Below are 47698 nucleotides of genomic sequence, written 5' to 3' on the forward strand. Positions count from 1 at the left end.
GGAAAAAGCGCTTGGTTGAACGGAACAGGATTCATCATCAGAGCTGTAATCTATAGTTCTATTTGGATTGCCTACAGTATTATTTCAAGACGTTTATCATCTCGTCAAGATAATTCAGACAATAACAGCAACTTTAAGAAAAACTTCAGATTGGCTGCGGTATTCTTAGTATTATTCCTAATCTCTGAATCTATGATGTCTTGGGATTGGATTATGTCTTTCGATCACCACTGGTTCAGTACATTATTTGGATGGTATGTATTTGCAAGTATGTTTGTATCTGGAATTACGGTAATTGCATTAGTTACAATCTACCTTAAATCAAGAGGATATTTAGAATATGTAAATGATAGCCACTTACACGATTTAGCAAAATTTATGTTCGGTATTAGTATTTTCTGGACGTACTTATGGTTCTCTCAATTCATGTTAATCTGGTATTCAAACATTCCAGAAGAAGTAACATACTTCCTAACAAGAATTGATGATTACAACTTACCCTTCTTTGGAATGTTAGCATTAAACTTAATATTCCCATTACTAATCTTAATGAATAGTGATTACAAGCGATTAAATTGGATTATTGTAATCGCAGGAGTTGTAATTCTATTCGGTCACTATATAGATGTGTTCAACATGGTAATGCCAGCAACGGTAGGACCACACTGGTCACTTGGATTAGCAGAAATAGGAGCAATCCTTCTATTTCTAGGGTTATTCATATTTATAGTGTTTACCGCATTGACAAAGAAACCACTATTGGCAAAACGAAATCCGTTTATTGAAGAAAGTAAACAATTTCATTATTAATTAATTTCAAACAGTATAAAATAAGATGACTACTGGTTTACTAACGTTTATAGTACTTATCCTAATTGCAATCGCAATTTGGCAGCTGACGAAGATATTTGACTTATCACAAGCGAAAGCAGATAACTCTAATACTCAAGTAGCGAACGACAAGGATAATAACATCAATGGATATCTCATGATGGGATTCTTGATGTTCATATATATCATTACGATAGTTTGTTTCTGGAAATGGGGTGATTTGCCACTAATTGGAAATTCAGCTTCTGAACACGGAGAAAGTGTAGATACATTGATGGTAATATCAATGGTATTAATCTTTTTCGTGCAAACAGTAACACAAGCTTTATTACACTACTTTGCCTACAAATATAGAGGTAAACAAGGAAGAAAAGCTTTGTACTATGCCGACAATGATAAATTAGAGTTTATCTGGACAATCATTCCAGTAATTACATTAGCAGGTTTAATTCTTTATGGATTATTTACTTGGAATGAAATTATGGATGTAAACATGGATGATGACCCGATCGTAGTAGAATTATATGCACAACAGTTTAACTGGAAAGCTAGATACGCTGGAGAAGACAATGTTCTTGGAAAAGCAAATGTTCGCTTAATTGACTTAGGTGACAATCCAAACATATTAGGTTTAGACCGAGAAGATAAGTATGCACAAGATGATGTAATTGTACAAGAGCTACATTTACCAGTTGGTAGAAAAGTAGTTTTCAAAATGCGTTCACAAGACGTATTACACTCTGCATATATGCCACACTTTAGAATGCAAATGAACTGTGTTCCTGGACAAACTACTGAATTCGCGATGAAGCCAACGAAAACCACAGCAGAAATGCGTGAAACGTCTAAAATCATCAAAAAGGTGGCTCGTATCAATGGCATCAGAGCTGCGAAAAGTGAAAAACTTGTTGCAGAAGGAAAAGAAGCACTAGCGCCTTACGAGTTTGACTATCTTTTACTTTGTAACAAAATTTGTGGTGAATCTCACTACAACATGCAAATGAAAGTAATCGTAGAAAGCGAAGAAGATTACAACAAGTGGATTGCAGAGCAAGCAACTTTCGGAAAATAAAAAAATAAAAATAAATTAAAAGATATAATATATAGATATGTCAGCAACAGCAGTACACGCAGGAGATCACGGACACGACGATCACGGACATCATCATAAAGAGACATTCATGACTAAATATATATTTAGTCAAGATCACAAAATGATTGCCAAGCAGTATCTAATTACAGGTACTATCATGGGAGTTATAGGTGTTATGATGTCTATATTTTTCCGTATGCAAATTGCATGGCCAAAAGAATCGTTCACAATCTTTGAAATGTTCTTAGGTAATTGGGCTCCGGACGGAGTATTAAGTGCTGATAAATACTTAGCCTTAGTAACCATTCACGGTACTATCATGGTATTCTTTGTACTAACGGCAGGACTAAGTGGTACATTCAGTAACTTATTAATTCCATTGCAAATTGGAGCACGTGATATGGCTTCTGGTTTCTTAAATATGGTGTCATACTGGTTATTCTTCATTTCAAGTGTAATCATGGTATTGTCTTTATTTGTAGAAGGTGGAGCAGCATCAGCAGGTTGGACAATATATCCTCCTTTAAGTGCATTACCTGAAGCAATTCCTGGATCTGGTTTAGGAATGACCTTATGGTTAGTGTCTATGGCTATATTCATTGCATCCTCTTTACTTGGTTCATTGAACTATATTGTAACGGTAATCAACCTTCGTACAAAAGGAATGTCAATGACAAGATTGCCACTAACAATCTGGGCATTCTTTGTAACAGCAATCATTGGTGTTGTGTCGTTCCCAGTATTATTATCAGCAGCATTATTATTAATATTCGATAGAAGTTTTGGAACATCATTCTATCTATCAGATATATTTATACAAGGAGATGTGCTCCATTATCAAGGTGGATCGCCCGTATTATTTGAACACTTATTTTGGTTCTTAGGGCATCCAGAAGTATACATTGTATTACTTCCAGCACTTGGTATCACCTCCGAAGTAATAGCCACGAATTCGCGGAAACCGATTTTCGGATATCGAGCCATGGTGGCCTCAATTCTAGCAATTGCATTCTTATCGACAATTGTTTGGGGGCATCACATGTTTATCTCTGGAATGAATCCATTCCTAGGATCTGTATTTACATTCACAACACTATTAATTGCCATACCGTCAGCGGTAAAAGCATTTAACTATATAACCACACTCTGGAAAGGAAACTTGCAGATGAATCCAGCAATGCTATTCTCTATCGGATTAGTATCTACATTCATCACAGGTGGATTGACAGGAATTATCTTAGGAGATAGTACGCTAGATATCAACGTACATGATACGTATTTCGTAGTAGCGCATTTTCACTTAGTAATGGGTATATCAGCATTGTACGGAATGTTCGCAGGAATTTATCATTGGTTCCCAAAAATGTTTGGTCGAATGATGAACAAAAACTTAGGATACGTTCACTTCTGGGTAACAGCTGTATGTGCCTACGGAGTATTCTTCCCAATGCACTTTATCGGAATGGCTGGATTGCCAAGACGTTACTATACAAACTCAGAATTTCCAGGATTTGATGACCTTGCAGATGTAAATGTGGTAATCACATTATTCGCTATCATTGGTGGAATATTCCAATTAGTATTCTTATACAATTTCTTTAGTAGTATGTTCTACGGAAAGAAAGCGCCTCAAAACCCATGGAGATCAAATACATTAGAGTGGACAACTCCTGTAGAACACATGCATGGAAACTGGCCAGGAGAAATTCCTCATGTACACCGTTGGGCTTACGATTATAGCAAGCCAGGACATGATGATGATTTTGTTCCGCAAACAGTACCAATGAAAGAAGGTGAAGAAGAATTACATCACTAACATCTCCATGAAAATGGAAATCTAAATGAAAATAGAGATCTCATAGGAATTAAAATTTCAAATGAGGAAAAATATAAAAAGAGTCGTTTCTACCAGAAACGACTCTTTTTCATTTACAATGCTACGCAATAATCTCCTTGGTTTCGGCCACTGCTAAACACACAATACGAATTGTATGCAACAATACAATGACAACTATTTGGACAATACACGCCATTACAGTTTTGAGGTACTGGAAATCCAATTCCTCCATGAAGTTCTTGTTGTGCCTTCTTTGATAATGATTTTACTCCGTTTACTTTTAAAATACTTTCTAACATAATTAATAATTTTTTGTTACCTAATAATACGTGAGTTCGATATAAAACTACCTATATGTAATTGATTTTCAGCATTTTAATACATATGTCAAATCGAGCACTATTGAGATTAAAATATATTTTAATTAAAAATACCTAGCGAAGCTATCGAGATTCCATTAAAACGTATAATTTCTTAGTGTTCTCGACTGCGCTCGAACTGACAACTACTTAATTTACAGTGCCTTACTTGTGATACACGAATTTTTTAAGTCGAACTCACGTTAATAATACATTCTAAATCAATCACTATAAAATATTTGATGTTAAATGTGAGAAAATTATTATGTTTTAATTATACTAGCGAGTTACAAGCAACTTCGTTTAAATCATGTCTTTATAAGCTTTTTCTCTTATCTTTGTGATAATGAATGATAATTTAGACCCTACAAATCAGAACTATTCATCTGAGGAATTAGATGTAGAAAAAGCATTGCGTCCGCTATCCTTTGATGACTTTACAGGACAGGATCAAGTATTAGAAAATTTACAAATATTTGTGCAAGCTGCAAATCTTCGTGAAGAAGCATTAGATCATACCTTATTTCATGGACCTCCAGGATTAGGAAAAACCACATTGGCACACATTCTTGCAAGTGAACTTGATGTAAGTATCAAAGTGACATCAGGACCTGTACTAGACAAGCCGGGAGATTTAGCAGGATTATTGACCAATCTTGATGAACGCGATGTTTTATTTATAGACGAAATACACCGTTTAAGCCCAATAGTAGAAGAATACCTCTATTCGGCAATGGAAGATTATAAAATTGATATTATGATTGAATCTGGACCAAACGCAAGAACGGTTCAAATCAATCTAAATCCATTTACATTAGTGGGCGCAACAACGCGTTCCGGATTATTAACGGCGCCAATGCGTGCACGTTTCGGAATTGCAAGCAGATTACAATACTATTCAACAGAATTGTTATCTACCATTGTACAACGTAGCGCACAAATACTAAAAGTGCCAATCAGTATGGAAGCTGCCATTGAAATTGCAGGAAGAAGCCGCGGAACACCACGTATAGCCAATGCATTATTACGTAGAGTGCGTGATTTTGCGCAAATCAAAGGAAATGGTTCCATTGATATAGAAATAGCGCGTTTCAGCTTAAAAGCATTAAATGTGGATACGTATGGTTTGGACGAAATGGACAACAGAATTCTATCTACAATCATTGATAAATTCAAAGGTGGTCCAGTCGGAATCACAACCTTAGCAACTGCTGTTTCAGAAAGTGGCGAAACTATCGAAGAAGTATACGAACCATTTCTCATACAACAAGGTTTCATTATAAGAACACCAAGAGGTAGAGAAGTCACCGAACTTGCCTACAAACATCTTGGAAGAATAAAAGGAGCAACGCAAGGCGGACTTTTCTAGGAATGATAAATGATGAAGTTTAAGAGTTTATGTTTTAATATATAATTGTGTTTTGATTTCGTCATTACGAGGAGTTTGCGACGAAGTAATCTTGTTATAAAAAACAGGTTGCTTCAATTTTTAATCAAAACCTGTCACATCGAGCGCAGTCGAGATGCAAAACCCAACACCCAAAATGTACAAGTATCCAAACACAATCCCATTTTTAAAGCTACTCTTAAAATCAGCGTCGTTGACACGAAATCCGATTCCGTTTCATAAAGATGGTTTTAACAAGCATGGAGATTCATTTGCGATTGCGCCACCATTTTCAAAAAAAGTACTGCTTACACGTGATGCGGAAATTATAAAACACCTGTTGCGAAAAAATCATCGGAACTATCACAAGTCTAAAATTCAAACAAAATTCTTATCAAAATACGTTGGAAAAGGCTTATTAACGTCTAGTGGTGATTATTGGTTAAAACAACGACGACTCATTCAGCCAGCTTTCCACAGAGAAAAATTGCAAAAATTAGTGGCAATAATGGAAGGTACTATCGATGCGCAAATCGAAAACATTCCGGAAAACAAAACCATCGATTCATATCAAATTATGAACGAACTAGCGTTTCACGTCGTAGCAAAATCGTTATTCAATTACTCTTCTGATGAAAATACAATGCATCGTTTGCAAGAAATTATAGAAACCTTACAAGATTTCATCATTCGAGAAATACGACAACCGCATAAAAAATGGTGGTATCAAATCAGCGGTTTGGTCAAAAAACACATGGTGCTTGTCAAAGAAAGTCGCGACATTATCAACAAGGTAATTGACGAACGTCGCGCTTCAAAAGGTGAACATGACGATTTATTAGACATGTTGCTCAAAGCAAAATACGAAGACGATGGCACTTCAATGACTAACGAACAACTCATTGACGAAATCTTAATATTCTTTGTGGCAGGACATGAAACTTCGGCAAATGCACTCACATTTACGTTTCAACTCATTGCACAACATCCAGAAATCTATAAAAAAGTAACTGCTGAAATTGACGCGATTGATGACAGCTTACCGCCGATGGAAAAATTGGCAAAACTCAACTATGTAAAAAACTGTGTGGAAGAATCCATGCGATTGTATCCGCCAGCTTGGATTACGGACAGAGTTGCCATTGAAGACGATTCGTTTGCAGGTTTCAATATTGAAAAAGGAACCATGATCGGAATTTCGTTTTACGAATTACATCGAAACTCAGCATACTGGGAAAACCCGAACGATTTTGTGCCAGAACGTTTCTCTGATGAAAACCGAAAAAAGACAGCAGGACATTACTTTCCGTTTGGCGCAGGACCAAGAATGTGTATCGGAAATGGATTTGCACTTTATGAAATGATGTTGACCGTGTATGCAATGTTGAAAAAATATCACATTGAAACCAATCAAAACACTATAGAAATTGGTCCATTAATCACGTTAAAACCGATCAATCTTAGATTAAAATTCAATAAAAGAACTGCTTGAATTCGACACAAAAATATACAGAACTGATCAAAGCTGAGGCAAAACGCTTGGGATTTTTGTCGTGCGGAATCTCAAAAGCAGGATTCTTAGAAGAAGAAGCACCACGATTAGAAACTTGGCTCAGCAACAATATGCATGGCGAAATGAGCTATATGGAAAATCATTTCGACAAGCGACTCGATCCAACGAAATTGGTTGCCGATTCCAAATCGGTCGTTTCGTTGCTCTTAAACTACTATCCATCTGACATTCAAAAAGATGCAGCAGCGCCAAAACTTTCTAAATACGCGTACGGAACCGATTATCACTTTGTCATAAAAGATAAATTAAAACACTTGCTAAACTTCATTCAAGATGAAATTGGAGATGTTTCTGGAAGAGCATTTGTGGATTCAGCGCCCGTTTTAGACAAAGCTTGGGCGGCAAAAAGTGGTTTGGGCTGGATTGGAAAGCACAGCAATCTGCTTACGCAAAAAGTGGGTTCGTTCTATTTTATTGCAGAATTAATTATCGATTTGGAACTCGATTACGATTCGCCAGTTACAGATCATTGCGGAAGTTGTACTGCCTGTATAGATGCGTGTCCGACACAAGCAATTGTTGATCCGTATGTGGTTGATGGAAGCAAATGCATCTCGTATTTTACCATCGAACTAAAAAATGAAATTCCAACACACGTACAAGGACAATTTGACGATTGGATGTTTGGCTGCGATATCTGCCAAGATGTATGTCCGTGGAATCGTTTCTCGAAACCGCATAACGAACCTTTATTCAATCCGCATCCAGAATTGCTTTCGATGACCAAAAAAGAGTGGGAAGAAATTACACAAGAAGTATTTAGTGAAATCTTTCGGAAATCTGCTGTAAAGCGAACGAAGTATACAGGTTTGATGCGGAATATTCAATTTTTAAAAACAGAAGAATAAATTTGGAATAAAATGGCACAAACAATTACTAACATTGTCAACTATGTTGCAGAAAACTTCTTATTCATCTTTGGAATATACTCTATTATCTTTTTTATCTTATATCATTACAGAAGCGATAAAAAAATATTAAAAGCATTTGATAAAACAGCAATAAGCGTCGTTATTTGGACGGGAACGATCTGGATTCTTTTAAAAATTTCGGCACTAATTATGATTATATTTCAAGCGAAAATGGACGACAATACAGGGACATTTTCACAAAATTTATATTGGCTTTTAGATAAAGTGTGGTTACAAATCCTTTTCTGGATCATCTTACCACATTTGTTACGAATAAAATTCATAAATCGTTACCTGCTTCCAAGAATGATAATTGCATTCTTCTATGCGTTTAGTTTTGAAAGAATATCACAACTTTTAATTGATTTTCATCGAGACTATCTTCCAAGTAGCTTACAGATGAATATTGAAATTTGGGAACTCATTCCAGTATTACTTCTTAAAACACTTATTTTTACTATTATTATCGGTGTTTTTTACTATATAAAACGCTTTTTATATGGAGAAGAAGAGGTTGTCTGAAAAGTTTCAAAAGTCGTCATTCTGGACTTGATCCAGAATCTCATAAAGCTGATTTTCAACTCTTATGCGAAACCGAATCAAGTTCGGTTTGACGAAATTATGACTTTTTAGACAGCCTCTATATATTTGTGTCTATAAGAATAAATGGCTACTCTTCTTTTAACTTCTCTTTCAATACATTCAGTTGCTTTTGAAGCTGAATTACATACAAAGTCAGCTCTTCAATCTTCTCTTGCTGTTTTGTAGTAATATCTCCAAGTTCTAAACCTTGCGCTTCCACAGTTTCCGCAGAAGGAATATTTGGTAAATGCCCGTTTTTTTCAATAAAATCGGCTACTTCATGGATGCTTAAAAGGTTGTAACCTTTCTCAAAAACATAATCAGCCCAACCTGTGCGCACGCGAATTTCTTCTGAAATTGTACCGCCTTTTACAAACATGCTGTACGCGCTCAAATCTAATCCGCCTAAAGAAGTAATTAAGTTTTTAGTATTAATTCCAATCTTATCAGAAGAAAAATCTCCATAAATTAAAGGAATCACACTGTAATTATTATCAATATGTAACTTGTGACTTCCTGTTTCATTTCTTCCAGATCCATGACCGATAAAAACATTGTCAGAACCTGTAATATTTTGAAGTCCAGCATCTTTTCCTATAAATACATTTCTGCTTCCAGTTGTATTGTAGTAGCCAGCATAAAAGCCAAGATATACGTTGCTACCACCGCTTGTATTACTATATCCAGCTGACGAGCCTAAAAACGTATTTCTTGTTCCTGTACTATTAAAACCGGCTTTACTTCCCATATATGTATTACGTATACCAGTCGTATTATTTTTTCCAGCAGAAAAACCGGCAAAAGTATTTTCATCTCCATTAGTGGTTGTATTTTCTCCAGCAGAAACTCCATAATTTACATTTTCAGTTCCACCTGTACCTGAGTTATTTCCATAATTTGTATTCTGAGCAGCTACAGGAAGCGCAACAGCAACTAAAAGGGACAACAATAAAGTTTTGCTTGTAATTATATTTAAAATTTTCATCTGTATATTTTTAATGTTTATTAGACGTTTTTTTAGCGGCTTTCTTTGCTGCTATTTCAGCTTTAATAGCTTGCAATTGCTCGTTAAGATCAATAATATAAAGTGTCAACTCTTCAATTTTTTCTTGTTGTACTCTTTTAATATCGCCTAGTTCAATTCCTGTTTTTTGTACAGTTTCCGCTGATGGAACATTTGGTAAATGACCGTTTTTCTCAATAAATTGCTCCACATCTTTAAGAGACATAAGTTTGTAATCGTCTTCAAAAACATAATCTGCCCAACCTGGTTGTGCACGAAGTTGCTCTGTAATTAATCCGCCTTTTACATATAAACTATAAGTGCTTAAATCTTCACCATTCAAGTTATTAGGTAAATTCTTAGTGTTGATTCCTAATTTATCCGCAGCAAAATCACCGTAAATTAAAGATGTTGTCAAATGATTATTATCAATCATAAGTATATTGTTATAAGGGCTTGCGCCTCCTATATAGTTTCCTACAGCATAGCCAATAAATACATTTCCTGCTGTATTTCCTGCTGTCCCACTTCCTGTTCTGTCGCCTATAAAGACATTGTTATCTGAGTAGCCTAAAGTGTTACAAGAGCTACAATTTCCGATAAAAACATTTTTGCTTCCTTGTGAGAGCCAATTTCCTGTATCAGTGCCAAAAAATACATTTCTTGAGCCTACAAAACCACTCTCTGAACCGATAGAAGTGTTTGTGTTTATGGTATTTTGATTACTATTAGTACTTCTAATCCTGTATCCCATGGCAACATTATTATTCCCGCCATTTGTTGATATGATGTCTCCAAACAAAGAATTGTTTGATCCAGTAGCGTATGTTTGTGCGCCATAAGCGGTTGATGTTTGTGCTAATACTTCTGTAAAACTGAACATGTATAGCAAGCAGCATAGCATATAAAAGCTATTTTTTCTATATAAAAATTTCATGATGTTTAAAATTTATTCCTTACTCTTTTAATGAGGCTTTTCAGGTTTCGCCTAATTTTTTTTCAGACTTGCGTAATGAAGTCTAGTAATGATAAAATCGAAAAACTTAATTTTTAATCAGCTTTCGCGTGAATGATTTCCCACCTTTATCTTCGTACACTTTCACCACATAAATTCCTTTTGGAAATGAAGAAATATCTATGGAAATTCGTGAAGCATCTTTCTGTTGAATTCTTTTTGAATATAACATCGCAGAAGAATTTATTGCGTACACTTCTACGCTTACATTAGAATTCCATACGTTATCAGTCAATGAAATATTTACAGACTTCACTGCCGGATTTGGGTACAATTGAAACTCTTTATCATCTGCGGTAAACATTTGTGGAGTTGTTTTACTTGCTCTTTTGCCCGTTATCGGAACCGAAAGAAACAATATGCCGCCATTTTCTACGGTAAATCCGTCTTTTAAAGTAGTTCCTGTAGCATAATAATTACCAATACCACCAGAAAAAATAGTATTGACAGCAATAATATTTCCTGTTGTGGCTGCGGTGTCAAAATTATCAGCATAAACGTCATTTTGAATGTACAAATCGTACTCAACAGGATTAAACTGTGCTTGGCAATTGTAAGTAGCTAAAAAATATAAGCTTACGGTTGCTATAAAATATAGAGTGTTTTTCATGATCTTACTTGTTTGTTTCTAGTTCTTTATTAATGGCATCAATCTCTTTCTGAATTTCAATAACATACAACATGAGTTCTTCAATCTTTTCTTGTTGTCTCTTTGTCATATCAGCAAGTTCAATACCTTCTGCCGCTACTACTTTTGCAGATGGAATATTTGGTAAATGACCATTTGTAGCTATAAAATTAGCTACCTTTTCTAGTGATAGTAACTTATAATCTTTCTCAAAAACATAATCAGCCCAACCAGTTTCAATATGTACTTCCTCGGTTAAAATCCCACCTTTTACATACAAACTATACGCGGACAAATCTGCGCCTCCCAATTGATTGATTAAATTATTGGTGTTAATTCCAACTTTTCTAGAGCTAAAATCACCATAAATTAAAGGTGTAGCTGTATTGCTGTTGTCAATGTAGAGTTTGTTATTTCCACTTTCACTCGCTCCAGCGGAATGTCCTAGAAATATATTTCCAAATCCGTTATTGCTAGAACCTGCGCCATCTCCTATAAGTACGTTTTTTGATTGTTTGTTTGCATATCCTGCGGCAAATCCGATATAAAGATTGTCGTTTCCAGAAACATTTTGAAATCCAGCAGTAGCGCCTAAAAAACTATTTTTTGAACCAGCTTGTAAATAATAAGCTGAATACGATCCTGCGGAAACATTAAAATCTCCAAAAGCCAAACGTCCAGCTCTAGCGCCAATGTATGTATTGTCGTCGCCAGCAGTTCCCTGAACGTTACCAGCAATATATCCAAAATTAGAATTTCTATTTCCGTTCTGCCCAGCACCTTGGCCGTAATGAGTAGTATTAACTTGTGCAGTTACAAAAGCCGTTGAAAGCAAGCAATAACAACAGGCAACTGCTAATAATGATATTTTTTTCATGAATAAAAGTTTAAATTGATTTTTAAATGATTACTACTAATTTGCTTTTTAAAATGAATTGTTTTTAAAAGCAGCAAATTCCATGGAGGTTTTTCGGTGTTCTTTTCGGTCATAATGTTTTTGTTTAAAAAATTACTAATACCTCAAAGTTGTTGATTAATAGTGGGCTAACAAACAAAAGCTATTGATGGTTTATGAAAACACAACAATTTGTATAAGAAAATACGACAATAACAGGAATATGTGATTGAAAAAAGAAACAACATTAAATTTTTTCCTTTGCACACTTACTTTTAAATTTGCAAATTCATACTGTCTGCAATTGACAATAAGTCAAAAAAGACAAAATATATAGGTACATGAGTAAAAGCAACCAAGAACGCATACGAAGAGAAGCACTGATTTATCACGCAAAACCTACACCTGGAAAAATAAAGGTAGTTCCCACAAAAAGATATTCAACACAACGTGACTTGTCTCTGGCGTATTCTCCGGGAGTTGCTGAACCTTGTTTAGAAATTGCAAAAGACAAATCAAACGTTTACAAATACACAACGAAAGGAAACTTAGTTGCGGTAATTACGAACGGAACAGCTGTTTTAGGTTTGGGCGATATTGGCCCAGAAGCTTCTAAACCTGTAATGGAAGGTAAAGGGTTGCTCTTTAAAATCTTTGCCGATATTGATGTGTTTGATATCGAAGTAGACACAAAAGACATAGATAAGTTTATAGAAACAGTAAAAAATATTGCGCCAACGTTTGGAGGTATCAATCTGGAAGACATAAAAGCGCCAGAAGCTTTTGAAATAGAACGCAGACTTATAGAAGAACTAGATATTCCTGTAATGCATGACGATCAGCATGGAACGGCAATTATTTCTTCGGCAGCACTTATAAATGCGTTAGAACTCACAGAAAAAAATATAGAAGAAATACGTATTGTAGTATCGGGCGCAGGTTCGGCAGCAATTTCATGTATGAACTTATATGTAGCATTGGGCGCAAAATTGGAAAACATTGCTATGTTTGATATTGATGGTTTATTGCACTCAGGTCGAACAGACTTATCACCAATGCAAGCACGTTTTAGAACGTCAAAACACTATGATTCACTTGCGGATGCTATGAAAAATGCAGATGTGTTTTTAGGACTTTCTGTTGGGAATATTGTGTCGAAAGATATGTTGCGTAGTATGGCAAACAATCCAATTGTATTTGCTATGGCGAATCCGACACCAGAAATATCCTATGAAGAGGCCATTGCTTCGCGTGAAGATATCATCATGGCAACAGGTCGATCAGATCATCCAAATCAGGTAAACAATGTGCTTGGTTTTCCATTCATATTTCGTGGTGCCTTAGATGTACGCGCTACAAAAATTAACGAAGAAATGAAAATGGCAGCTGTAAAAGCAATTGCAGCATTAGCCAAAGAACCAGTTCCAGAGCAAGTAAATATTGCCTATGCAGAAACAAAACTGACGTTCGGGAAAGAATACATCATTCCAAAACCATTTGATCCAAGACTCATTGCTAAAATTCCACCAGCCATTGCAAAAGCGGCAATGGATTCAGGAGTAGCAACAGAACCTATTGACGATTGGGCGCGTTATGAAGATGAACTTTTACACAGACTTGGAGCAGACAATAAAATCATCCGATTATTGCATAAAAGAGCACGAACCAATCCGAAACGAATTGTATTTGCAGAAGCCGATCACTTAGATGTCTTAAAAGCGGCACAATATGTATATGACGAACGCATTGCAATTCCGATTCTTTTAGGAAATGAAAAACTCATTCACGAACTCAGAGACGAATTAGAATTTGATGGAGATGTAGAAATCATCGATCCTAAAAGTGATGAACAAGCAGACAGACGTGAAAAATTTGCAAAAGTCTATTGGGAATCAAGAAAACGTAAAGGAGTTTCTAAATTTGATTCACAAAAGAAAATGCGTGAGCGTAACTATTTTGCAGCAATGTTGGTAAATGATGGCTATGCTGACGGATTAATTTCAGGATACTCCAGAAGTTACCCAACGGTTGTAAAACCAATGTTAGAACTTATTGGAACTGCAAAAGGCGTACGAAAAGCAGCTACTACAAACTTAATGATTACGGAGCGCGGGCCTATATTCCTGTCAGATACATCTATAAATATTGATCCGTCTGCGCGCGATTTGGCTAAAATTGCACAAATGACAGCGCTTACGGTAAAAATGTTTGGATTAGAACCAAATATTGCGATGTTGTCCTATTCAAACTTTGGTTCGTCGGAACATGAAAAAGCAAAAAAAGTAGGCGAAGCGGTAGAATATTTACACAGATATTATCCTGATATCAATGTAGATGGTGCAGTACAATCTGATTTTGCATTAAACAAAGAAATGCTCTCACAAACATTTCCATTCTCAAAACTAGCAGGAAAAGAAGTAAACACGCTTGTTTTTCCAAACCTAGATTCGGCAAATATTACTTACAAGCTTATGAAAGAGCTAAACAAAGCCGATTCTATTGGGCCAATTATGCTTGGAATGCGAAAACCAGTACACATTTTACAATTGGGTGCTAGTGTAAATGAAATCATCAATATGGCGGCTGTTGCAGTAGTAGATTCGCAAGAAAAAGAAAAGTGGCGACTCCGAAAAGAAGAAGCGTAAACAGCACTAGTATATCATATTAGTATATTAATGGTACAAATGGTTAAATAAATGTGAATAAATTTATTACATTTGGGACTTTAACTAGCAGCTAATAAATGATTACGCACGTACAAGGGAAGCTCGTAGAGAAGAATCCAACAGATGTAGTGATAGAATGTAATGGAGTCGGATACTTTATAAATATCTCTTTAACAACCTATACACAACTTCCAAATCAAGAAAATATAAAGTTATTTACGCACCTTCATGTTCGTGAAGACGCGCAAACTTTATATGGTTTTTTTCAAAAATCAGAACGCGCCGTATTTCGTTTGCTAATTTCAGTTTCTGGAATAGGAACAAGTACAGCACGCACCATGTTGTCTTCTTTAACTTCCGAGCAAACATGTGAAGCAATTGCAAGCGGAGATGTAGCAACAATTCAAAGTGTAAAAGGAATTGGAGCAAAAACCGCACAACGAGTAATCATCGAATTAAAGGATAAAGTCTTAAAATTATACGATCTTGACGAAGTTTCAATGTCTCAAAGCAATACAAACAAAGAAGAAACGTTATCTGCTTTGGAAGTATTAGGTTACACAAGAAAGCAATCTGAAAAAGTACTCGATAAAATAATTAAAGAAATGCCAAACGGAAGTGTAGAAGAATTGATCAAAATGGCATTAAAAAACTTATAATTACTTTGAAAAACATTACCAACCTAATAACAAAAAACACCAGAAATGCGCTTGTCGTATTCGTTTTGTTATTTAGCACCATACTAACGGCACAAGAACCGACAACGCCGCCAGACTCAACGAAAACGGGTTATGCAATTGGAAAAATAAAATTAAAAACTCCAAAAAGCATTGTCTCGAAGTATACCTATGATCCAACTATAGATCGATATATTTATACGGAAACAGTAAGTAATTACGATATTCGTTATCCGCTTATGCTAACGCCTGAGCAATATCGTAAGTTGTTGCTAAAAGAAAGCATGAAAGGGTATTTTAAAGAAAAAATAAGTGCAATTTCAGGAAAAAAAGAAGGTTCCGAAGATGCAATAAAAAATTTACTGCCAATATTTGAAATCAATTCTAACTTCTTTGAATCTATTTTTGGAGGAAATACCATTGAAGTAATTCCGCAAGGTTCGGTAGCAATTGACTTAGGAGTGCGTTTTCAAAAAAATGACAATCCTGCTTTATCTCCAAGAAACCGAAGTAATTTAAGTTTTGACTTCGATCAGCGAATTAGTCTAAGTTTATTAGGTAAAGTTGGTGAACGATTGAAAATTAACGCAAACTACGATACAGAATCTACGTTTGACTTCCAAAATCAGATCAAATTAGAATTCACGCCAACAGAAGATGATATTCTACAAAAAATTGAAGTTGGTAATGTAAGTATGCCGCTTAACAGTTCTTTAATTACAGGAGCACAAAGTTTATTTGGTGTAAAAACAGAACTACAATTTGGAAAAACACGTATCACAGGAGTTTTCTCAGAACAACGTTCGCAAACAAGAACCATTACAGCACAAGGTGGCGGAACCATAGAAGAATTTGCATTATTTGCATTAGACTATGATGAAGATCGTCACTTCTACCTATCACAATACTTTAGAGATCGTTATAACACAGCCTTGGCAAACTATCCGTTTATCAATACGCCAGTTGAAATTACAAGAGTAGAAGTTTGGGTAACCAACCGATCTGCACAAACTCAAAATGTGCGTAACATTGTAGGTTTGCAAGATTTAGGAGAAGCAGATCCAAGTAAAACAAGAATTGGCCCTGTGGGAGGTTTCTTTAACTCCGCAGATCTGAACGCATTTCCTGATAACGAAAACAATAACTATAATCCAGAAGCTATTGGTACAGGTTCAGCACTTTCAGAATTAGTGAGAGATGTTGCAACCATTCAACAAGGATTTACAGGTGTTACATCAACCGCACAACAAGGATTTGATTATGTATATCTTGAAAATGCACGTCAATTAAACCCTAACGAATATAAATTACACACAAAACTTGGGTACATTTCGTTAAATCAACGATTAAGTAATGATGAAGTATTGGCAGTTGCGTTTCAATATACCGCAAACGGTCAAGTATTTCAAGTAGGTGAATTTGCAAATGGCGGAATTGACGCAACACAAGTTACCAATACAGATGCAGATGGAAATGCAACAGAAATTCAAAATCAAAACTTAGTAGTAAAACTTTTAAAAAGTGCAATTACGGAAGTAGATGATCCAATTTGGGATTTAATGATGAAAAATATCTATACGACGGATGCATATCAGTTAAGTCCAGAAGATTTCAGATTAAATATACTATATACAGATCCTTCGCCAGTAAACTACATTACGGCTGCAGAAGGTTCTGTAACAAACCCGCCAGCACCACTTCCAGCAGATGTTGAGGATGAAATATTACTAAGAGTCTTTAATTTAGATCGATTAGATATTTATCAAAATCCACAAGCAGGTGGAGATGGTTTCTTTGATTATATGCCTGGAATTACTGTCGATCAAGAATTTGGACGGATTATATTTTCTACGGTAGAACCTTTTGGAGAATTTCTCTTTGAAAAATTAAGAAACTCCGCTGGGGAAGACTATGACGATCCAACTAACTACAACGGCAACCAAGCAAAATATGTGTACAGAGCCATGTATGAAGAAACCAAAACAGGTGCTTTGGATGATGCAGAACTCAATAAATTCCAATTAAAAGGACGTTACAAATCGCAAGGTGGAGACGGAATTCCACTTGGAGCTTTCAACGTGCCAAGAGGTTCCGTAGTTGTAACTGCTGGTGGACGTGTATTACAAGAAGGAATTGACTATACAGTAAATTATCAATTAGGACGTGTGCAAATTTTAGATGAAGCCTTAAAAGCTTCTAACACACCAATTGATGTTTCTGTAGAAAATAACTCATTATTTGGGCAGCAAAACAAACGATTTACAGGAATTAATGTCGAACATCAATTCAACGAAAATTTCTTAATTGGAGCTACTTACTTAAACTTGAACGAGCGACCAATTACACAAAAAGCAAATTACGGTCAAGAACCTGTAAACAACTCAATTTTCGGATTTAACGGAAACTATTCTACGGAAGTGCCATTCTTAACAAGATTGGTAAACAAACTTCCTAATATAGATACAGATGTACCATCAAACCTTTCGGTTCGTGGAGAATTTGCATACCTATTGCCAGGAAGTCCAAAAAATGCAGACTTTTTAGGGGAAGCTACTGCGTATGTAGATGATTTTGAAGGTGCGCAATCTACCATAGATATCAAATCGCCATTAGGTTGGTTCTTAGCAAGTACGCCAGGTACATCCGGAAATAGCTTAGGAGATAACTTAGGAGGTGAATTTGGAAACGATCAATTAGAATACGGTTACAATAGAGCAAGATTAGCATGGTATACCATTGATCCAATATTTTATGGAAACCAAGCGCCAGGTGAAATTTCACCAACAGATGTATCTACCAGTGAAACACGTAGAATTTTTGTAGATGAAATATTCCCGCAAACGGATATTGCTCGTGGACAAACAACGGTTCAAACAACATTAGATTTAGCTTATTATCCAAGTGAAAGAGGTCCATATAACAACAATCCAAACTTTGCTGGACAAGCAGATCAAGGAAATTGGGGAGGAATTATGCGCCCTGTAACTACAACCAACTTTGAGCAAGCAAATGTAGAATATGTTCAGTTTTGGTTATTAGATCCGTATTTTTCTTCTGGAAATACTGCAAGTACTGGTGGAGAATTGGTCTTAAATATTGGTAATATTTCTGAAGATATCTTAAAAGATGGACGTAAGCAATACGAAAACGGATTGCCAGAAGCCGATGCAGTAAACCCACTAACTACAGAAACAGCTTGGGGACAAGTACCACAAACACAATCATTAGTATATGCGTTTGATTCGGACGATGCCAACCGACAAGTACAAGATATTGGTTTAGATGGATTAAATGATACCGAAGAAGCTGGAAAATATACCAACTATGCAGCAGAAGCCGATCCGGCAGCAGATAACTATCAATATTTCTTAGATGCAAACGGAGATGTATTAAACAGATACAAAAACTTCAATGGTACGCAAGGAAACTCGCCAATTACGGTAACTGATGCCAACAGAGGTTCTACAACGGTTCCAGATGTGGAAGATATCAACCGAGATCAAACAATGAACACGATTGATAACTATTTTCAGTTCAGAATTCCAATCAATCCAGCAATGGGAACTGCAACAAGTTACATTACGGATGAGCGTACAAGTTCAAGAGAAACAGCTGATGGAACAGTAATTGAATCGCGTTGGGTACAATTTAAAATTCCAATTACAGATTTCTACAAACAAGATACGGACGATAAAATTTCTTTAGACGATTTAAGAGCCATTCGTTTTATACGTATGTATATGACAGGATTCAACGAACGAACCGTACTTCGTTTTGGAACACTTGATTTAATTCGTGGCGATTGGAGACGTTACAGCTTATCATTACAAGAAAACGGTGACGATCCGCAAGATGGTGCCGATGCTACCACACAATTTGATGTAAACATTGTAAACATTGAAGAAAACTCAAACAAATTACCAATTGGATATGTAATTCCGCCAGGAGTTGTGCGTGAACAATTAAACAATAACAATACGGTTGTACGTCAAAATGAACAATCACTCGGAATGGTACTGTGCGATTTAGAAGCAGGAGATTCGCGTGGTGTATTCAAAAATATTGACATTGATTTACGACAATATAAAAACTTAAAAATGTTTGTCCATGCAGAATCACTCTTTGGACAAACGCAGCAACTTGCCGATGAACAGGCAGTTGCATTTTTGCGATTTGGAAATGACTTTACACAAAACTATTACCAAGTTGAAATTCCGCTAAACGTTACGGCAGATAATGAATCGTCACCAGAAGACGTATGGAAAAACGAATTTGACATTCCATTAGCATTGCTAACACGAATAAAAGCGGCAAACTTTGACAACACAACTGGTGCTACAGAAGCAGCGTATTACAATGAAAACGCAGAAGCAATTGTAAATCAATTTGCGCCGTATGGAGCAGATGAGCGTATGCGTATTGCTATAATTGGTAATCCGACGATTGGTCGTGTTCGTTCATTAATGGTTGGTATTAAAAACTCCACAGCTACAGGTTTAGATGCTACAGATACACCTGTTGGTGGAATTCCAATTTGTGGTGAATTTTGGTTTAATGAATTGCGTTTAGCCGAATTAGAAAACCGAGGAGGTTGGGCAGCTGTTGGTTCGTTAGACGCAAACATAGCTGATTTTGCAACAGTTTCCGCAACAGGAAGAATCAGTACGGTAGGTTTTGGAAACATAGAACAATCGCCAAATGATAGAAGTAGAGAAGATATAAAGCAGTATGATGTTGTAACCAATGTGAGTTTAGGGCAATTACTGCCGAAAAAATGGGGAGTCAAAATTCCGTTTAACTACAGTATTGGAGAAGAAATCATTACGCCAGAATTTGATCCGTTCTATCAAGATATTCGTTTGGAAGATCGTTTGGAATTAGCAGATACGCAAGCCAAAAAAGATAGAATAGAAGAAGAAGCGATTAGTTACACCAAACGAAAAAGTATTAACTTTATTGGTGTTCGTAAAGAAAGAGGCGCAGAGCAAAAAGCACGTTTCTATGATGTAGAAAACGTAACGCTATCCTATTCATACAACGAAACAGAACACCACGATTACGAAATAAAAGCGTTGCGCGATCAAAATGTACGTGCAGGATTGGATTATAACTTTAACTTTCAGCCAAAATCAATAGAGCCTTTCAAAAAAATGGATTCTGTATTTACTGGAAGATATTGGAAATGGTTAAAAGACTTCAATTTTAATCCGTTACCGACAAGTATTTCATTAAACTCAAACATTACAAGAAGTTTCAACGATCAAATATATAGAGATCCATTATTGCCAGATGCAGAAGTGGATAACTTACCGCGTTTGCAACAACGTAATTTCTTATTTGATTGGTCGTATGCAATTAATTACAACCTAACGAATTCATTGCGTTTCAATTTTACAGCGGCAAACAATAATATTGTCAACAATTTCTTTGATGAAGATGGAGACATCAATGAAAATTTAGGTATTTGGGATGGTTTCTGGGATATTGGAGATCCAAACACGCATACACAATCATTACAATTAACGTATGACATACCGCTAAACAAAATACCAACATTTAGTTTCTTAACAGCTTCCTATAGTTACACAGGAGATTTTAACTGGCAACGTGGTTCGGATGTATTGCAAGAAGTATCAGGCGAACGTTTAAATACCATTCAAAACGCAAACACGCACAACTTGAATGCTACTTTAGACATGACAAAATTCTACAAGCACATTGGTTTTGTTAGAAAGCGTAAAGGAAACCGTAAAACAAATCTTCGTTCTAGAAATGCACGTAAACCAGGAGTTCCAGGAACTGAAACGGCAAACAAAGACAAGAAAAAAACACCTAGCAAATCAAGTGTAGGAACAAAAATATTCAACACGGTTGTAGATGTTGTTGGAAGTGTAAAGCGAATCAATATTAGTTACTCTGAAAATAATGGTAAGGTATTACCAGGATATACACCATCTATCGGATTCATCGGAACTTTAAAACCATCACTTGGATTCGTATTTGGTAGTCAAGCTGACGTTCGATATGAGGCGGCTCGACAAGGATATTTAACTGAATTTTCAGAATTCAACCAGCAATTCACACAAATTCATAACAAAAACTTAGACATTACGGCAATGGTAGAGCCGATGAGAGATTTAAAAATTGATGTTGTTGCCAATCGTAACTATTCAGAAAATTTCTCAGAACAGTTCAATGTTCAAAACGGTGAATACATATCATTATCGCCAAATGGTGCAGGAAATACCTTTGGAAACTTTGGGATTTCAACACTATTAATAAAAACAGCTTTTAAACAAAGTGACGCAGAAAAATCGGTAACATTCCAAGAATTTGAAAATAACCGACAAATTATAGCAAGACGTGTAGCAGTTGCTAACGGACAACCGTTAACAGATACAGACAATGATGGTTTCCCTGATGGATTTGGAAAAACCAATCAAGCCGTATTATTACCAGCGTTCTTGGCAGCATATTCAGGACAAGATGCAAATGATGTAAAATTAGGAGCGTTTAGAGATGTGCCAATTCCAAACTGGACCATAAAGTATACAGGTTTAATGCGATTAAAATGGTTCAAAAAGCGTTTCAAGCGTTTCTCATTAGCGCACGGATATCGTTCAAGCTATACGATCAACTCGTTTAGAAACAACTTAGATTATGATGCGGCAGATCCGTTTGGAAGTACAAATTTAGATCAAGGAGGAAACTTTCACAATCAAAATATATTCTCTAATATCAACTTAGTAGAGCAATTTAACCCATTGATTAGAGTTGATCTTGAAATGAAAAGTTCAGTCAAAGTACTGGCAGAAGTAAAACGCGATCGTGCTTTATCTTTAAGTTTTGACAATAACTTACTTACAGAGGTTTCTGGAAACGAATATATAGTAGGATTAGGATACCGTTTCAAAGATGTACGTATTGATACGCGAATTGCAGGAAAGAAAACAACGCTAAAAGGAGACTTGAATTTAAAAGCCGATTTATCATTACGAGATAATATCACAATCATACGTAGCTTAGATTTATTTAGTAATCAAGTTACGGCAGGACAAACATTGTGGTCGCTAAAATTCACAGCAGATTATGCATTAAGTAGAAACCTAACGGCATTGTTTTACTACGATCATACATTCTCCGAATTTGCAGTATCTACTGCATTTCCGCAAACTACAATTCGATCGGGAATCACACTTCGATACAATTTTGGAAATTAACAATAACAGAGGTTGAAAACTTAAATAGAAAAAAGTATTTTTGCTCAAATAACACTAAATAGCTTATAAAATGAACATACCAGCAGAATTAAAATATACAAAAGACCACGAGTGGATAAAAATTGAAGGTGATGTTGCAACTGTAGGAATCACTGATTTTGCGCAAGGAGAATTAGGAGATATTGTATATGTTGATGTGGATACCTTAGATGAAGAAGTAGATAAGGACGAAGTTTTTGGAACAGTGGAAGCTGTAAAAACGGTATCTGACTTATTTATGCCACTTACGGGAGAAGTAGTAGAACTTAATGAGAAGTTAGAAGACGATCCAGAATTGGTAAACAAAGATCCGTATGGAGAAGGTTGGATGATCAAAATTGCGATCAAAGATGCTTCAGAAATTGAAGGTTTGCTAGATGTAGAAGCTTACAAAGAAGTTGTTGGTGCGTAAATATATCTTTTCCGCTGTAGCTGTTGGATGGACAATCTTAATTACAATTTTAAGTGTAATAAAAGTCAAAGCTCCTGAAGGATTGCACTTTTCGTATGCAGACAAACTTGTACACGGTGTAATTTACTTTTTAGTTACCGCAGTTTGGTTTTTTGCTTTTACGAGAGGAATCACTAATGAAAAATTGCAGAAGAACGCCCTAGTAATTAGTGCTGTTTTTGCTTTTGTTTATGGAGTGGTTATCGAAATAGTTCAAGAAACATTTATAGCGTCAAGACAAGGAGATTGGCAAGACGTACTTGCCAATACAATTGGTACAATAGTTGCAATAATCATCATAAAATGGTTTATTGCTAAAGATAGAAAGTTAAAAACGCAGATTTAATTGTTATTTCTGCTAATAAATAATTAAATTAGCAACCATTAAAACTATATTATTATGGAAGCAAAAAAGAATCCAGAAGCTGACTTAAGAAAAAATAGTCTCTTTTATTTAGCCTTAGGTTTGGCATTAGTGACATTCCTTATTTGGCAAGGTATGGAATGGACAGCTTATGACGAAGTTGCAAAAGAGCAAGAAGTAGAAATGCTTGAAGATCTTGAAGAAGAGGTGGAAATTACAATGCAACAAGAATCAAAACCACCACCACCACCACCACCAGCTCGAGAAGTTATTGAAGTTGTAGAAGATGAAGAAGAAGTAGAAGAAACAATAATTGAATCTACAGAAACATCTGAAGAAGAAGTTATTGAAGAAGTTGAGGAAGTTGAAGTAGTAGAAGAAGAAGAAATTATTGAAGATGTACCATTTTCAGTAATTGAAGATGCACCAATTTTCCCAGGTTGTGAAAAATATAAGAGTAAGGCAGAACGAAAAAAATGTATGTCTGAAAAAGTGCAAAAGCACGTAAATAGAAAATTTAACACTGAACTAGCTTCTGATTTAGATTTAGAAGGTGTACAAAAAATCTTTGTTGTATTTAAAATTGACAGACAAGGAAATATTACAAATGTGCGTTCAAGAGCGCCACATCCAAAATTAGCTAAAGAAGCTGAAAAAGTAATTAAGAGTCTTCCTAAGATGAAACCTGGTAAGCAAAGAGGAAAGCCAGTAGGTGTAAACTACACGTTACCAATCGTTTTCAAAGTACAATAAGTTAAGAAAACATTAAAATATATAGAAGCCTGAGCATTTTGCTCGGGCTTTTTCTTTTTGGTACGTTTATTGATGTTAACACAACATTAACATTAAAACCGATTAATATGAAAAATGCAAATCACAAACACGATGTGAGTGCGAATGGTGTACAAGAAAGTCACCTTGCCAAAAAGAACGACTTAAAAGGCGCAAAAAATTCATTACTACGATTCTCAGTTAGCCTCATGCTGAGTTTGTTTATTATCTACACGATATTTCAAGTACAAGTAACAAATGATGCTCCAGAAGTGGTGCAGCTTGATGATGATCTTCTAGTAGATGATATGACGTATGTGCCTGTCTTTAAAGAAGAAGTAGTTCTGGTAAAAGAATTAAAACCTGAGCCAAAGGTGGAAACAAAAGTTATCACTGACAAAGTCGAAGAGGTTAAAAATGATCACAAAGATTTAGTGGAGACAGTATTGAAAACTTCTGAAGAGCCAAAAGAAGTAACTTCACTTGTTGATACTAGTACTGTTGATGTAATTGATGAAGACATCGATAAAGAAATCGAAGTTCCTTTCGCTTTTATTGAAGACGCACCAATTTATCCAGGGTGTGAAAAATACAAAAGTAAAGAAAAAAGGAAAAAATGTATGTCTGAGAAAATTGACAAGCATATTAAAAGAAAATTTGACGCTGACTTAGCAAACGAATTAGGATTAGATGAAGGTGTAAAACGAATCAATGTATTATTCGTAATTGATGAAAACGGAAACGTAACAGGAATCAAATCAAGAGCAGCACATCCAAAACTTGAAAAAGAAGCAGAACGTGTAATACGATTGCTTCCTAAAATGGTGCCAGGAAAACAAAGAAAGCAAAGTGTAAAAGTAAAATACACGCTACCTATTATGTTAAAAGTTGACTAAGGAAAGTTGCAAGTAATTTTATCTTGAACTATTTTTTTTGGAAACAGAAAAAGGCAAGATAAGTTCAGTATATAAAAAAGGAAAACCGAGTTATTAACTCGGTTTTTTAGGTATACTTTCTGTGACATATCATTACATTAACATTAAAACCGATTATTATGAAAAATGTCAACTTAAAGCCATTTGTAAATGTTACCAAGACTTACAAAGATCATTTAATCAGAAAGTACACTACAAAAGTACAAAAAACTAATGTATAGAGCTTTTATTAAGCTGAATTAATGTCATTTATCGTTGTATATTTCTTTTTTTTAGACGAAAAGGGGTAATTTTCTGTATTTTTCAGAAAAAAACAACGAAAAAACAGCTCATTTTTTTTTGAATGCTATCAAAAATGACCACATTTTTTAAGAATCTAACATCATAACAAGGAGGAATCAATCAATTTTTGTGAAAATATAGTATCTTTCGCATTTATAAATCCTCAAATATGCAGCGACTCAAAACGTCCATTTGCCCACTCATATTTTTAGTGTTTCAATCCGTATTCGGACAAACGTCTGATGTCGATTATGAAAAATATCCTGTATTTGCAGCATGTGAAAATGTAGAAATTGCAGCGCTAGAAAATTGCTTCAATACGACATTACGATCATTTATCAATGACAATTTTAAACAACCTGAAATTATCAGTAAAGAAAACTATACTGGAGAATTGGTCGTATTATTTGAAGTTACCAAAAAAGGAGCGTTTAAAGTATTGTATGTAGATGCTGTTTATGAAGAATTAAAAACAGAAATAAAACGAGTTTTTGGATTATTGCCTACTATAAGACCATCAACATATAGTGGGAAACCAGCATACATACAATTTACGATGAAGCTAGAAATTCCACTAGGAAGTGTGGAAGCTATCGAAATCCCAAAAACAATTGAAGAAAAAGAAAACGCATTAGAAGCTGCTGCAAAAACAGAATTTGACGCGGTAAATGCCGAATTAGAAACATACAAAGACGAATTGTATGATAGCAACTTAAACATTCCGTTTTCGCATGATATGTATTCGTACTTCGATCGTCAAGTGAATTTAGTTGGCACCAACAGTCATACAGCATCAAAACCTTTCTTATACAATACAGTTTCCAACTATTACGATTTCAATGCGCAACAAGCCAAACTCAAAAAAGAGGCTTCTTCTTGGGTTGGACGTAAATTATGGAATGAACATTTAGTAACCGTTAAAGGAAAAAACTATTGGTTTGTATTAGATCCAATCTTAGACTTGCAACTCGGTAAAAATACAGGAGGCGAAGTCGATTATACATACAACAATACTAGAGGAATTCAGGTGCAAGGTGGTTTAGGAAAAGGATTCAATTTTTCGGCAACTGTATTTGAAAGTCAAGGTCGATTTGCTGATTATTTTAACAGGTATGCTGAAAGTATCCGACCAGCAGGAGGAAATCCAGCAATCATTCCTAGTCGCGGAATTGCAAAAGAATTCAAAACAGACGCGTATGATTATCCCGTTGCAGAAGGATATATTTCCTATTCGCCAAACAAAACGTTCAATGTGCAATTTGGCCATGGAAGAAACTTTATCGGAGACGGATATCGCTCATTATTCGTAAGTGATGCGGTAAGTCCGTATCCATATCTAAAGCTAAATACGTCTTTCTGGAAAATAAAATACACAAACACTTGGATGTGGCTGCGTGATGTGCGACCAGAAGTAAATGAAGATGGTGCATTCTTAACAAAATACATTGCCAATCACTTTTTAAGTTGGAATGTTTCCAAAAAACTAAATATTGGTTTCTTTGAATCGGTAATTTGGAAAAACGATAACAATCGCGGGTTCGATATTAACTATGTAAACCCAATCATATTTTATAGAGCTATCGAATTTTCTACAGGTTCGCGTGCAGGAAACGCAATTGTAGGATTGAGTTCAAAATACAAATGGAATGACAATGTAAATTTTTATGGTCAATTTATTTTGGATGAATTCTCTCTAAATGATATCAAAGCAGGAAACTTAAGTTGGAAAAACAAATTTGGTTTTCAATTAGGGGCAAAATATTTCAATGCATTTAAGGTTGATAATTTACTGCTTCAATTTGAGTTCAATCAAGTGCGTCCGTATACGTATTCGCACAATGAAGTTGCTACAAATTACGGGCACAACAATCAGTCATTAGCGCATTTATGGGGTGCAAATTTTCGTGAAGTTATCGGAATTGCACGTTACAACCGCGATCGTTGGTACGGAAGTGCAAAACTAATTTATGGGCAACGCGGTTTGGATTTTGATCCAGCAATTGATAATGCAAGTTATGGAAGCAATATTTTTATTGATAATGACAATAGAATTGGCGATACAGGAGTAGAATTACTACAAGGAAATAAAACAAATGTGCTTATTGGTGACTTAAATGTTGGTTATATAATAAATCCAAAAACCAATCTAAAAGTCTTTGCCAATGTTACTTACAGAAGTTTCAATCCGGATGCAAACACCTTAGTTGATTTTAAGGAAAACACAACTTGGTTTAATTTTGGAATTCGCACTGATATTTTTAATTGGTATTTTGATTTTTAACACTGATATTGCGTTTTTTTTATTAAATTTGTTAAAGCCTCGAAAAAAAATAACCACAAGAAACATTACTTTCTTGTCCGCCCAAACCTATAACTAGTATGATTAAGCCGTTTTTCATCTTACTACTCATTTTGCCGTTTATTTACTTAGGATATAAGTCGCTCGACTTAGCTGTTTCTAAACGTCAAACAGATCCAAATTATACTGTAAAAGAGTATCCTGTATTTATACTTTGTTGTGCTTTTTTCTTAATTGCGGGTGTTATTGTAGTAAACTATGAAATGTTACTTAGCTTTTTGTAGGCTTTTATAAAAAGTCTTTCTTAAAACTTCACCAGAAATAAACCAATCACCATACCCTAAATCGTCATACTTTTTAGTAATAGCATTGTTTTGCGTTACTTCTTCTTCGGTTTTGCCAGCTTTAATCTCTGCAATAACTTTTTTTTCAATGCTTTCTAGCATTTCCAAATACAATTTTAATGCTGCTTTGTTCGATAAATTTCGGTGTCCAGGAATAATCTTAGTATCATCATTAATAACCAATAATGCTTTCTTAATAGCGGCAATATATCCTTGTGCGCTTCCGCCAGAATTCAAATCGATAAACGGATACTTTCCTTGAAAATAAGCATCACCAGTATGCAATACATTACTTTCGGTAAAATAAACCATTGCATCACCATCAGTATGTGCTTCGTGAACGTGGAAAATAAAAATTGATTCGTCATTAAAAAAGAAAGAAACATCTTTTGAAAATGTAACAACAGGCAACGCTTCTTTCGGAGACGCTTTTTTAGTTGTATTGCGCTCTTTATTAAATTGGTCCATGCTCATGCGCTTTCGTACATTTTCATGTGCTACAATAACAGCGCCTTCCTTTTGCATATTTTTGTTTCCTCCAGTATGATCGCCATGCCAATGTGTATTAATCAAAAACTCTACGGGTTTATCCGTTACACTTTCAATTGCTTTTAAAATCTTTGGTGTCAAATGCGCAAACTGATCATCAATCATAAAAACACCGTCTTTTCCAACAGAAATTGCAATATTTCCACCTTGTCCAACTAACATATATACATGATCTGTGACTTTAGTAACTTTAATTTGAACCGCTTTCTTTTGGGCAAATCCAACAGAAGCTGTAGATGCTAAAATAATAGTTAGGATACTTTTTAAAAATTTCATTTGATTATTTTTTTGATTAACTATGTTTGATGGAATTCGTCAGCATTCAATTCGTTCCAATTAACGCATGGTTTCGGCGTATTTCTTACGAAACATTTCAATCAATAGTCGTGACAAAACACACTTCCTTTCCAAAGATAAAAATAGAAAAGTAATAACTATTTATAAAAGCCGTAAAACTCTTTGAAAATCGTTGCATACAAAGGATTTGTATTCTATCTTTGCAGGAATTTAGCAAGGTTGATGAAAACTGCATTGAACACACTCAAAAAAACATACTCATTTGCTTCAGTAATTGAAGATTTTAAACAACTTACAAAGGTTGGATTAGCAATAAGCGTTGTCTTTTCTTCATTAGCAGGATACTTATTGGCTGTTGGTGCAGATGGTTTTAGCTTCAAAGTACTGAGTTTATTGGCTGTCGGTGGTTATTTTATGGTTGGTGCTTCCAATGCGTTCAATCAAATCATTGAAAAAGATTTAGATGCAAAAATGGATCGTACCAAAGACAGACCTGTAGCTTCGGGTCGTATGTCGGTCACAACAGCATTCATAATTGCTTCGGTTTGTACTATAGCAGGAATTGCAATCTTATATATTATTAACCCAAAAACAGCCATGTTTGGCGCAATTTCTATATTTCTGTACACATGTGTATATACGCCTTTAAAAACAAAAACACCTTTAGCGGTATTTGTTGGTGCATTACCAGGAGCCATTCCGTTTATGTTAGGTTGGGTTGCAGCAACGAATAGTTTTGGTATTGAGCCAGGAATTTTATTTATGATTCAGTTCTTTTGGCAATTTCCACACTTTTGGGCAATTGGATGGTTTTTATTTGACGATTATAAAAAAGGCGGATTCTTTATGTTGCCAACAGGCAAAAGAAACAAAGCAACCGCATTACAAATTATAATGTATACAGTTTGGTTAATTTTAATTTCGATCTTTCCAGTTTCTGGACTTACGGGCGAATTAAAATTATCAATAGTAGCAGCTATTTTAGTATTCATATCCGGAATTGGATTGTTGTATTACGGAATCCGATTGTACAAAAATATGGATAACAAATCTGCGAAAGCATTAATGTTGGCAAGTGTAGGATACATTACGCTAATGCAAATAATATTTGTGGTAGATAAATTTTTACAATAAACTATGGATTTAACGCAAGGAACATTTCAAGAAAAGCAGGCGAGATCAAAAAAAATGATGCTGTGGTTTGCTATCATTAGTATGGTTATGATGTTTGCAGGACTTACAAGTGCATACATTGTAAGTCAAGAACGTTCAGATTGGCTAAAAGATTTAGTATTGCCAACCGCGTTCTTTTACAGTACTTTGGTAATTATAGCGAGTAGTGTTACATTTCATTTGGCAAAAACTGCTACCGAACAAGGAAAATATAGTCCTGCAAGAACCTATTTAATCCTCACATTAATCCTGGCAATTGCATTTGTAATTTTGCAATTTGTAGGTTTCAATGAAATCATGGCGGATAAGTATTTCTTTACAGGAAAATCAAGTACAGTAACAACCTCTTTCATCTATATCATCACCTTAACGCACTTGTTACACGTTGCTGCTGGTATTATAGTGTTGTCGGTTGTAATTTATAATCATTTTAAACAAAAGTATAAACAAGGGCAAACACTTGGTTTAGAACTAGGTGCAATGTTTTGGCATTTCCTAGATATATTGTGGGTCTTCTTGTTTTTATTTTTATATTTCTTAAGATAAGAAAAAAGCGTAAATTTGAACAATTTTTTAAAAATGTAAACTTTTTATGGAAGCTACTGTTTCAAATACAGGCACAGAAGATAAAGTTTGGGGAGGCGGAAACAAACCGTTAAACGCAAGCTATGGAAAAATGATGATGTGGTTCTTCATTTTGTCTGATGCATTAACATTCTCAGGATTTTTAGCTGCGTATGGATTCTCAAGATTCAAGTTCATTGACTCATGGCCAATTGCAGATGAAGTGTATAATCACTTTCCTGGATCACACGGAGATCATCCAATGTACTTCGTCGCATTAATGACATTTATATTAATTGCTTCTTCGGTAACGATGGTATTAGCTGTAGATGCTGGTCACCATGACAACAAGAAGAAAGTAACCTTTTATATGTTCCTAACCATTATTGGTGGAGCAATCTTCTTAGGTTCACAAGCATGGGAGTGGACAAACTTCATCCAAGGTACGCATGGCGCATTAGAAACTAAAGGTGGTCAAATACTTCAGTTTGTAGATTCGCGTTTACCAGAAGGTGAAGAAAAAATGCTTCGCGTTTCTGTTGATAAATTTGCACATGCTTCACATAAAGTAAGAGTGCAGCACGAAAGTAGAAAAGGATTGTGGTTTCAATCAGAACCTGCATTGCCAGAATACTCAGTGCAAGATGTAGTAACTGGTTTCAATGCAAAATCATACTTATCCGTTCGTACTCAAGAAATAATGCCAAACATTGAGCGATTAAAAGCTTCTGAAGATCCAGCGGATCTAGCAAAAGCAGCTCGTTTTGAAAGCATGTATGTAAATGCAGATAAAACAGGTCAGAAAGGTGTGTTAACACGTGCCGAATCAGAAAAAGCTTTGCAAGATGCCGTTGTGTATGTAAAAGGAGCAAACCTAATTCATAATGAATACGGAAACAGATTATTTGGAGATTTCTTCTTTTTTATTACTGGATTCCACGGATTCCACGTATTCTCAGGAGTAGTAATCAATGTTATTATTTTCTTTAACATCATATTAGGAACGTACGAAAGAAGAAAGAATAACTATGAAATGGTAGAAAAAGTTGGACTCTATTGGCACTTTGTCGATTTAGTTTGGGTATTTGTATTTACATTCTTCTACTTAGTTTAATAAAATATATATCAAAGAAATTATAATATATCATGGCACACGATCACGGACATACTGAGCATAAATTAGCCATATTTAGAGGTAGACTTAAATTCAAGTCAAACGTTCAAAAAATATGGGGCGTATTAATTTTCTTATCTTTAGTAACTATTGTTGAAGTAGGATTGGGTATTGCAAAACCATCTTTCCTAGTAGAAAATTATTTTGTTGGAATGAAATTGTTAAACTGGGTGTTTATCATTTTAACAATCGTAAAAGCATATTACATTGCTTGGGACTTTATGCACTTACGTGATGAAAAAAGTTCATTAAGAAGAGCCGTTGTTTGGACAGGAATCTTCCTAATATGTTACTTAATGTTCATCTTATTGCAAGAAGGATCATACATTGAAGGTGTAAAAACAAATGGATACATTAAGTGGAATTTCTAAAATGACACAAAATATATAAACGAAAGGTAGTAAATTTTTACTGCCTTTTTTTGTACATGAATTTTTAGAGTAAATCTAGATTCTAATAAAAAAGATCGTCTTCCAAATGATCACTAAAAATCTACGAGTTAATTCTTGCTGAAAAGCAAAAAAAAACAAAGATTATAGCGGTAATTAGCGAATCGATTTTTATTTTTGCAGTACGAAAGTTTTAGTAGAAAAAAACACTGAAAATCAATCGTTTTATAACTGCTAAAGAACTGATTACAAATGTTAATGCGCGCACATGAAAAAGAAGATCATACTAGGAGTTTTATTCTTATTGCCTGTATCAATCGTATTAATTCTTCTTTTTACGAAACACAACTACACGCCTTTACCAGTCATAAAAAAACAAGTGGCAGAATTGGTAAATTACAAATCCTATGAAGGGAAAGATACCATTCGGTTTGATGAAAAAATAACCATTCTTGGGTTTTTAGGAGACAATGTAAAAGCGGGAGGCTTCAATATATTAACACTCAATCAAAAAATATACAAACGGTTCAGTGGTTTCAAACACTTTCAATTAGTAATGCTTGTGTCGCCAGGGCAAGAAAAAGAAATAAAAAGCCTAAAAGAACAAATTAGTCGTTATGCTGATGAACTCAAATACTGGAATTTCGTCATTACAGACAAACAAGAAACAGAACGTATTTTTTTAGGGTTAGAATCACCATTGCAATTGGATGAAAAACTAAGTTCCGAATATGTATACATCATCGATAAAGACAAAAACTTACGTGGACGCTTTGACGATCGATCGAAAGTAGAATTGCGCGAAGGCGGAGTTGCTCCTTACATGTTATACGGATATGATACAACGAAGGTTTCTGAACTCTCTGGTAAAATGACAGATGATATTCGAATTCTCTTTAAAGAATACAGAGGGAAATCTAAAAACGATAACTCCGACGAAAGAAGAAAAGTAGACTTGAAAAAATAAAACAATGGAAAAAAAGAACTATTCATACATCGGAATTGCTTTTATTATCTTGGTTTTTGGAATCATTTTCATTCCTAAAATTGTAGACAAGGTAAGTAAAGGTGAAACTACCGAAAAAGATCGCTTGCACGTTGTTGGGAAAGAACGAAACACAAAACTAAGCTATTTGGTAACAGATGGTAAAAAACGAAGTGTTCCCGAATTTCTATTCACAAATCAAGACAATTTACAAATTTCAAACCTTGACTTTTCAGGGAAAGTAACAGTCATGGAATTTTTCTTTACAAGCTGTCCAACAATTTGTCCTGTAATGAATAACAACATGCGTTTATTGGATGACGAATTCCATGAAAGAGATGACTTTGCCATAGCTTCATTTACCATTGATCCAGAAGTTGACACGCCAAAAAAACTAAAAGAATATGCAGAGCTTTATGGTGTAAAATCACTCAACTGGCATTTTTTAACTGGCGAGTTAGACAAAATACATGCACTTTCAAACAAAGGATTCAACATCTTTACAGGCATCAATCCAGAAGTTGCAGGCGGATTTGAACATCAAGGATACTTTGCTCTCATAGACAAAAACGGATTCATTCGTTCACGTTACAACGAACAAGGAAGCCTAATGGTTTATTACCAAGGAACAGAACCAGCAGAAGTAGAAATGCTAAAACAAGACATTAAAAACTTACTAGAAGAAGAATAGCAACGTATGGAAGCGACAAACGACATCGAAAAAAAATATAAAAAGCTAATCATTGCACTTTCAATAGCAATTCCTTTGGTTGTAGCTATTTTATTCCGTGTAAAACTTGAAGGTGTAAAGCCACTAACATTCTTACCGCCAATATACGCGACCATCAACGGAATTACAGCGATTGTTTTAATAGCTGCGGTTATCGCTATCAAAAACAAAAAAGTAAAATTGCACGAAACGCTGATGAAAATATGCATCGGACTTTCGGTAGCATTCTTAGGAATGTATGTAGCGTATCACATGACTTCCGAGTCCACAAAATTTGGAGGCGAAGGATTCATTAAAGGAATCTATTACTTCATACTAATCACGCATATTGTATTAAGTGTCGCTATCATTCCAATGGTATTAATTACCTATGTAAAAGCACTTGCAAAACGTTTTGACAAGCACAAAAAAATAGCAAAAATTACCTTTCCAATTTGGTTATACGTTGCCATAACAGGCGTTGTTGTCTACTTGATGATTTCTCCATATTACAAAACGGCAGAAGAGTTACTAAACGCAATGTAATAATGAAAAAAAAATACGGCATACTACTTATCTTATTCTTTCTATGTGTACTTCCGTCAGAGGCGCAATGCGCTATGTGTAGAGCTGTTTTAGAATCGGAAGAAAACGTATCGCAAGCAAAAGGTGTCAATAACGGAATTGTGTATCTAATGGCAATTCCATACATACTCGTTGCGCTCACTGGATTCTACTTATACAAAACGTATAGTAAAAAGAATACAGCAAAAAAAGCATAAATTTTTGTAACGAAATTCCATTTAGATAGTCTTAAGTATATAGTCTTAGTCACAAATCAAGATTAACACAATATTAATAACACTTGTAACCACAAATATGTAATATTGTGTAACACTAATACCTAACCAATAGTATGATTCAAATTAAGGAATTGCATAAATCCTATCGTATGGGAAGTAATGAACTTCATGTGCTAAAAGGAATCAATCTTGACATAAAAGAAGGAGAATTTGTATCTATCATGGGTTCTTCAGGTTCAGGGAAATCTACACTGTTAAACATTATTGGAATGCTTGATGAAGCCGACAAAGGCTCGTACATATTAGATGCTGTTCCAATAAAAGACCTAAGTGAAAAAAAAGCGGCTATCTATCGTAATAAATTCTTAGGATTCATATTTCAATCATTCAACTTGATTAACTATAAAAACGCTGCCGAAAATGTAGCGTTGCCATTGTACTATCAAGGAATTCCACGAAAAATCAGAAAAGAAAAATCACTATACTATCTTGAAAAAGTTGGGCTTGCCGATTGGGCACACCATTTGCCAAGTGAACTTTCGGGTGGACAAAAACAACGTGTAGCAATTGCACGCGCATTGGCTTCCGAACCAAAAGTATTACTGGCAGATGAACCAACTGGAGCATTAGACACGAAAACGTCTTATGAAGTAATGGACTTTTTACAAGGAATTAATGATGAAGGAAAAACCATTCTTGTTGTAACTCACGAGCCTGATATTGCCGATATGACAAAACGTATTGTAATGCTGAAAGATGGTGTCATTGAAGAAGATAAATTCATACAACAAATAAGAGCTTCGGAACATGTTTGATTTAGACCGTTGGCGAGAAATATTCCAAACCATCAATAAAAACAAGCTAAGAACGCTCTTGGCTGGTTTCACCGTGACGCTTGGTATCTTAATTTTCACCATTCTCTTCGGAATGGGAAACGGTCTCAAAAACACATTTTATGAAGCGTTTCAAGACGATGCACAAAATACCATTTTCATAGAGCCTGGGTTTGCACAAAAACCTTTCAAAGGATTCAAAAAAGACAGACGTATTGAGTTTGAAAATGACGACTTAGAATTTATAAAAGAAAAATTCTCAGGACGTATTCAACACATCACAGCTCGCATTCGAAAAGGAGTTGTAGCAAAATACAAAAGTGAATATGGAAATTATACCGTACGTGCGGTACATCCATCACACCAATATTTAGAGCAAACCGATATTGAAAAAGGACGGTATGTCAATCAAAACGATATCAACACAGATGCCAGAATCGCGGTTATTGGCCGTTTGGTTGAAAAAGACTTATTCGGAACAGAAGATGCGATAGGGAAATACTTCAGCATGAATAAAATTGTGTATCGTATTGTTGGCGTATTTAGTGACAAAGGAAGTGGTGACCGAGAAGAACGCAACATATATACGCCAGTTAGTACAACGCAACTTATTCATAAAAACACAGAAAAAATTGATCAAATCAATTTAATGTATGACATAAATATAGGCGCTTCTGGCGCACGCAGACTTTCCAAAGAACTAGAAATAGCATTAAAAAAGAGACACAATATTGCGCCAAGCGACCGAAATGGTATTTATGTTGAAAATAAAGTTGAAGAATTAAATGATACATTGCAAGTAGCCAATGTGTTGCAAATCATAGTACTTGTGATTGGGATTGGGACGTTGCTTGCTGGTGTTATCGGAATTAGTAATATTATGGTATATATTGTAAAAGAGCGTACCAAAGAACTAGGAATCAGAAAAGCATTAGGAGCTAAACCAAGCGCAGTGATTGGAATGATTTTACAAGAAACTATTGTCATTACTTTGGTATTTGGCTATATAGGACTGCTCATTGGAAATTATGTGCTCAACTCCATGGGAGATAAACTCAAAGATTGGTTCATTACCAATCCGAGTGTAAACCAAGGAACAATTATAGCGGCAACAATTATTTTGGTTTTGTCTGGACTAATAGCCGGATATATTCCCGCAAGAAGAGCTGCTAGAGTGAAACCAATTGTAGCATTAAGAGACGAATAAAAAAGAACCAAGACCCAACAAATGAAATTTATATTTACTAGAGATACTTGGCAAGAAATTTTCGGAACAATTCGTAAAAACAAACTACGAACTGCAATTACTATTATTGGTGTTTTTTGGGGGATCTTACTTTTTATAGTATTGCAAGGAGCTGCAAAAGGAATGGAAAATGGATTTGACGATCGATTCAAAAACTTGGCAACAAATAGTATGTTCTTGTGGTCAGAACAAACAGGAATTCCATACGGAGGTTACAAAAGAAATCGTAGAGTGCGTTTAGAACTTAATGATACATACCGAATAGCAAGTCAGGTAGAAGGTGTGCAATTTGTAGCTCCACGAAATGCCAAAGGAGTTTTTGGTGATGCCGCTCCGTTGGTTATAAACAAACTAAAATCTGGAAACTATAAGGTGTTTGGTGACTATCCTATTATTGATAAAGTATCAAAGAAAAAACTGAGAAAAGGACGTTTCTTAAATCAAAAAGACATTCTAGATAAACGTAAAATATGTGTCATTGGAGAGCGTATTGAAAAAGAACTCTTTGAAAAAGATGAAAACCCAATTGGACAATATATTAGAATTAGTAATATTTATTTTCAAGTAGTAGGCGTATACAAAAGGAACAATACAGACATTTTTGAAAGAGACAATTCGATATTTATACCATTTACTACTTTTCAAAAAATATTTAATACAGGAAATAGAATCGGCTGGATGCTAATTTCAGGTTATCCTGATGAAGATATTGTAGCGATTGAAGAAAAAGCAAAAACATTATTAAAAAGAAAATACACAGTACACCCAAATGATGAACGTGCTTTTAGAGCATTCAATTTTGGAGAAATGTTTGGGAAAATAACAGGATTTGTCAAAGGATTAAAATTTACGGCACTTATTGTAGGAATCGCAACGATTCTGGCAGGAGTTATTGCCATTGGAAATATTCTATTAATAACGGTAAAAGAACGTACCAAAGAAATAGGAATCAGACGTGCATTAGGTGCAAAACCAGGAGAAATTCGTGGGCAAATCATCTTAGAATCCGTATTCTTAACACTAGTAGCTGGGCTTTTAGGAATGACCATTGGCGGATTATTATTATCATTTATAAATGGTTTTGCCAAAAATTGGGATTTTCCGTTTCTAAACCCAACGGTAAGTTTGACGTATATCGGATTTGCCATTGCTATAATGGTCATATTAGGAACATTAATTGGGTTAATACCAGCGCAACGTGCGGTGAGTATTAGACCCATAGAAGCATTACGAGAAGAATAAGAATAGCAATCATATATTAAATTAAGAATCAAAAAAATGAAGAAAGTTTTAAAAATCCTATTATTAATTATACTTCTAGCGGGAGCATTTTTTGCAGGATCATACTTTGTGAGTTCAAACGAAACTAATGTAGAAACCTTTGAAACGACTACAGCATTCAAAGCTACAATTATTGAAAAAACGGTCGCAGCCGGAACAGTAATTCCTGAAGATGAAGTGGAAATAAAACCCCAAATCTCTGGAATTATTGAAAAAATATTTGTGGAAGAAGGTGACAAAATTGAAACAGGCGATCTCATTGCACGTATCAAAGTTGTACCAAACGAACAATCGCTAAACAGTGCGCGAAACAGAATCAAAAACTCTAAAATCGTATCCGACAATGCAAAAGTTGCGTACGACAGAAACAAAACACTGTTTGACAAAGGTATCATTTCGAGTCAAGAATTTGAACGTGCCGAGCTTTCATACAATCAAGCAAAACAAGAAGTTCGCAACGCACAAAGCGATTTGCAAATTATCAGAAAAGGTTCTGTAGGTGGTTCGGCGGCAAACACAAACATTAGAGCAACCGTATCAGGAACTATTTTAATCATTCCTGTAAAAGAAGGTGACCAAGTAATTGAAAGTAACACATTCAACGCAGGAACCAGTATTGCTACAATTGCCGATTTAGGAAAAATGATCTTTGAAGGAAAAGTGGATGAAGCAGAAGTTGGAAAGTTAAAACCAAATTCAGAACTTACCGTAAATTTAGGAGCAATTGAAGACAAAGACTTTGCTGCAAAACTGATATTTGTTGCGCCAAAAGGTGTAGAAGAAAGTGGAGCAGTACAGTTCAAAATAAAAGCAGATGTTGCCTTAGATAACGATTATTTTATCAGAGCTGGATATAGTGCTAATGCAACTATCGAATTAGGAAAAAAAGAGGATATCTTAGTAGTTGACGAAGGATTGCTTAGATTTGATTCTAAAAATGAAGACAAGCCGTATGTAGAAATTGAAAAAGGCGATCAAGAATTTGAGAAAAAATTTATTGAAGTCGGAATCTCAGACGGAAAAAACATTGAAATCCTTTCTGGCTTAAAAGAAGACGATAAAATCAAAATTTGGAATAAATACGCTGTCAAAAAAGAAGAAAAAGGAAAAAAAGAAGGAGATAAAGATGAAGCGGAAGACGAAACAAATGACTAATACCGAAACATTATAACCATCAACATGAAAAAAGTTTATATACTCATACTACTTATTGCAGGGACAATAAGTACTATGCAAGCACAAAAAAAATGGACACTCAAAGAATGTGTCGACTATGCATTAGAAAATAATATTGCCATCAAACAATCACAACTTGATAGGCAAAACTCTGAATTAGATAAAAGTGATGCCGTTGGAAACTTTTTACCAACTGCCAATATCTCTGCATCACATCAATGGACTATTGGTTTAAACCCGAACCAGTTGACAGGTCTTTTCGAAATTGCCACAGCGCAAACTTCTAGCGGAAATCTTAATATTGGAGTTGATATTTTTAATGGTTTACAAAATATAAACAGGTTGCATAGAGCTAATTTAGCATTGTTGGCGAATCAATATCAGTTAGACGATATTAAGGACAATACATCATTGCAAGTAGTACAAGCATTTTTGCAAATTCTATTCAACAAAGAATCGTTAAAAGTATTACAAGCGCAATACCAAGTAACTATGGGCGAATTAAAGCGTACCAAGGAATTGGTAAAAGAAGGCGTTTTGGCTCAAGGAGAAATATTGGAAATCGAAGCCAATGGAGCAACCCAAGAACAACAAATTGTAAATGCAGAAAATGCATTGCGTATCTCTAAAATATCATTGGCACAGCTTTTATTGTTGACTGATTATGATAATTTCGATATTGTAGAAGGTAATTATATGATTCCTTCTACAACAATCATGAACAATACACCTAAGCAAATTTTTGAAAAATCATTAGAAGTTCGTAATGATGTTAAAATATCACAATCTAATATCGATTTAGCAGAATTCGATTTAAAAATTGCAAAAGGCGCATTATTGCCAAGTCTTTCTGCTTTTTATGGGTTTAATACAACATACTTTAATAGTGAATTAGCGTTGGTGAAAATACCATTTTTTGATCAAGTTTCAGATAACAAAAGACACTCGTTTGGCTTACAATTAAGTATTCCAATCTTAAATGGTTTCAGAAATAGAAATAATGTGCGACGTTCTTTGGTAAATATTGAAAGAGCAAAATACAATCTAGCACAAACAAAAAATAATTTAGAAGCAACCGTAAATCAAGCGTACAATGACGCTAAAGGTGCTTTAAAAGCCTATGAAGCAGCAGAGAAAACATTAACTTCTCGAAAAGAAGCTCATAGATATTCTACAAATCGTTTTGACGAAGGCGTTATGAATTCATTTGATTTTAGTCAATCTAAGCAGCGTTTAGAAAGTGCTGAATCAGATGTAGTTCGTACGAAATACGATTACATTTTCCGACTAAAAATATTAGAATTCTATTTTGGATTGCCGTTGACGGATTTAAACTAGAAAAATACACAAAAAGTATAATGAAGCGTCAGTTCGAGTGATTTTGAGGCACGAAAAATCGTATCGAGAACACGTTTAGTGCAGAAAATTCTATTCTCGATACAAATTTTACTTATTTTCAATCGTAAAATTCACTCGAACTGACGAATTTTATCAAAATGCACAACAGGTTATCGAAAACATGTTTAGCATAAAAAATTGCCATGCTCGATACAGGTTTCACTAATTTTCAATCGTAAAATTTACTCGAATTGATGATTTTTATCAAAATGAACAACGGGTTTAATTTCTTAATAACATACACACTGAAAAAATGAAAAAAGTCGTACTCACAATCATTATTGGATTATTTGCATTTACTGCGAATGCTCAAAAAGTAAAATTAAAACGAGGAGAAGTGCTGTTAGATGGAAATGCTATTTTTAAATTTGAAAGAGAAGTTTTTGGAGTATATAAAATTCACTTGTATAGTTTAGAGTCTGATGATGAGATCATTGAAATTAACAAAAATGATAACGAAACATCAACGTATTATGATGATGACTTTGTTCAAATTAGATTTCTCTCAGAAGGAAAGCTTGTTGAACTAAAAATGGACAGATCATTCAAAAAAATTATTCAGTGGATTATTAAAAAGAAAGTTATTATGAAATCGGGAAAAATAAACAAAGAAAAGCTCGATTTGTTTATAAAAAACTACCACGAAAACATTACGTCAAGAACATTTAGAAACTAAATAGGAGTTCCTGCTTTTTTGTATCAATCAAGATTGAAAGTTAAATTAATTTCCTCAAAATGATCCGAATTACATGTATCATACTTTTTGCGCTCATCACTACAACGCTTCAAGCGCAATGCAAACCCATTTCTAAAGATATTTGGAATATTGTGCAAAATGAAGATTACAAAAAGTTTGATAATTACTTAATGTCAATTGAAGAACTAAGAAAAATTTCACACTGGCCAAAATCTAAAGAATCCGATCAAGTAATAATTGAACTCAGAAATGAGCTAAGAACTAAGTTAATAGCAAGCGTAAAAAAATTGCGACAGGAAATGTTAGCTAAAGGTTTTGATTTGAATACAACGAACTTTAATCGTTGCAAACTCGTAAATGAAGTGCTTACTATCGTTGTTTCCCAAAACAAAAAAGAGTTTCAATTTCAAATTGCAGTATTTCAAATAAACAAAAGAAGTTATATTGTACTTCCAATAAATATAGAAAGAAAAGGACTGCCAACGTTTACACCAACCGAAGCGGAATTAGAAAATGCTACAATCTTTATAAATGGAGAAGAATTTAAAACCATTGAAGCAACAGAAGTACAGAAAAAACAGGGAATGAAAATACTGCTAAAAGAATGTTTAAATGGTGAAAAAGTAGCCGATAAAGATGTTTTTTTTACAGATGGAATGAAAGCTAAAAATGGCGATATTATATTGCTATTTATCATAGTTATAGATTCAAAACCGAAACAATACACCATCAATCTTACAAAAGAAAGTTGTAAAGCAACATAAAATTGATTCAGAAAATTTTAGATGAATCTTAATTTACATCAAACACTCGTTATTTTTCACTCAAGTTTTGACCAAGCGATAATACCTTGTATTTTTGTCAAAAATTAGCAATCTAATGGCGATACGATTATACATAGAAACGTCAACAACCAACTGTTCGGTATGTTTGGCAAATGACGATGCAATTTTGTATTTCAAGGAAGAAAACGACAAAAACTACTCGCATTCCGAAAAGTTGCACGTATTCATCAAAGAAGCGTATGAAACTGCACAGATTCAAGCATCTGATGCAGATGCGGTTGTGGTTGGGAAAGGTCCAGGTTCGTATACAGGATTGCGAATTGGCGTATCTACAGCAAAAGGATTGTGTTTTGCTTCTGATGTAAAATTAATGGCGATTGAAACGCTAGAAATTTTGGCACGATCTATCGCTGTGGCGGATGGTTTCATAGTTCCGTTATTGGATGCGCGACGCATGGAAGTATATTCGGCAGTATTTGATGATACGTATACACAAATTAGAGAAACGAAAGCTGAAATCATTACAGAAGCTTCTTTTGCAGACGAGTTAGCCAAAGGAAAAGTACATTTCATAGGAAATGGCGCAGAAAAGTGCAAAGGCATTATTACGCATGAAAATGCTGTTTTTTATGATGAAATATACTTTCCGTCTACGCAAAAAATGATTCCAATTGCAATGGATAAACATCAAAAAAACGACTTTGAAGATGTCGCTTATTTTGAACCGTATTATCTAAAAGATTTCGTGGCGACGAAGCCTAAGAAAAAATAATATACTTCCATATAAAAGAATATCCTATTGGAAAGTCATTTAGATTTTTCAATAGGATATTTTTTTAATTTTGTCTAACAGTCTAACAGTCTAACAGTCTAACAGTCTAACAGTCTAACAGTCTAACAGTCTAACTTAATCTTTCTGTATTTCAACACTATGTGGATACGGAATTTCGATTCCAGCAGCATCTAAGGCAACTTTAGCATCTTCTAAAATATCGAAATATACGTCCCAATAATGTTCTGTTTTTGTCCAAGGACGTACTGCAAAATTCACAGAACTTTCCCCCAATTCAGAAACATTAACTGTTGGTGCAGGATCTTTTAATACTTTATCATGCGCTTCCATAACTTTCATGAACACTTCTCTTGTTTGTTTGATGTCTGCATCATAAGATACACCAATAACATGATCAACTCGTAAAACACCTTCAGCAGAATAGTTGATGATATTTCCATTTGATAGCGAACCATTTGGAATAATTGCTAACTTATTAGTTGGCGTATTTAATTGTGTAGTGAAAATTTCAATTTCTTTAACCACACCAATAACACCTTGCGCTTCAATTAAATCACCAATTTTAAACGGCTTGAAGATCATAATTAATACTCCACCAGCAAAGTTTGCTAACGAACCTTGTAGCGCCAAACCAATTGCCAAACCAGCGGCACCAATAATAGCAGCAAAGGAAGTAGTTTCTATTCCTAATTTGGAAGCAACTACAACAAACAATAAAATTTTAAGTACCCAACCGAGTAGATTTCCTAAAAACTTTTGTAAAGTCGCATCAACGCCACGTTTACTCATTACCTTTCTCGATACGCGTACAATCATTTTTATAACAAATAAACCAATGATTAAAATGGCGAGCGCGGCAACTATTTTAAGTCCGTAGTCTACAATAATTGTTTCAAAATCAAAACCGCCAAACCAACCTGTTTCGGTAGCCGTGTTGTCTGTAGGGATTTGTGTTGTATTTTCTTCTTGCATAATTTTAGTTTTTTTAATAAAACAAAATTTTGAAATCGAATGATTTCAAAATAAATTTAAAGCGAAATTTTTAAGCTTTCCGCAACGACACAAAAATCTGTCAACTGACATAACTTTGTTGTTTTAAAAATAGAGTAGTTACTATTTTGAATTAGCTTTTAAGAAACATTCGTGCCAAAATAACGGCTAATGCTAAAAATGCGGGTGTTCCTTGTACAATTAAAATGCGGTTGCTTTTAGTAGAATACGCTCCGTATAAAGCGGCAACACACACGCAAATAATGAAAAACAGACTTACAGAAATATCTTTAGTGTACAATGACCAAAATAACCCTGCGGCCAAAAAACCGTTGTACAGTCCTTGGTTTGCGGCAAGCGTTTTGGTTTCTTCTGCAAATGTTTTTGATTTTAGTCCGAAAATTTTGATGACTTTTGGAGTTGTCCACAAAAACATTTCTAAAACTAATATATATACATGTTCAATCGCGACAAGCGCAATAAGAATAATTTCTAAGGTTTTCATATGGTGTATGGTTGCTTTTTAAGATATTGAAAAGATAGGGAAAATCTATGAGTATGAAAAAAAAGCGTCATCAATTACTGATAACGCTTTTGTATATATGATAGGTGTTTTGTTAATTTACTTGAAACGTAAGTTTTAAGTTTACGCGGAACTCAACTACAGCACCATTTTCAACGATCGCACTCTGATCTTGAACATACACAGATTTAATGTTTTTAACTGACTTAGAAGCCTGTTTTACTGCTTTTGCTGTTGCATCTTCCCAACTTTTCTTTGAATTCGAAAGAACTTCGATAACTTTCATTACTGCCATGATATTATGTTTTAAAGGTTAAATAATAATTTAAAACCATCAAATTACGGCAATTCTTTCAATTATAAAAACAAGATTTATCCGTTAATTGCTACAACTTCGTTAATCTGGCCTTTTAATAGGTTCTTTAACGTGTTTTCAATTCCACTTTTTAAAGTCATTGTCGAAGAAGGACAGCCGCTACAAGCTCCTTGTAATACGACCTTTACGACTTTAGATACTGGGTCATAAGAATCAAACATAATATTACCACCATCACTAGCTACAGCTGGTTTAATATATTCTTCTAAAATATTTATAATTTCTTTTGAAATATCATCTAAAGATTCAAAATTTTCATCTGAAATTTGAATTTTTTCTTTCTGTTCAGCAGGAATGTCTTCTGAAATCACTTCTTTTCCTTCTTGAATATAATTGCGGATAAATTCACGAATTTCCATCGTAATATCATTCCATTCAACCATATCGTACTTGGTAATTGAAATATAATTTTTGTCTAAAAAGATTTCTTTTACAAAAGGAAAGTGAAATAATGCTTGTGCTAATGGCGCATATTTTGTTTCATCAATAGTTTTAAACTCAAAAATACGATCGACCACTTTTTTATTTGATACAAACTTCATTACTGTCGGGTTGGGCGTACTTTCCGCATAAATTGTAACAGGAACTACTTTTTTTGGTGTGGCAGACTCACTAATAACTTCTTTTCCGCTATTGATATATTCCTGAATTTGTTCGGCAACTTCTTCTTGTACAGCTGGCCATTCTACAATATTATAGCGTTCAATTGCAATAAAATTACCAGAAATAAAAATTGTTTTCACAAAAGGCAAGTAAAATAATTGCTGCGCTAATGGCGAATCTTTGGCGTCATCAATATTTTTAAATTCATAACTATTATGACGCGTTAAAAATGTACTAGCTTCAAACTTTATAATTGTAGGATTACTTGTTTTTTCTATACTTATCGTGATACCACTCATGGTGTTAATTTTTTTTACAAAAGTAACCATTATCGTTGTATTCTGTAAATTGAGTCGGGTAAAATATTCAATTGTTGTGGTAAGATTAAAGAAAATTTATTTTTTGTGTTAAAATAATTAATAAATAATTACGTTTTTAATAAATTGACGCCTGAAACGAAATCGCAAGGAAATCTTAGTTTTGTTAAAACTAAATTCTAAAGGGAAACATCAATAATAAATTCTGATAAGCATCACATACTTATCAAATAATTTATATATTTGACCAAATGTGTGGCATTTTACGCTATGGAAACACCTGTTTTTAAGGAATATTGCATATAACTAACTGAAACACAATAATTAAAGGCCTCGTTATCAAATAATAAGTTGCATTGAATTTCGATATGACTCCGTTTCATGTCGATTATTCTTTATACAAAAAGATAAACACTAATGAAATTTAAAAAATACTTAGCTATTGTTGCCATCGCATTCGGAGTACAATGCTCTTTCTCGCAAGATGGACTTCCTGTTTATGTAGACTATCTTTCTGATAATTTATACCTAATTCATCCTTCGATGGCTGGAGCTTCCAACGCATCTAAACTTCGATTAACAGCTAGACAGCAATGGTTTGATGTTGATAACGCACCATCTTTACAAACATTAAGCTTTAATACACGTATTGGTGACAAAGTTGGATTTGGAGCTATTGCATACAACGATGAAAATGGTAACTTCTCACAACAAGGAGCTTATTTAACATTCGCTTATCACTTATTGCTTTCAAGAAATAGAGTAGACTTAAATCAACTTTCTTTCGGAATTAGCACAGGATTTACACAAGGAAGTTTGGATGAAACAGGTTTTGACATCATTAATAATCCAGATCCTGCTATTTTAGGAACACGATTAAATACAACTTATTTCAACGTAGATTTTGGAGCTTCATACTACTTCTTCGATTTCTATGCGCATTTGACAGTTAAAAATGCATTGCCAACACAAAGAGATTTATTCTCTCAAGAATTTGAATCACAAAATCAACGTCGTTATTTAGCTTCCGCAGGATATACCTTTGGACAATACGGTAGCGATTGGAAATATGAGCCATCTATGATGTTTCAGTACACAGAAGAAACGCAAGAATCTTCTATTGATGCCAACATTAAAGTATACAGAAGCTTAGAATTTGGTTCTGTTTGGGGCGGATTATCATACAGAAGAAGTTTAGATGGAGCAGAATTTGTAAATGGAACACAAGTTGACAATCAAAAATTACAATACATTACACCATTTATTGGCGTAAACTACAACAAGTTTATGTTTGCTTACACGTATTCGTATCAAGCAAATTCGTTAGTACTTTCTAACGGAGGTTATCACCAACTTACGTTAGGATATGACTTCGGTAGAGGCGACAGAGATCCGTACGATTGTAACTGTCCTGCAATTAACTAAAACACATACAAAACAATATATAAGAAAGGCTTGCAAATCATTGCAAGCCTTTTTCATTTCACGCAAGTGCCAAAAACGATAGTAATTATCAAGTTTATTGGCAAACAACAAATATATTTTGAATTCAAATTAACCAACAGCCAACAGCCAACAGCCAACAGCCAACAGCCAACAGCGAAGAGCAGTCTAAATTACCACGTATAATTCTTACGAGCCGCCTGCGTCTTAATAGCCTTAATCATAGCGCTTTCCAAATCGTCTTTTCCTTCTTTTTTGCTCTTTTGCGAAATAAAGTCCTTACGTTTTGAGTCTAACTCACGAATTTTACGTTGAATATCTTTGCGTTCTGTTTGTCGTTTCTTTACATACGCTAAAATTTGCTCTTTTGATTTCCCTTTCAATTCTTTTGGCAACTCACTATCGCTCAGTTCGTCTAGTTTTACTGAATTG

The 47698-nt window shown here is 34.6% G+C and carries 42 protein-coding genes and 2 pseudogenes; 33 read left to right on the forward strand and 11 right to left on the reverse strand.

Features of this window, described 5'->3' with window-relative positions; genetic code table 11:
• The 3 genes and pseudogenes from AB8B65_RS02720 to AB8B65_RS02730 form a co-directional block, all read left to right on the forward strand.
• Nucleotides 1–810 (forward strand): annotated as a pseudogene (locus AB8B65_RS02720) (quinol:cytochrome C oxidoreductase); the annotation flags it as partial.
• 25 nt (nucleotides 811–835) lie between these two features.
• Nucleotides 836–1903, forward strand: coding sequence for a cytochrome c oxidase subunit II (locus tag AB8B65_RS02725; RefSeq protein WP_405299306.1), 1068 nt, complete (start codon nucleotides 836–838; stop codon nucleotides 1901–1903).
• Nucleotides 1904–1940: 37 nt separating this feature from the next.
• Nucleotides 1941–3740 (forward strand): cbb3-type cytochrome c oxidase subunit I, encoded by a 1800-nt coding sequence (locus AB8B65_RS02730; protein ID WP_405299308.1) that lies wholly within the window; start codon nucleotides 1941–1943, stop codon nucleotides 3738–3740.
• A 113-nt stretch (nucleotides 3741–3853) separates the two neighbouring features.
• Here AB8B65_RS02730 and AB8B65_RS02735 read toward each other — a convergent pair whose 3' ends face one another.
• Nucleotides 3854–4060: a hypothetical protein gene (locus AB8B65_RS02735; protein ID WP_405299310.1), complete on the reverse strand. Its 207-nt coding sequence runs from the start codon at nucleotides 4058–4060 to the stop codon at nucleotides 3854–3856.
• 406 nt (nucleotides 4061–4466) lie between these two features.
• Here AB8B65_RS02735 and ruvB point away from each other — a divergent pair, with 406 nt between their 5' ends.
• From ruvB to AB8B65_RS02755, 4 genes are all read left to right on the forward strand, one after another.
• Nucleotides 4467–5489, forward strand: a complete 1023-nt coding sequence (gene ruvB / locus AB8B65_RS02740) for a Holliday junction branch migration DNA helicase RuvB (protein WP_405299311.1) — start codon at nucleotides 4467–4469, stop codon at nucleotides 5487–5489.
• 175 nt (nucleotides 5490–5664) lie between these two features.
• Nucleotides 5665–6999: a cytochrome P450 gene (locus AB8B65_RS02745; RefSeq protein WP_405299312.1), complete on the forward strand. Its 1335-nt coding sequence runs from the start codon at nucleotides 5665–5667 to the stop codon at nucleotides 6997–6999.
• Complete coding sequence (queG, locus tag AB8B65_RS02750) at nucleotides 6996–7928, forward strand: tRNA epoxyqueuosine(34) reductase QueG (protein WP_405299314.1); 933 nt, start codon at nucleotides 6996–6998, stop codon at nucleotides 7926–7928. The genes AB8B65_RS02745 and queG overlap by 4 nt, the downstream gene beginning before the upstream one ends.
• A gap of 12 nt (nucleotides 7929–7940) precedes the next feature.
• On the forward strand, nucleotides 7941–8513 hold the full coding sequence (locus AB8B65_RS02755) for a hypothetical protein (protein WP_405299316.1): 573 nt from the start codon (nucleotides 7941–7943) through the stop codon (nucleotides 8511–8513).
• Nucleotides 8514–8661: 148 nt separating this feature from the next.
• On the opposite strand, the gene AB8B65_RS02760 is transcribed toward AB8B65_RS02755, so the two are convergent.
• The 4 genes from AB8B65_RS02760 to AB8B65_RS02775 all read right to left on the reverse strand — a co-directional run bounded on the left by AB8B65_RS02760 (nucleotide 8662) and on the right by AB8B65_RS02775 (nucleotide 12096).
• Nucleotides 8662–9558, reverse strand: coding sequence for a hypothetical protein (locus tag AB8B65_RS02760; RefSeq protein ID WP_405299317.1), 897 nt, complete (start codon nucleotides 9556–9558; stop codon nucleotides 8662–8664).
• 10 nt (nucleotides 9559–9568) lie between these two features.
• A complete protein-coding gene (locus AB8B65_RS02765) occupies nucleotides 9569–10513 on the reverse strand; it encodes a hypothetical protein (protein ID WP_405299318.1) in 945 nt (314 codons plus the stop codon).
• 106 nt (nucleotides 10514–10619) lie between these two features.
• Nucleotides 10620–11201, reverse strand: coding sequence for a T9SS type A sorting domain-containing protein (locus AB8B65_RS02770; RefSeq protein WP_405299320.1), 582 nt, complete (start codon nucleotides 11199–11201; stop codon nucleotides 10620–10622).
• 4 nt (nucleotides 11202–11205) lie between these two features.
• Complete coding sequence (locus AB8B65_RS02775) at nucleotides 11206–12096, reverse strand: hypothetical protein (RefSeq protein WP_405299322.1); 891 nt, start codon at nucleotides 12094–12096, stop codon at nucleotides 11206–11208.
• Between the two features lie 359 nt (nucleotides 12097–12455).
• Here AB8B65_RS02775 and AB8B65_RS02780 point away from each other — a divergent pair, with 359 nt between their 5' ends.
• The 9 genes from AB8B65_RS02780 to AB8B65_RS02820 all read left to right on the forward strand — a co-directional run bounded on the left by AB8B65_RS02780 (nucleotide 12456) and on the right by AB8B65_RS02820 (nucleotide 28102).
• Nucleotides 12456–14759, forward strand: coding sequence for an NADP-dependent malic enzyme (locus tag AB8B65_RS02780; protein WP_405299324.1), 2304 nt, complete (start codon nucleotides 12456–12458; stop codon nucleotides 14757–14759).
• 98 nt (nucleotides 14760–14857) lie between these two features.
• Nucleotides 14858–15439: a Holliday junction branch migration protein RuvA gene (gene ruvA / locus AB8B65_RS02785; protein WP_405299325.1), complete on the forward strand. Its 582-nt coding sequence runs from the start codon at nucleotides 14858–14860 to the stop codon at nucleotides 15437–15439.
• Nucleotides 15440–15444: 5 nt separating this feature from the next.
• A complete protein-coding gene (gene sprA / locus AB8B65_RS02790) occupies nucleotides 15445–22677 on the forward strand; it encodes a cell surface protein SprA (protein ID WP_405299326.1) in 7233 nt (2410 codons plus the stop codon).
• A gap of 70 nt (nucleotides 22678–22747) precedes the next feature.
• A complete protein-coding gene (gene gcvH / locus AB8B65_RS02795; protein ID WP_405299328.1) occupies nucleotides 22748–23128 on the forward strand; it encodes a glycine cleavage system protein GcvH in 381 nt (126 codons plus the stop codon).
• Nucleotides 23121–23513 carry a VanZ family protein gene (locus AB8B65_RS02800; protein ID WP_405299329.1) on the forward strand — a complete coding sequence of 131 codons (393 nt, stop codon included), beginning with the start codon at nucleotides 23121–23123 and terminating at the stop codon, nucleotides 23511–23513. Before gcvH ends, AB8B65_RS02800 begins: the two co-directional genes overlap by 8 nt.
• 54 nt (nucleotides 23514–23567) lie before the next feature.
• Nucleotides 23568–24284 carry an energy transducer TonB gene (locus tag AB8B65_RS02805; protein WP_405299331.1) on the forward strand — a complete coding sequence of 239 codons (717 nt, stop codon included), beginning with the start codon at nucleotides 23568–23570 and terminating at the stop codon, nucleotides 24282–24284.
• Nucleotides 24285–24391: 107 nt separating this feature from the next.
• On the forward strand, nucleotides 24392–25198 hold the full coding sequence (locus AB8B65_RS02810; protein ID WP_405299333.1) for an energy transducer TonB: 807 nt from the start codon (nucleotides 24392–24394) through the stop codon (nucleotides 25196–25198).
• A 490-nt stretch (nucleotides 25199–25688) separates the two neighbouring features.
• Nucleotides 25689–27800, forward strand: coding sequence for a gliding motility protein RemB (locus AB8B65_RS02815; RefSeq protein WP_405299335.1), 2112 nt, complete (start codon nucleotides 25689–25691; stop codon nucleotides 27798–27800).
• A 98-nt stretch (nucleotides 27801–27898) separates the two neighbouring features.
• Nucleotides 27899–28102, forward strand: a complete 204-nt coding sequence (locus tag AB8B65_RS02820; protein WP_405299337.1) for a hypothetical protein — start codon at nucleotides 27899–27901, stop codon at nucleotides 28100–28102.
• On the opposite strand, the gene AB8B65_RS02825 is transcribed toward AB8B65_RS02820, so the two are convergent.
• Nucleotides 28085–28987: an MBL fold metallo-hydrolase gene (locus AB8B65_RS02825; protein ID WP_405299339.1), complete on the reverse strand. Its 903-nt coding sequence runs from the start codon at nucleotides 28985–28987 to the stop codon at nucleotides 28085–28087. The two genes, AB8B65_RS02820 and AB8B65_RS02825, sit on opposite strands and share 18 nt — an antisense overlap.
• 243 nt (nucleotides 28988–29230) lie before the next feature.
• Here AB8B65_RS02825 and cyoE point away from each other — a divergent pair, with 243 nt between their 5' ends.
• The 16 genes from cyoE (at nucleotide 29231) to tsaB (ending at nucleotide 42993) form a co-directional block, all read left to right on the forward strand.
• Complete coding sequence (gene cyoE, locus AB8B65_RS02830) at nucleotides 29231–30142, forward strand: heme o synthase (protein ID WP_405299341.1); 912 nt, start codon at nucleotides 29231–29233, stop codon at nucleotides 30140–30142.
• Nucleotides 30143–30145: 3 nt separating this feature from the next.
• Nucleotides 30146–30727 carry a heme-copper oxidase subunit III gene (locus AB8B65_RS02835; RefSeq protein WP_405299343.1) on the forward strand — a complete coding sequence of 194 codons (582 nt, stop codon included), beginning with the start codon at nucleotides 30146–30148 and terminating at the stop codon, nucleotides 30725–30727.
• A gap of 46 nt (nucleotides 30728–30773) precedes the next feature.
• Nucleotides 30774–31859, forward strand: a complete 1086-nt coding sequence (locus AB8B65_RS02840) for a cytochrome c oxidase subunit 3 (RefSeq protein WP_405299345.1) — start codon at nucleotides 30774–30776, stop codon at nucleotides 31857–31859.
• 32 nt (nucleotides 31860–31891) lie between these two features.
• Nucleotides 31892–32290 (forward strand): cytochrome C oxidase subunit IV family protein, encoded by a 399-nt coding sequence (locus AB8B65_RS02845; protein WP_405299347.1) that lies wholly within the window; start codon nucleotides 31892–31894, stop codon nucleotides 32288–32290.
• Between the two features lie 286 nt (nucleotides 32291–32576).
• Entirely contained in the window at nucleotides 32577–33275 is a 699-nt protein-coding gene (locus tag AB8B65_RS02850; protein ID WP_405299349.1) for a hypothetical protein, read from the forward strand.
• A gap of 4 nt (nucleotides 33276–33279) precedes the next feature.
• A complete protein-coding gene (locus AB8B65_RS02855) occupies nucleotides 33280–33984 on the forward strand; it encodes an SCO family protein (RefSeq protein ID WP_405299351.1) in 705 nt (234 codons plus the stop codon).
• 6 nt (nucleotides 33985–33990) lie between these two features.
• Complete coding sequence (locus AB8B65_RS02860; protein ID WP_405299353.1) at nucleotides 33991–34548, forward strand: DUF420 domain-containing protein; 558 nt, start codon at nucleotides 33991–33993, stop codon at nucleotides 34546–34548.
• A gap of 2 nt (nucleotides 34549–34550) precedes the next feature.
• The gene (locus AB8B65_RS02865; protein ID WP_405299355.1) at nucleotides 34551–34784 is read left to right on the forward strand and encodes a hypothetical protein; all 234 of its coding nucleotides are present in this window, start codon (nucleotides 34551–34553) and stop codon (nucleotides 34782–34784) included.
• Between the two features lie 134 nt (nucleotides 34785–34918).
• Nucleotides 34919–35620, forward strand: a complete 702-nt coding sequence (locus AB8B65_RS02870) for an ABC transporter ATP-binding protein (protein WP_405299356.1) — start codon at nucleotides 34919–34921, stop codon at nucleotides 35618–35620.
• A complete protein-coding gene (locus AB8B65_RS02875) occupies nucleotides 35613–36845 on the forward strand; it encodes an ABC transporter permease (RefSeq protein ID WP_405299358.1) in 1233 nt (410 codons plus the stop codon). The genes AB8B65_RS02870 and AB8B65_RS02875 overlap by 8 nt, the downstream gene beginning before the upstream one ends.
• 21 nt (nucleotides 36846–36866) lie before the next feature.
• A complete protein-coding gene (locus AB8B65_RS02880; RefSeq protein ID WP_405299360.1) occupies nucleotides 36867–38126 on the forward strand; it encodes an ABC transporter permease in 1260 nt (419 codons plus the stop codon).
• Nucleotides 38127–38162: 36 nt separating this feature from the next.
• Complete coding sequence (locus tag AB8B65_RS02885; RefSeq protein WP_405299361.1) at nucleotides 38163–39320, forward strand: efflux RND transporter periplasmic adaptor subunit; 1158 nt, start codon at nucleotides 38163–38165, stop codon at nucleotides 39318–39320.
• A 24-nt stretch (nucleotides 39321–39344) separates the two neighbouring features.
• On the forward strand, nucleotides 39345–40679 hold the full coding sequence (locus AB8B65_RS02890) for a TolC family protein (RefSeq protein ID WP_405299362.1): 1335 nt from the start codon (nucleotides 39345–39347) through the stop codon (nucleotides 40677–40679).
• Nucleotides 40680–40992: 313 nt separating this feature from the next.
• On the forward strand, nucleotides 40993–41415 hold the full coding sequence (locus AB8B65_RS02895) for a hypothetical protein (RefSeq protein WP_405299363.1): 423 nt from the start codon (nucleotides 40993–40995) through the stop codon (nucleotides 41413–41415).
• 59 nt (nucleotides 41416–41474) lie between these two features.
• Nucleotides 41475–42200, forward strand: a complete 726-nt coding sequence (locus AB8B65_RS02900) for a hypothetical protein (protein WP_405299364.1) — start codon at nucleotides 41475–41477, stop codon at nucleotides 42198–42200.
• A 115-nt stretch (nucleotides 42201–42315) separates the two neighbouring features.
• Nucleotides 42316–42993 (forward strand): tRNA (adenosine(37)-N6)-threonylcarbamoyltransferase complex dimerization subunit type 1 TsaB, encoded by a 678-nt coding sequence (gene tsaB, locus AB8B65_RS02905; protein WP_405299365.1) that lies wholly within the window; start codon nucleotides 42316–42318, stop codon nucleotides 42991–42993.
• 135 nt (nucleotides 42994–43128) lie between these two features.
• Here the strand turns inward: tsaB and AB8B65_RS02910 are convergent, their stop codons facing one another.
• The 4 genes from AB8B65_RS02910 to AB8B65_RS02925 all read right to left on the reverse strand — a co-directional run bounded on the left by AB8B65_RS02910 (nucleotide 43129) and on the right by AB8B65_RS02925 (nucleotide 45805).
• Nucleotides 43129–43986, reverse strand: a complete 858-nt coding sequence (locus AB8B65_RS02910; RefSeq protein ID WP_405299366.1) for a mechanosensitive ion channel family protein — start codon at nucleotides 43984–43986, stop codon at nucleotides 43129–43131.
• A 151-nt stretch (nucleotides 43987–44137) separates the two neighbouring features.
• The gene (locus tag AB8B65_RS02915) at nucleotides 44138–44509 is read right to left on the reverse strand and encodes a DUF1304 domain-containing protein (RefSeq protein WP_405299367.1); all 372 of its coding nucleotides are present in this window, start codon (nucleotides 44507–44509) and stop codon (nucleotides 44138–44140) included.
• 112 nt (nucleotides 44510–44621) lie between these two features.
• Nucleotides 44622–44822, reverse strand: coding sequence for a dodecin family protein (locus tag AB8B65_RS02920; protein WP_405299368.1), 201 nt, complete (start codon nucleotides 44820–44822; stop codon nucleotides 44622–44624).
• Nucleotides 44823–44899: 77 nt separating this feature from the next.
• Nucleotides 44900–45805 (reverse strand): NifU family protein, encoded by a 906-nt coding sequence (locus tag AB8B65_RS02925; RefSeq protein ID WP_405299369.1) that lies wholly within the window; start codon nucleotides 45803–45805, stop codon nucleotides 44900–44902.
• A 435-nt stretch (nucleotides 45806–46240) separates the two neighbouring features.
• Between AB8B65_RS02925 and AB8B65_RS02930 the strand changes: the two genes are divergently transcribed.
• Nucleotides 46241–47248, forward strand: a complete 1008-nt coding sequence (locus AB8B65_RS02930; RefSeq protein WP_405299370.1) for a type IX secretion system membrane protein PorP/SprF — start codon at nucleotides 46241–46243, stop codon at nucleotides 47246–47248.
• Between the two features lie 191 nt (nucleotides 47249–47439).
• Here AB8B65_RS02930 and AB8B65_RS02935 read toward each other — a convergent pair.
• A pseudogene (locus AB8B65_RS02935) lies at nucleotides 47440–47698 on the reverse strand (hypothetical protein); the annotation flags it as partial.

It is taken from the genome of Kordia sp., assembly GCF_045105435.1.
Lineage (GTDB): Bacteria > Bacteroidota > Bacteroidia > Flavobacteriales > Flavobacteriaceae > Kordia.

Excerpts from the sequence above, each read along its gene's own strand:
- AB8B65_RS02825 (WP_405299339.1), bottom strand. The coding sequence starts at position 28,987 with ATGAAATTTTTAAAAAGTATCCTAACTATTATTTTAGCATCTACAGCT.
- AB8B65_RS02810 (WP_405299333.1), top strand. The coding sequence starts at position 24,392 with ATGAAAAATGCAAATCACAAACACGATGTGAGTGCGAATGGTGTACAA.
- AB8B65_RS02865 (WP_405299355.1), top strand. The coding sequence starts at position 34,551 with ATGAAAAAAAAATACGGCATACTACTTATCTTATTCTTTCTATGTGTA.
- gcvH (WP_405299328.1), top strand. The coding sequence starts at position 22,748 with ATGAACATACCAGCAGAATTAAAATATACAAAAGACCACGAGTGGATA.
- AB8B65_RS02755 (WP_405299316.1), top strand. The coding sequence starts at position 7,941 with ATGGCACAAACAATTACTAACATTGTCAACTATGTTGCAGAAAACTTC.
- AB8B65_RS02765 (WP_405299318.1), bottom strand. The coding sequence starts at position 10,513 with ATGAAATTTTTATATAGAAAAAATAGCTTTTATATGCTATGCTGCTTG.
- AB8B65_RS02875 (WP_405299358.1), top strand. The coding sequence starts at position 35,613 with ATGTTTGATTTAGACCGTTGGCGAGAAATATTCCAAACCATCAATAAA.
- cyoE (WP_405299341.1), top strand. The coding sequence starts at position 29,231 with ATGAAAACTGCATTGAACACACTCAAAAAAACATACTCATTTGCTTCA.
- AB8B65_RS02760 (WP_405299317.1), bottom strand. The coding sequence starts at position 9,558 with ATGAAAATTTTAAATATAATTACAAGCAAAACTTTATTGTTGTCCCTT.
- AB8B65_RS02780 (WP_405299324.1), top strand. The coding sequence starts at position 12,456 with ATGAGTAAAAGCAACCAAGAACGCATACGAAGAGAAGCACTGATTTAT.
- AB8B65_RS02805 (WP_405299331.1), top strand. The coding sequence starts at position 23,568 with ATGGAAGCAAAAAAGAATCCAGAAGCTGACTTAAGAAAAAATAGTCTC.
- ruvB (WP_405299311.1), top strand. The coding sequence starts at position 4,467 with ATGAATGATAATTTAGACCCTACAAATCAGAACTATTCATCTGAGGAA.
- AB8B65_RS02735 (WP_405299310.1), bottom strand. The coding sequence starts at position 4,060 with ATGTTAGAAAGTATTTTAAAAGTAAACGGAGTAAAATCATTATCAAAG.
- AB8B65_RS02835 (WP_405299343.1), top strand. The coding sequence starts at position 30,146 with ATGGATTTAACGCAAGGAACATTTCAAGAAAAGCAGGCGAGATCAAAA.
- AB8B65_RS02925 (WP_405299369.1), bottom strand. The coding sequence starts at position 45,805 with ATGAGTGGTATCACGATAAGTATAGAAAAAACAAGTAATCCTACAATT.
- AB8B65_RS02855 (WP_405299351.1), top strand. The coding sequence starts at position 33,280 with ATGGAAAAAAAGAACTATTCATACATCGGAATTGCTTTTATTATCTTG.
- AB8B65_RS02730 (WP_405299308.1), top strand. The coding sequence starts at position 1,941 with ATGTCAGCAACAGCAGTACACGCAGGAGATCACGGACACGACGATCAC.
- AB8B65_RS02745 (WP_405299312.1), top strand. The coding sequence starts at position 5,665 with ATGTACAAGTATCCAAACACAATCCCATTTTTAAAGCTACTCTTAAAA.
- ruvA (WP_405299325.1), top strand. The coding sequence starts at position 14,858 with ATGATTACGCACGTACAAGGGAAGCTCGTAGAGAAGAATCCAACAGAT.
- AB8B65_RS02840 (WP_405299345.1), top strand. The coding sequence starts at position 30,774 with ATGGAAGCTACTGTTTCAAATACAGGCACAGAAGATAAAGTTTGGGGA.
- AB8B65_RS02845 (WP_405299347.1), top strand. The coding sequence starts at position 31,892 with ATGGCACACGATCACGGACATACTGAGCATAAATTAGCCATATTTAGA.
- AB8B65_RS02915 (WP_405299367.1), bottom strand. The coding sequence starts at position 44,509 with ATGAAAACCTTAGAAATTATTCTTATTGCGCTTGTCGCGATTGAACAT.
- AB8B65_RS02885 (WP_405299361.1), top strand. The coding sequence starts at position 38,163 with ATGAAGAAAGTTTTAAAAATCCTATTATTAATTATACTTCTAGCGGGA.
- AB8B65_RS02725 (WP_405299306.1), top strand. The coding sequence starts at position 836 with ATGACTACTGGTTTACTAACGTTTATAGTACTTATCCTAATTGCAATC.
- AB8B65_RS02910 (WP_405299366.1), bottom strand. The coding sequence starts at position 43,986 with ATGCAAGAAGAAAATACAACACAAATCCCTACAGACAACACGGCTACC.
- AB8B65_RS02900 (WP_405299364.1), top strand. The coding sequence starts at position 41,475 with ATGATCCGAATTACATGTATCATACTTTTTGCGCTCATCACTACAACG.
- AB8B65_RS02770 (WP_405299320.1), bottom strand. The coding sequence starts at position 11,201 with ATGAAAAACACTCTATATTTTATAGCAACCGTAAGCTTATATTTTTTA.
- AB8B65_RS02930 (WP_405299370.1), top strand. The coding sequence starts at position 46,241 with ATGAAATTTAAAAAATACTTAGCTATTGTTGCCATCGCATTCGGAGTA.
- AB8B65_RS02820 (WP_405299337.1), top strand. The coding sequence starts at position 27,899 with ATGATTAAGCCGTTTTTCATCTTACTACTCATTTTGCCGTTTATTTAC.
- AB8B65_RS02775 (WP_405299322.1), bottom strand. The coding sequence starts at position 12,096 with ATGAAAAAAATATCATTATTAGCAGTTGCCTGTTGTTATTGCTTGCTT.
- tsaB (WP_405299365.1), top strand. The coding sequence starts at position 42,316 with ATGGCGATACGATTATACATAGAAACGTCAACAACCAACTGTTCGGTA.
- AB8B65_RS02860 (WP_405299353.1), top strand. The coding sequence starts at position 33,991 with ATGGAAGCGACAAACGACATCGAAAAAAAATATAAAAAGCTAATCATT.
- AB8B65_RS02870 (WP_405299356.1), top strand. The coding sequence starts at position 34,919 with ATGATTCAAATTAAGGAATTGCATAAATCCTATCGTATGGGAAGTAAT.
- AB8B65_RS02880 (WP_405299360.1), top strand. The coding sequence starts at position 36,867 with ATGAAATTTATATTTACTAGAGATACTTGGCAAGAAATTTTCGGAACA.
- AB8B65_RS02850 (WP_405299349.1), top strand. The coding sequence starts at position 32,577 with ATGAAAAAGAAGATCATACTAGGAGTTTTATTCTTATTGCCTGTATCA.
- AB8B65_RS02815 (WP_405299335.1), top strand. The coding sequence starts at position 25,689 with ATGCAGCGACTCAAAACGTCCATTTGCCCACTCATATTTTTAGTGTTT.
- AB8B65_RS02890 (WP_405299362.1), top strand. The coding sequence starts at position 39,345 with ATGAAAAAAGTTTATATACTCATACTACTTATTGCAGGGACAATAAGT.
- AB8B65_RS02895 (WP_405299363.1), top strand. The coding sequence starts at position 40,993 with ATGAAAAAAGTCGTACTCACAATCATTATTGGATTATTTGCATTTACT.
- AB8B65_RS02920 (WP_405299368.1), bottom strand. The coding sequence starts at position 44,822 with ATGGCAGTAATGAAAGTTATCGAAGTTCTTTCGAATTCAAAGAAAAGT.